Annotated in this window: 41 protein-coding genes and 2 pseudogenes (1 of these 43 running past the window's edge); 22 read left to right on the top strand and 21 right to left on the bottom strand. The window is 39.4% G+C overall.

The features are described from left to right. Window positions 1–226 (top strand): aminotransferase class III-fold pyridoxal phosphate-dependent enzyme (locus tag HMPREF9073_RS16280; RefSeq protein ID WP_009750793.1); only part of this gene is annotated, 226 nt, incomplete at its 5' end. A 19-nt stretch (window positions 227–245) separates the two neighbouring features. Further along, on the top strand, window positions 246–1,178 hold the full coding sequence (locus HMPREF9073_RS07155; protein ID WP_009750794.1) for a peptidylprolyl isomerase: 933 nt from the start codon (window positions 246–248) through the stop codon (window positions 1,176–1,178). Between the two features lie 54 nt (window positions 1,179–1,232). Here the strand turns inward: HMPREF9073_RS07155 and nhaD are convergent, their stop codons facing one another. From nhaD to HMPREF9073_RS07205, 10 genes are all read right to left on the bottom strand, one after another. After that, window positions 1,233–2,558, bottom strand: coding sequence for a sodium:proton antiporter NhaD (gene nhaD / locus HMPREF9073_RS07160; RefSeq protein WP_009750795.1), 1,326 nt, complete (start codon window positions 2,556–2,558; stop codon window positions 1,233–1,235). An 84-nt stretch (window positions 2,559–2,642) separates the two neighbouring features. Further along, entirely contained in the window at window positions 2,643–5,555 is a 2,913-nt protein-coding gene (locus HMPREF9073_RS07165; RefSeq protein ID WP_009750796.1) for a glycoside hydrolase family 3 N-terminal domain-containing protein, read from the bottom strand. Next, entirely contained in the window at window positions 5,552–6,016 is a 465-nt protein-coding gene (locus tag HMPREF9073_RS07170) for a hypothetical protein (RefSeq protein ID WP_034555592.1), read from the bottom strand. The genes HMPREF9073_RS07165 and HMPREF9073_RS07170 overlap by 4 nt, the downstream gene beginning before the upstream one ends. Window positions 6,017–6,018: 2 nt before the next feature. Next, the gene (locus HMPREF9073_RS07175; RefSeq protein WP_009750798.1) at window positions 6,019–6,198 is read right to left on the bottom strand and encodes a hypothetical protein; all 180 of its coding nucleotides are present in this window, start codon (window positions 6,196–6,198) and stop codon (window positions 6,019–6,021) included. A 76-nt stretch (window positions 6,199–6,274) separates the two neighbouring features. Next, window positions 6,275–7,675 carry a sigma-54 dependent transcriptional regulator gene (locus HMPREF9073_RS07180; RefSeq protein WP_009750799.1) on the bottom strand — a complete coding sequence of 467 codons (1,401 nt, stop codon included), beginning with the start codon at window positions 7,673–7,675 and terminating at the stop codon, window positions 6,275–6,277. Window positions 7,676–8,357: 682 nt separating this feature from the next. Next, the gene (locus HMPREF9073_RS07185; RefSeq protein WP_009750800.1) at window positions 8,358–9,542 is read right to left on the bottom strand and encodes an FtsX-like permease family protein; all 1,185 of its coding nucleotides are present in this window, start codon (window positions 9,540–9,542) and stop codon (window positions 8,358–8,360) included. 54 nt (window positions 9,543–9,596) lie between these two features. Further along, complete coding sequence (locus tag HMPREF9073_RS07190; RefSeq protein WP_009750801.1) at window positions 9,597–10,241, bottom strand: ATP-binding cassette domain-containing protein; 645 nt, start codon at window positions 10,239–10,241, stop codon at window positions 9,597–9,599. Continuing rightward, window positions 10,231–11,886 carry a DUF4836 family protein gene (locus HMPREF9073_RS07195; protein WP_009750802.1) on the bottom strand — a complete coding sequence of 552 codons (1,656 nt, stop codon included), beginning with the start codon at window positions 11,884–11,886 and terminating at the stop codon, window positions 10,231–10,233. The genes HMPREF9073_RS07190 and HMPREF9073_RS07195 overlap by 11 nt, the downstream gene beginning before the upstream one ends. 18 nt (window positions 11,887–11,904) lie before the next feature. Then, window positions 11,905–13,152, bottom strand: coding sequence for an efflux RND transporter periplasmic adaptor subunit (locus tag HMPREF9073_RS07200; RefSeq protein ID WP_009750803.1), 1,248 nt, complete (start codon window positions 13,150–13,152; stop codon window positions 11,905–11,907). A gap of 114 nt (window positions 13,153–13,266) precedes the next feature. Further along, the gene (locus tag HMPREF9073_RS07205) at window positions 13,267–15,528 is read right to left on the bottom strand and encodes a GH92 family glycosyl hydrolase (RefSeq protein WP_009750804.1); all 2,262 of its coding nucleotides are present in this window, start codon (window positions 15,526–15,528) and stop codon (window positions 13,267–13,269) included. A gap of 208 nt (window positions 15,529–15,736) precedes the next feature. Between HMPREF9073_RS07205 and HMPREF9073_RS07210 the strand changes: the two genes are divergently transcribed. Both HMPREF9073_RS07210 and HMPREF9073_RS07215 read left to right on the top strand, forming a co-directional pair. After that, window positions 15,737–16,522, top strand: coding sequence for a DUF3108 domain-containing protein (locus HMPREF9073_RS07210; protein ID WP_034555623.1), 786 nt, complete (start codon window positions 15,737–15,739; stop codon window positions 16,520–16,522). A gap of 82 nt (window positions 16,523–16,604) precedes the next feature. Continuing rightward, window positions 16,605–19,028: a tetratricopeptide repeat protein gene (locus HMPREF9073_RS07215; protein ID WP_009750806.1), complete on the top strand. Its 2,424-nt coding sequence runs from the start codon at window positions 16,605–16,607 to the stop codon at window positions 19,026–19,028. A 69-nt stretch (window positions 19,029–19,097) separates the two neighbouring features. On the opposite strand, the gene HMPREF9073_RS07220 is transcribed toward HMPREF9073_RS07215, so the two are convergent. Continuing rightward, a complete protein-coding gene (locus tag HMPREF9073_RS07220) occupies window positions 19,098–19,964 on the bottom strand; it encodes a lysophospholipid acyltransferase family protein (RefSeq protein ID WP_009750807.1) in 867 nt (288 codons plus the stop codon). 156 nt (window positions 19,965–20,120) lie between these two features. On the opposite strand from HMPREF9073_RS07220, the gene HMPREF9073_RS07225 reads away from it, so the two are divergent. From HMPREF9073_RS07225 to HMPREF9073_RS07290, 14 genes are all read left to right on the top strand, one after another. Beyond that, window positions 20,121–22,007, top strand: coding sequence for an ABC-F family ATP-binding cassette domain-containing protein (locus HMPREF9073_RS07225; RefSeq protein ID WP_009750808.1), 1,887 nt, complete (start codon window positions 20,121–20,123; stop codon window positions 22,005–22,007). A gap of 3 nt (window positions 22,008–22,010) precedes the next feature. After that, window positions 22,011–23,471 (top strand): hypothetical protein, encoded by a 1,461-nt coding sequence (locus tag HMPREF9073_RS07230; protein ID WP_009750809.1) that lies wholly within the window; start codon window positions 22,011–22,013, stop codon window positions 23,469–23,471. A gap of 7 nt (window positions 23,472–23,478) precedes the next feature. Next, the gene (locus tag HMPREF9073_RS07235) at window positions 23,479–25,140 is read left to right on the top strand and encodes an MBOAT family protein (protein WP_009750810.1); all 1,662 of its coding nucleotides are present in this window, start codon (window positions 23,479–23,481) and stop codon (window positions 25,138–25,140) included. Between the two features lie 226 nt (window positions 25,141–25,366). Next, the gene (locus HMPREF9073_RS07240; RefSeq protein ID WP_009750812.1) at window positions 25,367–26,728 is read left to right on the top strand and encodes a regulatory iron-sulfur-containing complex subunit RicT; all 1,362 of its coding nucleotides are present in this window, start codon (window positions 25,367–25,369) and stop codon (window positions 26,726–26,728) included. Beyond that, window positions 26,715–27,194, top strand: a complete 480-nt coding sequence (locus tag HMPREF9073_RS07245; protein WP_009750813.1) for a gliding motility lipoprotein GldH — start codon at window positions 26,715–26,717, stop codon at window positions 27,192–27,194. Before HMPREF9073_RS07240 ends, HMPREF9073_RS07245 begins: the two co-directional genes overlap by 14 nt. 81 nt (window positions 27,195–27,275) lie before the next feature. Continuing rightward, complete coding sequence (locus HMPREF9073_RS07250; RefSeq protein WP_009750814.1) at window positions 27,276–29,597, top strand: penicillin-binding protein 1A; 2,322 nt, start codon at window positions 27,276–27,278, stop codon at window positions 29,595–29,597. Between the two features lie 97 nt (window positions 29,598–29,694). Continuing rightward, window positions 29,695–31,005 (top strand): lytic transglycosylase domain-containing protein, encoded by a 1,311-nt coding sequence (locus tag HMPREF9073_RS07255; RefSeq protein ID WP_009750815.1) that lies wholly within the window; start codon window positions 29,695–29,697, stop codon window positions 31,003–31,005. 30 nt (window positions 31,006–31,035) lie between these two features. After that, window positions 31,036–31,911, top strand: coding sequence for a geranylgeranylglycerol-phosphate geranylgeranyltransferase (locus tag HMPREF9073_RS07260; protein WP_009750816.1), 876 nt, complete (start codon window positions 31,036–31,038; stop codon window positions 31,909–31,911). 305 nt (window positions 31,912–32,216) lie between these two features. Then, window positions 32,217–33,323, top strand: coding sequence for an efflux RND transporter periplasmic adaptor subunit (locus HMPREF9073_RS07265; protein WP_009750817.1), 1,107 nt, complete (start codon window positions 32,217–32,219; stop codon window positions 33,321–33,323). 84 nt (window positions 33,324–33,407) lie between these two features. Continuing rightward, entirely contained in the window at window positions 33,408–34,241 is an 834-nt protein-coding gene (locus HMPREF9073_RS07270; RefSeq protein WP_009750818.1) for a hypothetical protein, read from the top strand. A gap of 5 nt (window positions 34,242–34,246) precedes the next feature. Beyond that, entirely contained in the window at window positions 34,247–34,801 is a 555-nt protein-coding gene (locus HMPREF9073_RS07275) for an Ig-like domain-containing protein (RefSeq protein ID WP_034555599.1), read from the top strand. Window positions 34,802–34,926: 125 nt separating this feature from the next. After that, window positions 34,927–36,324, top strand: a complete 1,398-nt coding sequence (locus HMPREF9073_RS07280) for an efflux transporter outer membrane subunit (protein WP_009750820.1) — start codon at window positions 34,927–34,929, stop codon at window positions 36,322–36,324. A 53-nt stretch (window positions 36,325–36,377) separates the two neighbouring features. Further along, window positions 36,378–39,539, top strand: a complete 3,162-nt coding sequence (locus HMPREF9073_RS07285) for an efflux RND transporter permease subunit (RefSeq protein ID WP_009750821.1) — start codon at window positions 36,378–36,380, stop codon at window positions 39,537–39,539. A gap of 180 nt (window positions 39,540–39,719) precedes the next feature. Next, window positions 39,720–40,922, top strand: a complete 1,203-nt coding sequence (locus tag HMPREF9073_RS07290; RefSeq protein ID WP_009750822.1) for an OmpA family protein — start codon at window positions 39,720–39,722, stop codon at window positions 40,920–40,922. An 86-nt stretch (window positions 40,923–41,008) separates the two neighbouring features. Here HMPREF9073_RS07290 and HMPREF9073_RS07295 read toward each other — a convergent pair. Next, a pseudogene (locus HMPREF9073_RS07295) lies at window positions 41,009–44,028 on the bottom strand (VIT domain-containing protein). A 58-nt stretch (window positions 44,029–44,086) separates the two neighbouring features. Continuing rightward, window positions 44,087–45,838: an ABC transporter ATP-binding protein gene (locus tag HMPREF9073_RS07300; RefSeq protein WP_009750825.1), complete on the bottom strand. Its 1,752-nt coding sequence runs from the start codon at window positions 45,836–45,838 to the stop codon at window positions 44,087–44,089. A 249-nt stretch (window positions 45,839–46,087) separates the two neighbouring features. On the opposite strand from HMPREF9073_RS07300, the gene HMPREF9073_RS07305 reads away from it, so the two are divergent. After that, complete coding sequence (locus tag HMPREF9073_RS07305) at window positions 46,088–46,480, top strand: PUR family DNA/RNA-binding protein (RefSeq protein ID WP_009750826.1); 393 nt, start codon at window positions 46,088–46,090, stop codon at window positions 46,478–46,480. Window positions 46,481–46,540: 60 nt separating this feature from the next. On the opposite strand, the gene xerD is transcribed toward HMPREF9073_RS07305, so the two are convergent. The 4 genes and pseudogenes from xerD to rplU all read right to left on the bottom strand — a co-directional run. Continuing rightward, the gene (gene xerD, locus HMPREF9073_RS07310; protein ID WP_009750827.1) at window positions 46,541–47,452 is read right to left on the bottom strand and encodes a site-specific tyrosine recombinase XerD; all 912 of its coding nucleotides are present in this window, start codon (window positions 47,450–47,452) and stop codon (window positions 46,541–46,543) included. A 10-nt stretch (window positions 47,453–47,462) separates the two neighbouring features. Beyond that, window positions 47,463–48,545 (bottom strand): BT_3928 family protein, encoded by a 1,083-nt coding sequence (locus HMPREF9073_RS07315; RefSeq protein WP_009750828.1) that lies wholly within the window; start codon window positions 48,543–48,545, stop codon window positions 47,463–47,465. A gap of 130 nt (window positions 48,546–48,675) precedes the next feature. Continuing rightward, window positions 48,676–48,936: a 50S ribosomal protein L27 gene (gene rpmA, locus HMPREF9073_RS07320; RefSeq protein WP_002679833.1), complete on the bottom strand. Its 261-nt coding sequence runs from the start codon at window positions 48,934–48,936 to the stop codon at window positions 48,676–48,678. 34 nt (window positions 48,937–48,970) lie between these two features. Further along, window positions 48,971–49,276: pseudogene (gene rplU, locus HMPREF9073_RS07325) on the bottom strand (50S ribosomal protein L21); the annotation flags it as partial. A 453-nt stretch (window positions 49,277–49,729) separates the two neighbouring features. On the opposite strand from rplU, the gene fmt reads away from it, so the two are divergent. Beyond that, a complete protein-coding gene (fmt, locus tag HMPREF9073_RS07330) occupies window positions 49,730–50,656 on the top strand; it encodes a methionyl-tRNA formyltransferase (RefSeq protein ID WP_009750829.1) in 927 nt (308 codons plus the stop codon). 83 nt (window positions 50,657–50,739) lie between these two features. Here the strand turns inward: fmt and HMPREF9073_RS07335 are convergent, their stop codons facing one another. The 4 genes from HMPREF9073_RS07335 to HMPREF9073_RS07350 form a co-directional block, all read right to left on the bottom strand. Then, complete coding sequence (locus HMPREF9073_RS07335) at window positions 50,740–52,266, bottom strand: LptF/LptG family permease (protein ID WP_009750830.1); 1,527 nt, start codon at window positions 52,264–52,266, stop codon at window positions 50,740–50,742. A 36-nt stretch (window positions 52,267–52,302) separates the two neighbouring features. Next, the gene (locus HMPREF9073_RS07340; protein WP_034555601.1) at window positions 52,303–52,944 is read right to left on the bottom strand and encodes an outer membrane lipoprotein carrier protein LolA; all 642 of its coding nucleotides are present in this window, start codon (window positions 52,942–52,944) and stop codon (window positions 52,303–52,305) included. Window positions 52,945–53,062: 118 nt separating this feature from the next. After that, a complete protein-coding gene (cydB, locus tag HMPREF9073_RS07345; protein WP_009750832.1) occupies window positions 53,063–54,097 on the bottom strand; it encodes a cytochrome d ubiquinol oxidase subunit II in 1,035 nt (344 codons plus the stop codon). Window positions 54,098–54,109: 12 nt separating this feature from the next. Beyond that, complete coding sequence (locus HMPREF9073_RS07350; protein ID WP_009750833.1) at window positions 54,110–55,456, bottom strand: cytochrome ubiquinol oxidase subunit I; 1,347 nt, start codon at window positions 55,454–55,456, stop codon at window positions 54,110–54,112. A gap of 193 nt (window positions 55,457–55,649) precedes the next feature. Here HMPREF9073_RS07350 and HMPREF9073_RS07355 point away from each other — a divergent pair, with 193 nt between their 5' ends. Together HMPREF9073_RS07355 and hemA are read left to right on the top strand one after the other, a co-directional pair. Beyond that, window positions 55,650–56,564, top strand: a complete 915-nt coding sequence (locus tag HMPREF9073_RS07355) for a dimethylarginine dimethylaminohydrolase family protein (RefSeq protein WP_009750834.1) — start codon at window positions 55,650–55,652, stop codon at window positions 56,562–56,564. A gap of 151 nt (window positions 56,565–56,715) precedes the next feature. Beyond that, window positions 56,716–57,671 carry the 5' portion of a glutamyl-tRNA reductase gene (gene hemA / locus HMPREF9073_RS07360; protein ID WP_009750835.1) on the top strand. 295 nt of this gene lie beyond the right edge of the window, so the window shows 956 of its 1,251 coding nt (coding positions 1–956); the start codon lies at window positions 56,716–56,718; its stop codon lies beyond the right edge, outside the window.

The raw sequence follows: 57,671 nt of genomic DNA on the forward strand, positions 1-57,671 counted from the left end.
ACTTATCGAAAGTATCAATGGTCGCGGTTTAATGCTCGCTGTTATCGTGAAAACTGCCGAAATTGCCGATTTTGTGGTGAATTACTGTCAGGATAAAGGATTGATAGTCTATTGGCTTTTGTTTGAACACCGTGCCGTACGACTTTCGCCTCCACTTACCCTCACCGATGAAGAAATTAAAGAAGGTTGCGATATCATTATTGAAGCGCTAAACCAATTCAATTAACAATTAAAAATAAACAAAAATGGAAAACGGAATTTATGCTAAAATAACTACTAATAAAGGCGTTATTTTACTGCGTCTTACTTACGACAAAACTCCTGCTACGGTAGGTAACTTTGTAGCTCTTGCCGAAGGAAAAATGAAAAATTCACAAAAACCATTAGGCACTCCTTATTACAACGGACTCACCTTTCACCGTGTGATTCCTAATTTTATGATACAAGGCGGTTGCCCGTTAGGCACAGGCACTGGTGACCCTGGTTATCGTTTCGACGATGAGTTCCACCCCGAACTTAAACACAACAAAGCAGGGGTCATTTCTATGGCAAATGCAGGTCCCGGCACTAATGGAAGTCAGTTTTTTATTACGCATTTGGCAACACCTTGGTTGGACAATAAACACACTGTTTTTGGTGAAGTAGTAGAAGGTCAAGAAGTGGTAGATGCGATTGCACAAGGTGATAAAATTGAAAAAATTGAAATTTTAAGAGTAGGAGCAGAGGCTGAAAAATGGGACGCTCTCAAGGCTTTTGAAGATTTCAAAGCAGCAAAAGCAGCTCGTTTAGCCGAAGAAAAACGCAAAGCTGAAGAAGCCTTAGCTAAAGAAGTAGTAGGTTTTGATAAAACCGACAGCGGTTTGTACTACCAAATCACCCACAATGGCAATGGCAAAAAAGCAGTAGCCGGACAAAAAGTAGCGGTGCACTATACCGGTATGTTGTTAGATAAAACTGTGTTCGATAGCTCTCATCGCCGTAGAGAACCTTTGCAATTTACCGTAGGGGTAGGTCAAGTAATACAAGGCTGGGACGAAGGTATTTTGCTCCTCAGCGAAGGTGATAAAGCCCGCTTGGTTATCCCTTCAGAGCTCGCTTATGGCAGCCGAGGTGCTGGCGGTGTTATTCCTCCCAATGCGCCTCTCATCTTTGATGTTGAATTAGTTTCAGTAGGATAAAATAATAAAGCCAGCTTTTAAGCTGGCTTTATTATTTTATCTGTTACTTATTATCTATCCAAAGAAGTGTAGCGCTTCAAAACTTACCAAAGTGAGGTATCCTAAAATAAATCCTAAGAGGGCTATCCATAAGATATTTTTTACGTACCAGAAGAAATTAATCTTCTCCATACCCATAGCTACAACTCCGGCCGCCGATCCGATGATAAGCAAGCTACCACCTGTACCCGCTGCATAAGCGATGAAGTGCCAAATACCGTTGTCTATACCTTCTTGGAACATACCCATACTGGCTGCTACCAATGGTACGTTGTCTATAATAGCCGAAGCAAAACCTAAGAGCAAGATTACTACGTTTTTGCTTGGGATAGTTTCGTTGAGTGTTTGCGCAAAATTGAAAAGTGTACCAATAGTTTGCAATGAAGCTACTGCCAATAAAATACCTAAGAAGAACAAAATACTTGAAAATTCAATACGACTCATCGCACGGTGAATACTGAATTTATCCTTATCAGTAAACGAAAGTTCGCTGATAGGTTTCAATTTTTCAGAAATAAACCACATTGTAGCCAAAGCAAAGAGCATTCCTATATAAGGAGGCAAATGAGTGATTGATTTGAAAATAGGAACAAAAATAATAGCGATAAATCCTATAGAGAGCACGGGCATACTGCTTTTGTAAGTAACGCCTTTCTCACTGTTAGAAGTATCGATTTTTCCTTTGAATACAGGTAAAAATGATGCAATGAGCAAAGGTACTACCAAACATACAATAGCAGGGATTAATACGTACTCTACTAATTTAGCAGCAGTTACTTTGCCTTTCACCCAAAGCATTGTAGTAGTTACGTCGCCGATAGGTGACCAAGCACCTCCTGCATTGGCAGCAATTACAATCAGAGAAGCGTACCATATACGTTCTTTTTGGTCTGGGATGAGCTTGCGCAGAATAGTAATGAGGATAATAGTAGTAGTTAGGTTATCGATAATTGCAGAGAGGAAGAAACCGATAATTCCTATAATCCATAGAAGTTTTACCTTACTTTGGGTACGAATCAATCGTTTGATGATTTCAAACCCTCGGTGCATATCAATAATTTCTACAATGGTCATTGCACCGATTAAGAAGAAGAGAATCTCAGCTGTTTCAGCTAAGTGATGTTGTAAAGCTTTGTCGATAGCGGTAGCGTTGTCGGCAGGGTCAGAGGGTACTAATATACCATTTGATACTTCCATTACATCAATGTTAGAAACTTTTAAGAGCGTCCAACAAATAACAGCCATAGCTAAAGCCGAAATAGTTTTGTCCACCTTTATTTGGTGTTCTGTAGTAATACAAAGATAGCCAATAATGAAAATGGCAATAATCCAAGGTTCCATACAATAAATTTTATTTAAAAAAGATTAATGTGGCGCAAATATACTAAATCTTTCTATTATACGCCAAATCTTTTTGTTTAATTTTTATTGTGAAGTGATAGCTTGATATACTACACTTTGTATTTTTTGTCGCACTAATTTGTTAATCAGTAGTTTATTATTTGAAGAGGGGTAGGTGCGGTTAGAGAGAAAAACGATTACAATTTCATTTGTTGGGTCAGCCCAAGCAAAAGTGCCCGTAAAGCCTGTATGCCCAAAGCTGTTCATAGGTACACAACCACAAGTTGGTCCTGAGCGGCCTAATTGAGGCTTGTCGAAACCTAAACCACGACGGTTGCCTTCGTTGCAGTAGTTGCAAGTATTGAAAAGAGCGACGGCTTGAGGTTGCAGAAACCAGGTGCCTCCATAATAACCTTTTTGGAGATACATTTGCATCACTTTGGCTACATCATCGGCAGAACCAAAAAGCCCTGCGTGTCCGCCTACTCCTCCCAGCATAGCCGCACCTTGGTCGTGTACATAACCGCGAAGCACTTGGTTGCGAAAGCCTTTTTCATCTTCAGAAGGAGCGATATTTACAGGGGAAAACTTATGTAGAGGCAAGTAGGTGAGTTGGTAAGCTCCTAAACCTCTGTAAAAGTGTTTTTGTACCAACTCTTGTAAAGGCTTTTTTTCTTTCTTTTCTATAAATTTTTTGAAGTAGTAATATGGTAAATCACTGTATAAGTACTTTTTATCTTTGATGAGCTCACTCTCGTCTATACGTTTGTAAATCGTATCGGTATATCCTTCTATGAGGTACATATCTTTGGCTACTTCGGTGGGGAATTCATCGCTTTTCACAGTGCTGTAAAACGCTGTACTCGGTTTTTGTACAGAGTCTAAGGTTCTTTTAAAAAAAGGAATCCAAGCTTGAAATTGTGCGTAATGAGAGAGCACATCTTTCATCGTCATTTCAGCTTTGTTAGTGTGCTTGAGTTTAGGCAGCAAGTCTTCAAAGGTATCTACAGGTTTGAAATCACCTTTGGTGTATAGACGCATCAGTTCGGGGAGGGTTGCCAATATTTTGGTGAGTGAAGCAAGGTCGTAAATAGTGTTATCGGTAACCTTATTAGCAGGGTTGTAATCCAAAGTACCAAAGTTTTTTCGGTATACTGTTTTGCCCTTTTTAGCGACTAATATTTGGATACCAGGAGTCATTTTTTGGTTGATAGCATCTAAGGCAATACTATCAATTTCTTTAAGTTTAGCCGAATTGAGCCCTACACTTTCGGGTAATCCAAAAGCCAATCGCCCTATTTTTTGAGTGCTGATGGAAGTACCTACAGGCAAATTGGGGTGAGCGGTTACGGGCAATACACCTTTGCCTTCAATGGCGCCAAAGATGAGCTGAGCCGCTTTTTCTTGAGCTACTTTGTGGTTTTGGTAAGCAAATACGATTGCCTTGATATGTGCAATATTCTTTACATTGAACATTGCATACGGACGGGTGAAAATAGTTAATATCACTTTCTTCTTTTTGGCGATATGCTCTAACCATTTCAGTTCATTGTCACTGAATTTATAATCGTCCCAAGGAGTTTTGTCGGGTTTGTGCAAACCGATGATAATCGTATCGAAATTCTCTATTGCGTTGTAGAGTTGAGTTTCGTTTTGAGGTTCTATAAGAGTAACTTCAGCGTATTTGCGCAAAGAAGAATAGAATGTCCAACCGCTGTCGTTGCCAAATTTCACGTAAGCAATTTTGCGTTTATCGAGGTCTTTTAAAGGGAGTATATTTTCCTTGTTTTGCCCTATTGTAAGAGCGTTTTCAAAGAGTTCTTCGGTGAGCAAATCATCTTCGAGGGTGTGCAAGCCTTCAGTGATTTTTGTTTCGTCTAAGGGGGTGAAAGTAGTGAGTCCTACTTTGTATTTAGCCATCAGTATTTTTTTTACTGAGTGAGCCAAACGTTCCTCACTGATGCGTTTGTTTTGGTAGGCTTTTTTCATAGCTTCAAAACCTTTGGCTACATTAGCAGGCATTAGCAAAATGTCGTTTCCAGCCAAGAAGGCTTCCACTTCCACTTCGCCTACAGGCAGATATTCCGATACACCTTTCATACCCAGCGCATCGGTGAAAATCAAGCCTTCATAACCCATTTTCTTTTTGAGCAAATCGGTAATGATAACTGAAGAAAGTGATGAAGGTAACCCCGCTTTAGGTTCTAAGGCAGGTACGTTTAGATGTCCTATCATCACGCTGGCAACTTCTTTGGCCAGAGCCTTAAATGGATAGAGTTCTACTTCATCCAATCGAGTGTTGGTAAATGAAATGGTAGGAAGGGTTTTGTGAGAATCTTTAGAAGTATCGCCGTGACCAGGGAAATGTTTGGCGCTGCCCAATACCCCCACTGATTGCATTCCGCGGGTAAAAGCGAGTCCTTTTTCGGCGACGTTTAGTTTATCTTCGCCAAAAGAGCGGTTACCGATAATAGGGTTGTCGGGGTTAGTGTTGATATCAATATCGGGTGAGAAATTGAACTGCATACCTAATTGTTTGCAGTGCATCCCGATGCGTTTGCCCGTACGCTCAATAAGTGCATTGTTTTTAATAGCTCCGAGGGTCATATTCCACGGATAGGCATAGGTAGAGTCGAGGCGCATAGCAAGTCCCCACTCGGCATCCATTGCCATAAAAAGAGGTATTTTAGAGAGAGATTGGTACTCATTGGTGAGTTTAGCCTGACGTTTAGGGCCACCTTTAGAGAAGATAATCCCACCGATGTAGTATTTTTTGATGAAGTCTTTAATTTCTTCAGCCCTTTTGGTACCTATATGGCTTGAGTAGACTGATACCATAAAGAGTTGCCCTATTTTTTCGTCGAGAGACATCTGGTTGTAAGTATCGTTTACCCATTTTTCTTGGGCTTGAGCATCGGGAGAGCGCAGCGGTGATTGAGCTACTGAAGTAAAGAAAGATACAATAAATAAAGATATAAAAATATAAGTTTTTTTCATTTTTGGTATTCTTCTATTTCTTTGCTAAGAATATCAATATAATGTTGATGTTTGGGTTTATAAATAAAATTAATATAGTGATTTCCTACTGTCTCATTGATGATTTCAGAAGTTTTTATCAATAAATCTTTAGGATTAGCTTTGATAAAAAGTGTATAAAAGAGCTCACTTCTAAAATGTTGGGGAGATAAAAATCGTTTCTTACTATTTCTGTAATATATTTCTGCGTTATCACAATAATAGTATAAAATGACCTCTCTTTTTGAAAGATATTCTTCTATTTCTTTGATGATATAATTGAAAACTTTCAGTGAGTTAGTGGAAGTTACTTGCTTTTTCAAAGCTAAACTTACCTCAACTACTGGGATAGAAATATCAGAAAGAGGTTCATAAACAGAAAACACTAAAGCATACTGATTACCTTTTTCACTCTCAAAAGGTATGTTAATATTCAAGTTCAAAACTAGATTCTTTTGTATTCCTTAAAATCCATTTGCATTATTTCTTCTTTTAGTTTTTTAGATCTTTCAGCTAATTTTTCTATAAAACTAAGAAGTTTCTGATTTGGATTTTTTATGGTTACTTGAGTAGCATTATGTGTTTTTCGTGTTACTACTACTACTTGTTTTTTTGCTGTTCTCATATTTTTATTAGGTTAAAAGAATAAGGAATAAAAGGTAAGAGTAAGTTTTACTTCTTATCCCTTACCTCTTATCTATCTAAAATTCATCGATATTGTAGGCTTTGAGTTTGTTGTAAAGAGTTTTACGTGTAAAGCCTAATAATTTAGCTGCTTCTGTTTTATTGTTATGGGTTTCGTGTAAAGCCCCAATGATAAGCTCACGTTCATTTTCTTTGGTAGAGAATGAGAAGCGTTCGGTAGGGAAATGGCGAGTTTCTACAATCACAGGTTCAGGCAATTCGTTTTCGGTGATGTAATCGCCTTGAGTGAGTAGGGCAGCGCGTTTCACGGTGTTTGATAGCTCACGCAAGTTACCGCTCCAAGTGTATAGAAGCATTTTTTGTACAGCTTTTTCAGTGAATCCTTGTACATTTTTGTGAAGTTTTTCATTAGCTTTTTCCAAGAAATGTGAGGCGAATATCATCAAATCGTCTTTGCGTTCGTTGAGAGAAGGTACTTTTATAGAGAACTCGTTTAAACGGTGATAGAGGTCTTCGCGGAACTCGCCTTTGTTTACAGCAGCGAGTAAATCTTCATTGGTAGCTGCCAATACACGGATATCAACATCAATTTCTTTAGAGCTACCGATAGGTTTAATACGGCGTTCTTGGAGGGCGCGCAATAGCTGGATTTGGTTCTCGTAGCTGAGGTTACCTACCTCGTCGAGGAAGATAGTACCGCCATTGGCTTCTTCAAAGTGACCTTTTTTATCGCCAATAGCCCCTGTAAACGACCCTTTCACGTGACCGAAGAATTCACTTGAAGCGATTTCTTTAGGGATAGCGCCACAATCGACAGCGATAAACGGTTTGTTTCGGCGTTCGCTTTTAAGGTGGATAGATTTAGCAACTACCTCTTTACCAGTACCACTTTCACCCATAATAAGCACCGACATATCGGTAGGGGCTACTAAGTTGATAAATTTACTCAAGCGTTTAGAGGCAGGGCTAATACCTTCGATGTAAGGATTATTAGCATCGGTTTCAGGTGCTTTAGTCACCTTGGCAGGGGCGCTATTATCGGTAGCTGATGAGGGAGTACTTTTTTTCGCTACAGCAATGTCTTGTTGTACGGTGCGGGTGCTGCTTTGGGCATTTTTGATAACGTTGAGTACATCTTCTTGCTGGAATGGTTTAGATATATAATCGAAAGCTCCTAATTTCATTGCTTCTACCGCAGTAGAAACCTCGGCGTAGCTGGTCATTACCACTACAGGGAGGTTAGGGAAGCTTTCTTTTACAGATTTTAGGAAATTGATACCATCACCATCAGGAAGTCTTAAATCGGTGAAAACCATACTCAGCGATGCGTTTAGGTTTTTCTCCGCTTCTTCTAACGTATAACACCCTATTACATCATATCCATTGCGTTCTAAAAAACGGCTTAACATTTTGGAAAATACTACATCATCTTCTACTAAAAGAATAGGATTCTTCATATTCGTATGTCTTTAAAATATATAAAATTAATATTTGCTTTTGTTGTTTTTTTTCTTTTATACACAAAAAGCGTGCAAATGTACAAACTTTTTCCGAAATAATTGTAATTAGTCAAAAAAAAAAGACTTCCCTATTCAGGAAGTCTTTTCCAATGCATATAATATAAATACTACTACTAACTCCCAAATTTGTTAGTATTTTTAAACTGGCAAAGTCTCTTCGGCAGTTTAAAAGACTATTTTTTACAATAGTTCAATAAATGATTTTGTTTAACAATTAAAATTTTAGCAATGTTTCTTTAAATGAATGTCGTTTCCCAACGATTTTAGTAAAATGAAATGAAATTTAATTTTTTTACACAATTTTGTTTTAATGATTCTTATCTAACAATGTTTCTTTTAGCAATTTTTCTCAGTAATTTAATTTTTAACCAATTTTTGTACTTATGAACAAATCATTCATTATTTAATTATGTATGCATCATAAGTGATTTCTTTTATTCACTCACGCCTTTTCTATTGAAAATATCGTGCCAAACTTGAAAAGTATGTTTATAAACTCGTTAATTGCTTTTATTTCAGTGAAATATACTGTTGATAATCTGTTAATAACTATGTTGATACTTTGTTGAAAAACGTATAATTACACAGTTAAAGTGTGTAATATGTGTGTAATTTCTGTTTACAGTTTTACAGTTTTTTGGATATTTCGCAGTACTAAAAGGTTGTATAATACCCCTAATATTAATAAAATTATGATGGCTGCTATAAACAGTATACTTTGTTCGCTGTTGAACTCAAATAGTGTGTTGAGTTTTTCAGTATAGAGTTTGCGTATGTATAGACTGAGTGCTATTGCTCCTGCAACGGCTATCACAGTAACAACACTGATGATCCATTGATAGAATCGCGCGATTTGGTGGGGTTGGTAACCTATATAATATAGATTTACAATTTGTTCTTTGTGTTTTTGGATGATTAGATTTACGCTGAGCAAGATAAAAGCAACCGATAGTACTATGATAATCAGTGCGATGCCTACTACAAAGAGCAAGGCAGAATGGAAAAAGAAACTCATTTTGCTGAGTTCTAATTCGTCTTTATTAATGGAGAGATTGTGAGTGTTAAAATATTGCAACACGCGTTCATCGGAGGGGTTTTCAAACTCTACTAACAATCGGCTGGTGTTACTCACTTCAGTTTTGCCATACTCTTTATTTGCCCAATCTAAAAAACTTTGGGGTACTAATATAGAGTTGATTTTGTTAGAAAATCCTACAATTCTGCTGGCGTAGTTGTCGTTTTTACCATTGCCGCTCACTTCTAAATTGAAACGCACTTGCGAAATGGTATTTTTAGAAAATACGGGTAGCCCTTGGCTTTCGGCAAAGCCAAAGTTATAGAGGTTTAGATAGCTCTCAGGGATGATAATAGGCACAAACCTACTGCCTTCAGTCCATTGCCAATCATCGGGTTGAACATCGAGGTATTTATCGGGGATGCTTTCAAAAAAGAGATCGGTGTAGAAGAGGGGAATATTGTCATTTTTATCAGTATAAGCACCTATTTTGAAGGAGGCTGGAGTGAAGTGTGAAACACTCTTTACAAACGGCTCTTGTTTGAGTTTTTCCATCTCGTTTTTGTTGAAGTAAATACCTTCTTTATCAAGAGTCTTGAAAATGGAAATATTTTTGCTCACTACTGCGTATTTACTTGCAAATACATCGGTTTGATGCTGTAATAATGGCTTTACATCAAAATATAACTGACAAACGGTGAGCAGTATACACACTCCTATACAAAGTGTGAGGGTATAACCTATGACTTGTGATTTAACAAGTGTGTTTTTTTGTAGTTTGTATAACATTTTTTACAATTAACAATTAACAATTAGCAATTAACAGAATAACAATTAATGTATTTAATTTCTAAAACCTAAATTGAGTTTTTTGTTATAGTGGAAAAAGTTGTTGTCTTCCAAAGATGTGAGGAGTAGGCTGGCGTTGCGGGCTTGTAGTTCTTCCTCTATAATTTCTCTTAGAATAGCGGTGTTGCTATCGTCTAAATGACTAAAAGGCTCATCTAATAACAGTAACTCAAAAGGCTGACACAAGGCGCGCAAAAGGGCGATGCGCTGGCGTTGCCCTAAAGAAAGTGTTTGTACCAAAGTATCGCGTTTGTGGGAGAGCCCTACACGCTCTATGAGGCTATTTATTTGAGACTCGGTTTTGTAGTGGGTGAGTTTGTTTTTCAAAATTATATTCTCAAAAGCGGTGAGGGTAGGGAAGAGCCTTAAATCCTGATATACATAACTCAGTTTATCAATGCGATAGCGAAGAACTTCTTTTTTGTTAAACATCTCGTTGTAAGTAATTTTGCCATCGTAACTAAAACTTGCACCATAGATGAAATTCAAAAGTGAGGTTTTGCCTTGCCCCGATTGTGCCCTGATGAGGTAACACTGACCCTGTTCAAAAATTACTTCTGGCTGTAAATATATATCGGACGACGGTATTTCGTCGCCCGACATATAGGTGGGTTTTAAATGTTGTAGCTTAATTTTCATAGTTTATTACTTTGTCTATCGACTTGAAGAAAGTATTCAAACTGTTCTTTTCAATCCCTTTAAGGTGATAAATAATTTCAGCTGAAGAGTTGTCGATGCGTTTGCACTCTATGTTAGTGGAATGTTGAGTAAATAAATCGAAAGCTAAACTGCCTTCACGGCTGTTTTTTTCTCTAATTATATCAACATACTCTTGTGGATAATCCTTAGGTTCTAAACTCATATAGAAATAGGCGAGATCTTTGCTTACGTGTTTGCCAAAATCGGACTTCACTGCGTTGTTGCTCACACCGCCTTTTAGGAATGCTTCTACACCTTTAGGAGAATTACTGCCGTAGAAAGCTTTATTGTTATAAGCAAAATAAAGCGTGAGGTCTTTTTGAAGAGGGAGTTTGTAATAACCGTTTTCTAACGCTAAGTGAGCAAGTGCTACCCCTTTGTCGAGGAGCGTTTTATCGCCTATATTGAATGAGAGTCCAAAAACAGGAAACATTCTTTCTTTTTCTACTTCTTTGTATTCATAACCATCTTCACTTTGCTCATCTTCTACTAAATCATAGCTGATATATTTTTGATTTTCAAAACCTTCAATAGCTAACACAAAGCTACCACCAAAGAAGTTGAGCACGTTGTCTTTAGTAAGCCCCTGAGTGTTGAGCAGTTTCACGAGGTCGTCCTCATTGAGTTCTTTGCCAAATTGAGCTTTTAAGAACTCGTAGTAGTTTTTCACATTTACAGCGCCACCTATGGCTATAGGTAATTTTTCAGGGAAGTTTTTCAAGATATCTTTATCAAACGAGATATCGTACAAGTCGTATTTTTTTAAGAGTTTAGCTGTTTCTTGGTTGTAGATGCTATAAGTAGTGAGCTTGATATCATCTTTACCGAAATCTATAAAGCCATAGAAATAAGAGTCTTTTTGCATATTGAAGAGACTTTTGTATAAAGAAGCTGCAATTCCATTGAGGAACATACTGTCGTCTTGCATAAAGCCTCCAAAATTCAACCATACATTGATATCCTTCTGTCCGTCTAAGAAATCAGAAAAACCTTTGATATCAGTAATTTGCTCTGATTTACTTTGTTCATATAGTTTTTTAAGCACTACATCAACTCTTGTACTATAGTTGTCGTTTACAAGGAAGAGCATTTTCTTGTTGTCCCAACTGAGGGATGCTCCTTCATTAAAATAAACGATGTTTAAAGCACCTTCTTTTTTGATGTCCAACTGAAGTTTTGTAGCTTGAGAGACTCTGTTTAGCAAGTCTTTAAATTTAGCGTCATCGCTTAGTACTGCAGTTACACCTATATAAGGGTTGCGGCTATCACCTCCGTATTTTTTACTGTCGCATACAAAAAAGAAAGCGTTCTTTTTAAAGTCAACTCCTGAAGACTTAGGGTCTTTTAGAATTTCATTAAAAATTTTACCCATTTCCTTGTTGTCGTTGCTGATTTCCTCTTTGAGTTTTTGGAAACTCTTGAGTTGTTGTAATTCCTCTACATCGGCTTTTTGGTAAAGCGATTGCAAGTCGAATGAAACGACTACCATAGCATCTTTAGGGATTACTTTTAAGTTCTCACTTTTCTTAGAACAGGAAGTAAATCCTAAGGCTAATACACCTAATAATAAAATAAACTTTTTCATAGTATTAACTGTTATTTGTTATTTGTTATTTGTTAGTTGAACGGTATCTCCATTTTTTAAACTTTTACTCACAACGTTATAAGGTCCTGTGATGATAATTTCGTCTTTGGCGACACCTGAAAGAATTTCGATATGTACATTATCCTGAATGCCTGTATTTACAGCGCGAAGTTCGGCTTTACCGTTTTTGAACACGAATACCGCTTCTTGTTTTTTATCAGCGTCTTCTTTAGGCGTTTTAGGGTCGATTTCCGATTTTTTCTTTACAATAATAGCACTGATAGGAACTGCTACTATATCTTTTTTGGTTTTAGTGAGTATATCAACAGTAGCAGTCATTCCTGGGCGGAAAGGAGAATAGCCCGCAGGTTTGCCTTCTAAAAGGTCTTTGTAAGAAGTTTCTTCTATATGTATTTTTACTTTGAAGTTTGTCACTTGGTCTACACTGGTGGTAGTGTTAGCGGTGTTCGCAATATTGGTAACGGTACCTTTGAACACGCGCTTGAGGTAAGCATCGACTTCTACATTCACTGAGTCGCCTACGCTTATCTTCACGATATCATTCTCATTTACATCTACTTCTACCTCCATATTGTGAAGGTTTGCCACGCGCATAATCTCAGTCCCCGTCATTTGCATCGTACCTACTACGCGCTCGCCTAACTCTACACTGAGTTTAGAAATAGTGCCATCAGTAGGTGAGTAGATAATTGTTTTTTTTAGGTTATCTTGGGCTTCCGATACACTTGCCATCGCGCTTTGTACATTGAAACGAGCCGACTCGCGAGAGGCTTTGGCAACCTCATAGGCTGATACAGCTTTGTCCCAATCGGATTTAGAGATAACGCCCTTCTCGTATAATACTTTGTTGCGTTTGTAACTCTCTTCGGCTTCTTTGAGCGTTGCGGCTGATTGTTGTAAGCTCGCACGTACGGTTTCTAAACTCGCCGCACTGCGTTTTACTACTGATTGGTAAATATCAGGATTGATACGCACCAAAAGATCGCCTTTTTTGACCATTTGCCCTTCTTTTATAGGGAGTTCTATAATTTCGCCTGATACTTCCGACGATAGTTTGATTTCCAATTCAGGCTGTATTTTTCCTGTAGCGGATACTTTTTGGACAATAGTTGTAGGGGTAATTTTTTCTGTTTCAACAGTTAAGACATCGCTGTTACCACCAAACCAGCCTGCTTTTTTTCCGACAATTAGTACGATTAAAAGCAAGACAACGGATAAAATAATGAGTATAGTTTTTCTTTTCATAACAATCAAGTTGTTTTTCAAAGGCAAAGATAATAAAAAAATACGAATTACGAATGATGGAAAATAGTTGTAATACTATTTTTAGTTCTTTCCTCGTGATTCGTCTATCGTGATTTACCTAAAGAACGTCATTTTTCCATTCTCTCTAAACGCTTCAAAAGGAACTTCAAAACCTTCTATTTTCTTGCCGTTGAGCTGAACGTATTCTACTAAGTTATCAGTGCTGTTGCGAGCTACAGATTTAATTAAAAACTTTTTACCTTCAGGTAGTTGCAAAGTTACAGTTTTGAATAAAGGATTTCCTAAAATATAAGTATCATTAGCAGGAGTTACAGGGTAAAAACCTAAAGCTGAGAACACATACCAAGCCGAAGTTTGTCCGTTATCTTCATCGCCGCAATAACCGTCGGGGGTAGGGGAGTAGAGTTTTTCCATTACCTCACGCAGTTTAGCTTGAGCCTTATGAGGTTTGCCAGCGTAGTTATATAGGTAAATAAGATGTTGGATAGGCTGGTTGCCGTGAGCGTAGTTGCCCATATCCATAATTTGCATTTCGCGTATTTCGTGTATGGTAAATCCGTAGTACGAATCGTCAAACAAAGGCGGCATTTCAAATACTTCGTCTATCTTTTTCTCAAAAGCCTCTTTGCCCCCCATCAGTTGTATGAGTCCCTCAAAATCCTGAAATACCGACCACGTGTAGTGCAAGCTATTCCCTTCGGTAAACGCATCGCCCCATTTCAGTGGATTAAATGGTGACTGGAACTTGCCGTCCTTATTTTTGCCTCGCATCCACTTAGTTTCAGGGTCAAATACATTTTTATAGCGTTTGGACTGTTCGTAGTATTGTTTAGCTATATCGGCTTTGCCCATTTTTTCTGCCATACGCGCAATGCAATAATCGGCATAAGCGTACTCAAGGGTGCGGGCTACATTTTCGTTAATCTTCACATCATAAGGTACATAGCCCAAACTATTGTAGTAATCTACCCCTTCACGACCTACTGATTTCACAGGTCTGCCATCGTTTTGGGTAGCGTTTTTTAACATCGCTTCTAAAAGAATTTCAGCATCAGCAGCCTCTATATTTCCTTTTAGGTAAGCGTCGGCAATGATAGAAGCTGAGTTAGAGCCTATCATACAATCCCTATGTCCTGGGCTTGCCCACTCGGGTAACCAGCCTGATTCCTTATAAGCGTTTACTAATCCCTTCATCATCTGTTGGTTCATTTCGGGATACAACAGGTTAAACAGTGGAAATACAGCGCGGAAAGTATCCCAAAAACCGTTGTCGGTGAACATATACCCCTTTTCCACCTTACCGTTATACGGACTGTAATGCACCATTTCCCCTGTTTTGTTGTACTCATAGAAAGTGCGTGGAAAGAGCAGAGTGCGGTACAAACAAGAGTAGAAAGTGCGCAAATGGTCTATATTTTCGTCCTCCACTTGTATTTTGCTTAGTTCAGTTTCCCAAAGAGCAAGAGCCTTTTGTTTGGTTTGTTCAAAAGTGTCGTTGCCTAATTCTGTTTGCAAATTCAACAAGGCTTGTTCAGGTGAAATAAACGACGATGCTACTTTTACAGTTACCTGTTCGCCTCTTTTAGTGTGGAAACCTATTACTGCTCCTGTATGTTCGCCCTTACTTTCAGTGTTTTTGGATAGTTTAAAACCGTTACTCCACGTTTGTACGCTCTCAAAATCTTTGTCGAAAGTAAGCACAAAGTAATTGTGAAAGTTCTCGGGTACTCCCCCGCTGTTGTTGCGCGCGTAGCCTATAATCTTGCGCTCTTTGGGCAATACCTGTACCATTGAGCCTTTAAAATAAGCATCGAGAAGCAAATAAGCCTTATCGCTTTCGGGAAAAGTAATGCGAAACTGTGCAGCTCGTGAAGTAGGTGTAATCTCTACCGATGTATCATAATCAGCTAAGTACACTTTATAGTAGTGAGGTTGAGCTGTTTCAGCTTTGTGCGAAAACCACGAAGCTCGCTCTTCTTCTTTGATTTTCAAATCACCAACTATGGGCATCAATGCAAAAGCTCCATAGTCGTTAATCCACGGACTTGGTTGGTGAGTTTGCTTAAAACCTACAAGTTTATCAGCGTGATATTGATATACCCAGCCATCGCCCATTTTGTTTGTTTGAGGTGTCCAAAAGTGCATACCCCAAGGCACAGCTATTGCGGGATAAGTATTACCATTAGAAAGACTAAACTTGGAATCGGTACCCATCAGAGGGTTTACATACTGAGTATAAGAAGTTTCGGGTATAATAGGGGTATCGTCTTGTTGTTGAGGTTGTTTGTTTTCTGAAGTAGGAGAGGAACAAGCAAACAAACTCCCTAAAAAAATGGTTAAAAATAATTGTTTCATAAAGCTGTTTTTTATTTGAAGGCAAAGGTAATAATAAAAATTGAATAAACAAGTTTTATAACTTACTTAATCTCAATATTATCTCTTGTGTAAAACTGGCACATTAATTGCTAACTTTCTCAAAATTGAATCTAAACCCCTGATTATACATCACAAAATGTTAAACAAAGGCTTCATTTTTGAAGGTCAGGGTACTAAAAAGAAACTTATGAAAAACAAATCTTTATTCATTGCTCTTTTCTCTTGTTTGCTGGCACCATTGTCGGCACAAACTTCAGATTTGCCTTTTAAAGGAGGCGAATGGTTGCGTTTTAAAGTAAAATATGGTGTTTTTAATGCGAGTATCGCTACAATGTCGGTCAAAGAAGAGATGTATGGAGGTGAAAAAGTGTATCACGCTACCGGAAAAGGGGCGACTACAGGTTTAGCACGTGTATTTTTTAAGGTAGATGATACTTATGAGAGTTATTTTGGCATCACCGATGGCAAACCACGTCTTTTTATCCGTAATATCTACGAAGGTGGCTATACTAAATATTTAAAAATGTACTTCAATCATACCGATAACAAAGTGAAAATCCACAATATGGAAAATGGTAAAGATACCGAAATTTCCTTCCAACCAGGGCTTCACGATGTGATTTCGGCTTTCTACGCTCTTCGCCATCACCCCGATATCGAAAATATGAAAGTGGGGGGACAAATCTCTTTAGATATGATTTTCGATGACGATGAAGTGTATAAATTCAAACTCAAACTCCTCGGTCGTGAGAAAGTAAAAACGCATTTTGGTACTGTAAATACGCTTAAATTCTGCCCTTTAGTGCAAGATGGTCGCGTGTTTAAAGAAGAAGAAAGTATCACAATGTGGATTACTGACGACAAGAACAAAGTGCCCGTAAAACTGCGTGCCGCCTTACGTGTAGGCTCATTAGTAGCTGAACTCGACGGGTTTAACAATCTCAAAAATGAAACTGATTTGAAAAAAAAATAAGTGCATTGTATAGATAGTTTATTTTTTTTACGTATATTTGTGCCCTCAAACAATATAATCTCAAAAATAAACAAATTATACTATGAAAAACTTGTTTTTAGCAGTCTCTGTTTTTCTTGCCTCTTTAGCGTATGGGCAAGATACAAGTGTGAAAAAACTGATGAAACTCGCCGAGAAAGGCGATGTGAAAGCCCAGTCGGAATTAGCCGAAGCTTATCTGAAAGGCAAAGGGGTAAAACGCTCTTTTCAAGATGCTGCCTTATGGCTTGAAAAAGTAGCCGAAACAGGCGATGCACAAGCGCAATACCAGCTTGCCCACCTCCATCTCGATGGTAAAGGAATGCCTAAATCTGAAGAAAAAGGTACTGAATGGCTCGCTAAAGCAGCCGAAAATGGCAACCAAAAAGCCGAGCAAGAACTCGCACTTTGTTATCGCGATGGTCGCGGTGTTCCTCAGTCTACCGAAAAGTACTACGCTTGGATTGAAAAGAATGCCGATAAAGAAAAAGCTGAAACTTTGCTCGACCTTGCTAAAGCGTATTATGCGGGTGATGGTGTGACTAAAGATGTGAACAAAGCTAAATTTTGGGCTGACAAAGCTGCTAAAAAAGGAAATAAAGAAGCTGAACTTCTCCTCGCTACTTGGGTGTACGAAATCAACCCTTCTAACCCCGAAGCGATACAACGCTTGATGCAAGTAGCTGAAAAAGGTGATACTGAGGCACAAGCAATGATAGGTGAGTCTTACCTCAATGGCAAAGGGGTAGAACAATCTGAAAGTAAAGCGATAGAATGGTTTGAGAAGGCAGCAGCCAAAGGCAATGCTACAGCACTCTATCACTTGGCTAATTTCTACTTCTATGGCAATAGTCCACTTATAGGTAAATTCCCTAAAAAAGCACTCGATTACTACACTCAAGCAGCTAATAAAGGCAATGTAGATGCTCAACGACAATTAGCAGTATGCCTCTATAATGGTATTGGAGGAACTGCTTCTCAACGCGATGCTTTCAACTGGATTCTCAAAGCGGTGAATGCCAACCCTTCTCCTATAACCGAAAACAACTTAGCTGTATGTTATGCTACAGGCAATGGCACACGGCAATCAGTAGCTCAAGCAGTAGAACTCTTCCGAAAAGCTGCTGATGCAGGCGATGTGGCAGCCCAATACAATTTAGGAGCTCTCTTGCTTGAAGAACCACAACAAGATGTGAAAAAAGCCTTTGAATATCTCGAAAAAGCAGCCGCTCAAAACCACCTACTCGCACTTAAAAAATTAGGTGATTTGAATTTCACAGGGAAATATACAAATCAATCTTACACTCGTGCTTTTGAGTACTACAATAAAGCTGCAAAACTTACTCCTACTCCTGAAAATCAAATGTTAGACTATTTCTATCAAGGGCAAGCTGATGCTTATGCCGATGTGCTTTTCACCCTCTCTCAATGCTATGCTGATGGTAAAGGTGTAAAAAAATCACCACATGAAGCTGCTAAATGGGCGATGAAAGCTGCCGATTTGTCTCATAAAGGAGCTTTTGATTGGTTACTCAAAAAAGTAGAAGCAAACGATCCTAAAGAAAATCCTGATGTAATCCTTACCGTTGCCGATGGATATTTCTATGGTAAAGGAGTGAAAAAACAAAACGATAAGGCTTTCCCTTTATATGAAAGACTTGCTAAACAACAAGATAACACCCAAGCGCAAAAACGCTTGATTGAATACTATTTCGAGGCAAAAAATCCTCAAAAAGACGAAGAAAAAGCAGTCTATTGGAGCGAACGTGTTGCTAAAAAAGGCGATGCCGAAACACAATCTAACTTAGGTAAATACTATATGACTTTTGTTCCTGATGTAGCTCCTGCACCTAAAGAAAAACCAGCCCCTGCGCCTAAGACTCCCGCTCCTGCTAAAGGTAAAACTACTACAGTAACTACAGCTGCGTCAACTACAACTGCTACACCTACAACACGTACCAGAGTGCGCCCTTCTGCACGCCCTACAATAACAGAAAATACTCCTGTTAAGACGCCAGCAGTGAACAACCGTAAAGTAACACACAATGCTCCTGCACCTAAAACACCTATGAAACGCCTCAATGAACACAAAGGGGTACTTTGGCTCTCTAAAGCTGCCGAACAAAACAATGTAGCGGCACTCACCGAACTCGGTGCCTACTACGAAAGCAAACAAGATTTCGGTCAGGCGGTAACTCAATACCAAAAAGCTGCTCACCGCGAATATGCTGAAGGGCAATACAAATTAGGAAATTGTTATTACAATGGTAGTGGTTTAGAACGCTCTAACGAAAAAGCCGCCGACTATTATAAACGCGCAGCTCGTCAAGGTTATGCACCTGCACAATTCCGCTTGGGTAATTGCTATTATCACGGCGAAGGTATCCAGCAATCCGATACTCGTGCTATCGATTGGTTTGATCAAGCCTGTGATAGTGGTGAAAAACAAGCCTGCGATATGCTAAAAGTTGCAGTGGCTAAAAAATAAATATTCACAACACTACAAATAAAAAAGCTGTCCAACTCTGGACAGCTTTTTTATTATTTGCATCTTGTCTTACCTCATCCTTTTAAATCTATTGTGTGTCCATAAGTAGAACTCAGGACGGTCATAAATTTGTCGGGTTACACGTTCAAAGAACATATCTGTGATTTGAAAATCGACGTAATCGTTAGGTACTTCAGCTAAAACTTCAAAAGTTGTTTGGTAATACCCGCGTTTTAGTTTTTCTATTTTAGCAAATACAATCACCGTATTCAAAGCCTTACCTAAGCGTTCTGCCCCAGTGAAAACAGGTACATTCAAACCTAAAAACGGACGTAAATAGTTCTTTTTGTTGTTTGGAATCTGGTCGGAAGCAAATCCATAACAATATACATCGTGAGCATCTTTGTGTTTTTTCATCTCGCGGTGAGCAGTGTAGCGCGGTAGCAAAAAGCTGTGATGTTTAGTGCGTATTTTCTGTAAAAGTTTGTCAAAATAAGGGTTGCTTAGCGGGGTATAGAGAGCGTACGATTTGTGTTTAAGGAAGTAAGCCAATGAAAGTAACCATTCGTAACTTGCGTAATGACTGCACATAAACAAGATGTTGCGTTCCTCATTTTCGTATTTCTTCAAAACTTCCAAGTTAGGAAAAACCATACGTTTTTTCATTTCTTTTTCACTCATTCCGTACGATTTTACCATTTCTAAAAGAGTATCACAAAAGTGGTGGTAGAATTTGCGTTCGATATCTAAAAGTTCAGTTTCAGTTTTAAAAGGGAAGGCTGTATGCAAGTTTTTGCGTACCACTTTTACTCTGTATTTCAATAGAGTATATAGTATAAAATATAAAAAATCCGATATGCCATAGAGCATCCAGAAAGGCATTCGCGAGAGTAGCCAAATAAGTGGGAAGGCAATAATATAAATAAATAAATTCATTAGAGGTTCAGTTTCAAGCCGCAAAGGTAAAAATAATTTGTCAAATAGCCAATTTGCTAATTTGCTAATTCACAAATTATTCGTACTTTTGCCCCCGTTTTTAAATTATTAATTGTCAGTAGTCAATTGTCAATTATCAATTGCTAATTATTCTCTATGCTGAATGTTCACAATCTATCTGTTTCTTTTCAAGGTGAATACCTCTTCGAGGATGTCGCTTTTATGCTCAATGCAGGCGACCGAGTGGGGCTTATCGGTAAGAATGGAGCAGGTAAATCTACAATGCTCAAACTGCTTTCACGCGAACTGAAACCCGATACTGGAGGAATTGCTACCGATAAAGATGTGCGCATCGGTTTCCTTAAACAGGATATCGATTTTGTAAAAGGGCGCACTATCTTAGAAGAAGCCTATCAGGCATTTACCGAAATAAAAGCATTAGAACGCCAGTTAGACGATATCCATCATCAAATAGAAACTCGCACCGATTACGAGAGTCAAGAATACCACGATTTGCTCGATAAGCTAAGCGATTATACACATCGTTTCGATCTCATCGGGGGCTATCAGTACCAAGGTGAAACCGAAAAAGTATTACAAGGTCTTGGTTTCCAGCGTAGTGATTTTGATAAACTCACCGATAGCTTTTCAGGAGGTTGGCGTATGCGCATAGAGTTAGCAAAACTGCTCTTGCAAAACAACGATGTATTGTTGCTGGACGAGCCTACAAACCACTTGGATATCGAGTCGATTATATGGTTAGAACAATTTCTTACTACTTATAGTGGGGCAGTGGTAATCGTCTCTCACGATAGGATGTTTTTAGATAATGTTACCAATCGCACTATCGAGATTTCAGTAGGCAAAATATACGATTACCCTAAACCCTACACTCAATTTTTGGCATTGCGCCAAGAAATACGTGAGCAACAACTCGCTTCACAAAAAAACCAAGAAAAGAAAATTCAGCAAACCGAAAAGCTGATTGAAAAATTCCGTGCAAAAGCTACTAAGGCTTCTATGGCGCAATCGCTGATGAAAAAACTCGACAAGATAGAGCGCATAGAGGTAGATGAGGAAGATAATGCTGTGATGAATGTGCGTTTTCCTGTATCGGTAACTCCAGGAAAAGTGGTGCTCGAAATAGACGATGTATCTAAAAACTACGGTGAAAAACAAGTGCTTAGCCACGTGAGTTTACTCGTAGAACGCGGCAGTAAAGTGGCCTTTGTAGGACAAAACGGACAAGGAAAAACTACCCTCGCTAAGATGATTGTAAGCGAAATTCCGTACGATGGAACTATCAAGTTAGGTCACAATGTGCAATTGGGATATTTTGCCCAAAATCAAGCCGACTATTTGGATGGTGAACTTACCGTACTCGATACGATGTTCAACGCTGCTAACGATAGCAATCGTATGAAAATCCGCGACATACTCGGCTCTTTCCTCTTCCGTGGTGATGAAGTAGATAAGAAAGTGAAAGTGCTTTCAGGAGGCGAACGCAACCGCTTGGCATTGGCTAAAATGTTGCTGTCAGATTTCAATGTCTTGGTAATGGACGAGCCTACGAACCACTTGGATATCAAGAGCAAAAATGTACTCAAAAAAGCACTTCAGCAATTCGAAGGAACGCTCATCATCGTGTCGCACGACCGTGATTTCTTGCAAGGACTCACCGATAAAGTATACGAATTTAAAAACCAACACCTCAAAGAATATTTGGGCGACATCGATTTCTATTTAGAGCAACGTGCTGTCGCTAATTTCCGCGAAATAGAACAACCTAAAGAAACTACTACTACTGCTAAAGCTGCTCAAACTCCCGAAAAACTCTCTTTCGAAGAACAAAAACAACAGAAAGCAGCTCAAAACAAACTCAATAAAATAGAACGCAACATCACCGACCTCGAACAGGAACTCAAAGCGATGAACGAGCAAATGGGGCAAGGCCTACAAACCGATGCATTCTACAAACAGTACGAACAGAAAAAACAACAATTGGAGGATTTAATGACCGAATGGGAATCTTTAATGAGTTAATCTATGCAACCTAAGAAAATCTTACTCTTTATCGTGGGACTACTCGCTGCCCTTTTTGCGATGACCTTTTTCAGTCGTTATCACACCACCGCCAACGGTATGGTGCGTGAAGGTATTGCCTTTGGTGATGCAATGTTGCGCTATCCTACCCCCGATATTTTAGGAGAACTCTTCAAAGCTGATGAAAAAGAAAACAACAAACTCGATGAACTAATCAAAGAAACTTCGGGAAGCATCGTTGATGAAAAAACAAAAAATTTAACAACGAACGATACTATCGAAAAAGATTCTCTACACACTTTAGATACCAATGTAGAAGGTAAAATCTATTACCCTGGAAATAAAATTGACTATATCAAACGCCTCAAAGCTAAACTCCGTCAAGGCGTTTGCCAAATTGTACATTACGGCGACTCTCAAATAGAAGGCGACCGTATAACTGCCTATATACGCAACCGCTTGCAACTCTCCTATGGTGGAGGCGGACCTGGTTTCGTTCCTATCAAGGTGGTCTATAGCCAAAATAGTGTAGATATAGTCTCTTCACCTAACTGGATGCGCTATGCTTTCTTTGATCGCAAACAGCGCAAAACTGTGAAACACAATAGTTACGGACTTTATGCTACTTATTCGCGCTTTACACCTTATGTGAAAGATACTGCTTTGTTGAAACCTACAAAAGCATCCTTTACAATCAAACCTTCTAAAAAATCCTACGCACGCCTGCAAAACTATACCAAATTTGGGTTGCACTATGGTAATGCTACCAGCCGAACTGCTATTAGGGTATACCAAGGAAAAAATGTAATTAAAATTGATACTCTCATCGCCGATGGTAAATACCATAACTACCAACTGAATTTTGCAACTACCCCCGATGAGTTATATATAGAATTGGAAGCACGTGTAAGTCCTGATTTCTATGGAATTACCCTCGATGCTGCTTCGGGAGTGCGCGCCGATAACGTGGCAATGCGCGGTGAAGCAGGACGTATTTTCACCCGTATGAACTATGAGAATTACCGCCAAATGTCTGCCGTTCGTAAACCCGACCTCTTTATTTTTGAGTTCGGAGGTAATACCATTCCTTATATGAAAACCGACCAACAGCTGAAAGACTATGTTGAAGGACTTATTTTCAATATGAAATGGGTGAAACGTGCCAACCCCAATGCAATGTTTATGCTCATAGGTAATGGCGATATGACCACCTCGCACAACGGCAAGCGCATCACTTATCCTTATGTGCCTAAACTCAACGATTTGATGAAAGAAGAGTGTATGAAAAACGATATCGCCTACTTCAGTATGTATGAGGCAATGGGTGGCGAAAACTCTATGATTACGTGGGTAAAAGAAGGAATGGCAGCTGCCGATTATGTCCATTTTAGCCCTAAAGGAACTAAACTTATTTCAGAAGTGTTTTATCAGTGTTTACACAACGACCTCACAGCGGTAGAATAACAGATTTATGACAGACTTTTTCAACAATTTCTTTATGTTTAATCCTGAGCATCCGCTTACTTTTGTGCGGATAGACTTCTGGATATTCTTTGTCTTGGTGTATGCTGTCTTTGCTCTGATTTACCGACGCCGACACCTGCGCAATCTGTTTTTGCTAATCGCTAGTTTCTATTTCTATTACAAGGCGAGCGGCCTTTTTGTGTTGCTGTTAGTATTCAGTACTGTTACCGATTTTTATCTGGGGCACTACATCTATCGGCAAGCCGAAGAACGCCGACGCAAAATAGCTGTAACCGTGAGTGTTTGTTTAAATTTATTAGTGTTAGCATATTTCAAGTATGCTTATTTCTTTACCGATACTTACAATGCACTCTTCCACACCCAGCACCAAACGTTTAACTATTTAGCCTATTGGGCAAATGGCTTTAGCAATCAAGGCTATTTCACAGTTGATAAAATCATTTTGCCTGTAGGGATATCTTTCTATACATTCCAAACGATTAGCTACACAGTAGATGTATACCGTAACAAGGTAACTCCACTGAACTCTATACTCGATTTTGGTTTCTATGTGAGTTTCTTTCCTCAACTCGTGGCAGGGCCTATCGTCCGCGCCGAAGAGTTTGTACCTCAAATTCTCAAGAAAACTGTTGTTTCTAAAGAAGAGTTCAATAAAGCGATATTCTTCATTCTCAAAGGGCTCATTAAAAAAATGATTTTTGCCGATTTTATTGCTTTGCACTTCTTAGACAAAATATTCGATGCCCCTTCTATGCACACGGGTTTTGCCAATATTCTGGCTCTCATAGGCTATTCGTTGCAAATCTATGGTGATTTCTCTGGTTATACCGATATTGCTATAGGGGTGGCACTGCTATTGGGTTTTCATTTGCCTGTAAACTTCAATTCGCCTTACAAAGCCTTGAATTGCGGTGATTTCTGGAAACGTTGGCATATCTCCCTTTCCACTTGGCTGAAAGATTATTTGTACATCCCATTAGGAGGTAACCGCAATAGTACCATAGGCACTTTCGTCTTCTCTTTGCTTTTTGTAGTGATTTTGGTAGTAGCGATCAACAATCTCGTTTTCACCCTCATCACAGGGCTACTGTTAATAGCAGGTTCTGCGGTTGCGTTCTTTTATAAACCCTTTGAACGCTACCTTACTACCAATATCAATATTATGATTACAATGCTCATTGGAGGATTGTGGCACGGTGCATCGTGGAAGTTTGTTATCTGGGGCGGACTCAATGGTTTAGGAGTTGTGGCTTATAAGTATTGGCGTAAGGTGAGCCCGTATGAGAACAGTAACTTGTGGGTACTACGCGCTTGGAAAATAGCTTTTACTTTTGTTTTTATCACTTTCACACGTGTGTTTTTCCGAAGCAACGATATGGAAAGTATAAAACAATGGTTTGACCAAGTCGCTCATAATATGGACTGGGGTTCGGCTATGCAAGTGATGAAGTACAACAATATTAGTTTAGGAATCATCCTCATAGGCTATATCACCCACTGGCTGCCCCAACGCTGGAAAGATTATACCGAGCACGTTTTTGCCGAAAGCCATTACGTAGTAAAAGCCGCCATCGCCTTAGTGGTAGTATTGATATGTTATCAAGCCTATTCCACCGATATACAGCCATTTATCTATTTCCAGTTTTAATCAAGAATTAGGTTTTAGAAATCAATAATCAATCCTTTTTATCTGTCTACTTTTCCCCGAGACCCTCCAGAATCTTCCAAGATTCTTCGAGCTTCTCCCTATAATATTCTCTCTACTTTTCTCTAATTTGCTAATTCACAAATTTGCTAATTTCTAAATTATTCGTATTTTTGCCGATTGAAAGGGCTCTTATACCCTCTCTATTAATGTAATAATCCATAGAAAAATGAGTTGCAATACTTGCACACACAATACGAACAATAGCTGTAATACAAACTGCGGAGCGCGAAGCTTTGGCACTGCCAAATTATCAGTTTTTGATTGGCTGGCAAATACCCAACTCCTTGGCGGACAAGAGTATTTTGATTGCGTCGAGGTGCGCTTCAAAAACAGCCGCAAAGAGTATTTCCGCAATGTCGATAAATTACCCCTCCAAATGGGTGATGTAGTAGCCACCGAAGCCCCTTCAGGACACGATGTAGGAGTCGTAACCCTTACAGGTGAATTGGTGCGCTCGCAAATGAAAAAACGCAAAATCGATTGGGAAGGCGATATACCTCGAGTGTATCGCAAAGCTAATCAGCACGATATTGATGTATGGCAACAGTCACGCGCCAAAGAAATAGAAGTCCAAAAACAATCGCGTGAATTAGCAATTGCCTTAGGTTTAGAGATGAAAATCTCCGATGTAGAATTCCAAGGCGACGGCTCTAAAGCAACATTCTACTACACAGCCGAGGGGCGTGTCGATTTCCGCCAGCTCATCAAGGATATGGCAAAAGCCTTTTCTGTGCGTATAGAAATGCGACAAATAGGTTTCCGCCAAGAGGCAGCCCGCTTAGGTGGAATAGGTTCTTGCGGTCGTGAACTCTGCTGCTCTACTTGGCTTACCGATTTCAGAAGCGTTTCCACTTCAGCAGCACGATACCAGCAATTGTCACTCAACCCTCAAAAACTTGCAGGTCAGTGTGGTAAACTCAAATGCTGCTTGAACTTCGAACTCGACACCTATCTCGATGCTCTGCAAGATTTCCCTCGCACCGATGTAAAACTCCACACACAGCGCGGTATGGCATCGTGCCAAAAAATAGACATCTTCAAACGCCTAATGTGGTTCACTTACGACGAAAATCCTATCACTTGGCACAAACTCTCAGTAGATAGCGTAAAAGAAATTATCGAACTCAATAAAGAGGGAGAACCTATTGAAGAGTTAGAAGAGTATGCCATCGTTACCGATTTGTCTTCACGTAAAAGCACTTCAGCTTATGAAGGTATTGAACTCGCTCCAGTAGAAGAAGATAGCATCACCCGTTTCGATGCCCCTAAACGCAAAAAGAACAAGCATAACAACAAAAAAGCGAGCAATAATAATAAGCCTCAGCGAGATAACAAAACCCAACAAGCACAATCCCAACCCCAAGGGCAGTCTAACAAAAAGAAACAATCGCCCAAGCCTAAAAATAACGGCAATAATAACAATCCTAATGCTAACAACAACCCCAATACCGCTAAGAAAAAGCCCAATAATAAAAATAACAAACCCAAAGCCTCTAATGCCGATAAACCTAAAAATGAGAACGCTTAGTGTATTACTCCTATGGCTAACCCTCGTGTCTTGCCATAGTAATGTGGAATACAGCCAATATGTGTCTTTGCCTAATGGTTGGACTAAAAACGAACCTGTAACCTTTCTTTTAGAAGCAAACGATACGTTGGCTAAAAAAAACTTGTTCATAATGTTGCGTAACGATGAGCATTACGAGTTTAGCAATATCTATTTGATTGCCAAAATGGAAGTGCCCAATAGCGATAAGGTAATTGTCGATACGTTGCAATACGAAATGGCAACCCCCGAAGGTAAATGGTTGGGAGATGGCTATTCAGCAGTGAAAGAAAGCAAATTGTGGTACAAAGAACAATTCGTTTTCCCTGCTAAAGGTAAGTACAACATCAAAATAGAACAAGCAATGCGCAAAATAGGTGATGATGAAGGAATACCAATACTCAAAGGAATCACCGAAGTGGGGCTACGCGAAGAAACTAATAAATAATTGCCTAACAAAAGAGTTTTATATAGTCTCAATTTCGTGTAAATTCGTGAAATTCGTAGGAGACTTAAAAAATAATAAACTATGAAAAAAGCAAACAGCACAAACAGTAACAACAGCAGCCGCAAACCTAAAAAAGGACTCAGCACAGTCGTGAGATGGTTTTGGTATATCTTTATAGCGGGCGTGGTAGGAGTGATATTACTCTTTACTTCGGCTTCTTTAGGCTTGTTGGGCGAAATGCCCGACTTCCAACACTTGGAAAATCCCGAAACCAATTTGGCTACCGAAATCGTTACCGCCGATGGTAAATCGTTAGGAAAATTCTATTTAGATGAAAACCGTACGCCTATCCGCTTCAAAGATTTACCTAAACACTTAGTCGATGCCCTCGTCGCCACCGAAGACGAACGTTTCTATGAACACTCAGGAATCGACGTGCGTGGTACGTTGCGGGCAATGGTCTATTTTGGCAGAAAAGGAGGTGCTTCCACCATCTCACAACAATTGGCAAAACAGCTTTTTCATAAAGAAAAAACCAGAGGTTTAGCACGTTATACTCAAAAAATAAAAGAATGGGTGATCGCTACACGCCTTGAAAAACAATATACTAAAGAAGAGATATTAGCAATGTACTTCAATATCTACGACTTCAATAACAATGCCGATGGTATCCGTTCGGCTGCTAAAATCTACTTCGATAAAGAACCTAAAAACCTCAAAATAGAAGAAGGCGCAATGCTTGTAGGGATGTTTAAAAACTCTGCTCTCTACAATCCTGTGAAAAATAAAGAAGGAGTAACTAATCGTCGCAATGTAGTACTTGCCCAAATGGCTAAGAACAACTACATTACCCAAGAACAAAAAGATTCCTTGCAAAAGTTGCCATTGAAAATCAAGTTTACCCCCGAAAGTCATAACGACGGGATGGCAACCTACTTCCGTGAGTACTTGCGTTCTTATATGAAAACGTGGATAGACCAAAATCCTAAACCCGATGGTACTAAACACAACCTCTATCTCGACGGATTGAAAGTCTATACCACCATCGACTCTAAGATGCAGGCTTATGCCGAGGCTGCTGTGAAAGCTCATATGAAACAACTACAAAAAGCCTTCGACGCCGAGAATAACCCTAAGAAAAATGCTACCTATCCTTTTGTAAAAGTCTCTAAAGAAGAGTATAAAAACCTAATGGAACGCGCAATGAAAAACTCTAATCGCTGGATACACCTTAAGTATTTAGGCTATTCCGAAAAGGAAATCCGCGAGTCGTTTGATAAAAAAGTAGAGATGCGTGTCTTCAGTTGGAAAGGTGAAAAAGATACCATTATGACCCCACGTGACTCTATATTGTATTATAAAGCTTATTTGCGTACAGGTATGATGTCTATGGAACCTCAAACAGGACACATAAAAGCGTGGGTAGGAGGTATCAACTACAAGCATTTCCAATACGACCAAGTGATACAAGGTGCTCGCCAAACGGGCTCTACCTTCAAACCTTTTGTATATGCCACCGCTATCGACCAATTGCACTATTCTCCTTGTATGGAACTCCCTGATATCCCAACGTGTGTAGAAGCTCATAAGTACGGCAATGTGCAAGCGTGGTGCCCACGTAACTCTACAGGTAATTTCACAGGTAAAATGATGACCCTCAAATACGCTTTGGCAAACTCAGTAAACTCTATTACTGTAAACCTGATGGATAAAGTAGGCCCTATACCCGTGATCAATTTGGTGAGAAAACTCGGCATCACTTCCAATATGCCCGAAATGCCTTCTATCGCCTTAGGTACCGCCGATGCAACTGTCTTCCAAATGGTAGGGGCTTATGGTACTTTCGCCAATGAAGGGGTATATGTAAAACCTGTGTTAGTAACGCGTATAGAAGATAAGAACGGTACAGTACTTTTTGAAAACACCCCTGAAACTCACGATGTAGTAAGTGCTGAAGTAGCTCGTGCTGTTGTAAACTTGATGGAAGGGGTTACACGCTATGGTTCAGGAGCGCGCTTGCGTACCAAAGGTGCAGAAACTTATAATACCATTTACAAAAATGTAATGACAGGATATCCTTATCAATTTACGAACCCTATTGCAGGTAAAACAGGTACCACTCAAAATAATAGCGATGGTTGGTTTATCGGTATGGTGCCTAATCTTGTTACCGGTGTTTGGGTAGGAGGTGAAGACCGCGCGGTACACTTCCGTACTACTGCCTACGGTCAAGGGGCTACAATGGCACTCCCCATATTCGGCTATTATATGAAAAAATGCTATGCCGATAAAGATTTGAGCGTTTCTAAAGGCGCTTTTCCTGCCCCTCAAAACAAAGAAATTCCTATAGATTGCAATAAAGAAAAAGAAGGAGATACTGAAGACCCTGAAATCGATTTTTAAAGTTTCTTGAGCGAATATTTGTCTCTTTGTAATATTTTTAGTAGTTTTGTCGCTCTTATTGTAATAAACTAAAAAACGTACTTACATTATTAAGAATATGAAATTTAAAAAATATACACTCACTACCCTCGCCTGTTTGCTCTTAGGTAGTATGCCAATACAGGCGCAAAACTCTCAAAAAGACACAATAAATAGAAATCCTAAACGCGAAGGATTACACAAGTTTAACGATAATCCCAACATAAAAAAATACGATGAAAAATGGCTGAAAGAACTGTCTAATTCCGATTTGTTCTTTCAAATGAGCGAAGATGTAGCCGCAACCCCTACTGATGTAGATTACAGTGAGTTACCTACCGAAGTACTCAAAGAGCGCTTGCGTAAACTGAATGAAAAAACACCTTTCAACGTGGAGTATAACCCTATATTAGAACAGGTGATCAAATCGTTTTTGAAGAATCGTCGCTCTTCGTTAGAACGCCTGATGAGCCTCAGTGATTACTATTTTCCAATGTTCGAACAGGAAATGAGTAACCAAAAAATTCCTCTTGAAATGAAGTACCTTGCCATTATTGAATCTGCTTTGAACCCTAAAGCGCGTTCGCGTGCAGGGGCAACAGGTTTGTGGCAATTTATGTATGCTACGGGCAAAAGCTATGGTTTAGAGGTGAATAACTATGTCGATGAGCGTAGCGACCCCGTTCGTTCTACTAAGGCAGCAGCCAAATACTTAAATGAACTCTACAAAATATTTGGTGACTGGGATTTAACTCTCGCAGCCTACAATTCAGGTCCCGGTAATGTAACCAAAGCTATACGCCGTTCTAATGGCAAGACTAACTATTGGAATTTGCGCCCCTATCTTCCTCGTGAAACAGCGGGGTATGTGCCTGCTTTCTTGGCAACACTCTATATTTTTGAATATGCTAAAGAACACGGCTTCAAACCTCAAAAACGCGCTAATCATCTCTTCCAAACTGATACCATTCGTGTAAAACAAGCCATTCCTTTCAAGGATATAGCCGAAATTACAGGTATGGATGTACAAGATATTCAGTTTTTTAACCCTTCTTACCAATTAGATGTAGTGCCTTATGTTGAAGGGCGCAACTATGCCGTGCGTTTGCCTATCTCCGAAATAGGTAAGTTCGTATCCAATGAACAAGCTATCTACAACTACCTAAACGAACAAAAAGCTCAACGTGAACAAGTTCTTCCTGAAGTAACCAAAGGCGAACAATACGCAGGAGGTAAATCTACTAAAAAAACAGTTTATACGGTGAAAAAAGGCGATAACTTAGGTAAAATTGCTAGTCGCCACGGCGTGACAATCAATAATATCAAACGCTGGAACCGAATGAAAAGTAATAAAGTACGCGTGGGACAACGACTTTCTATATACAAGTAATATAGAAGTTAGAAATAACAGTTAGATAGTATGAAGAGAAGAGCTTTATTAAAATTATTGGGGCTTTTTTCGGTAGTCCGTGGCTACAATATCGCGATGGTTTGTGTAGCTCAGTACTTAGCCTCTATCTTCGTGCTCTCCAAACAACCTTGGCGTGAAGTCCTTGCCGATACACACTTATTGATGCTCGTCATTGCAGGAGCTTTGGCTATCGCTGGAGGGTATATTATCAATGGTTTTTACGACAAAGATAAAGATTTGATTAATAAACCTACCCAAACAATGATCAACCACTTAGTGAGTCAGAATACCAAACTTACCCTCTATTTTTTGCTCAATTTTCTCTCAGTAATAGTAGCTAGTTATGTGTCGTTTAGAGCAGTGATTTTCTTTTCAGGTTATATCTTCACAATGTGGCTTTATTCACACCGTATCAAAAAGCTACTGCTTTGGGGCAACCTCACTTCAGCAAGTTTAGCTATTATCCCCTTTTTTGCAATATTTGTGTATTATCGCAATTTCGAAACTGTGATTTTCGCCCATGCTATACTCATCTTTCTGTTAATGCTCACCAAAGAGTTTATCAAAGATTTGCAAAACATCAAAGGTGATCTCACTCACAACTATGCTACAATTCCCGTGGTCTATGGTGAGAGTTTTGCTAAAAAACTCATCACCTTGAACGTATTGCTCTGCTTTATGCCTATCTATTGGCTACTCCATAGTTTCCCCATATTCAAACTGACGTACTTTCTCTACTTTACAATGCTTTATTTATTGTTTTTTGTAGCCTTTCTTTGGAAAAGCCAAACCCAACCTCAATACAGAGCCTTACACAATATGCTTAGAGTGATTCTCGTAATGGGAGTTTTTAGTGTAATATTGGTAAAGCAAATCAATAGTTAAAAAAATACACCTCGTACTTTGTACTTTTCGTCGATAAAATCAGCCTTTCTGTCGATATTATTTGCCTAAATCCTCTCTTCATCTTACCTTTGCAACATAAATTTTAAAACAGCGCATTGGTGTCTCATTTGCTAAACTTTAACAAAAGATTAACGCCGTCCCACACTTGCCTATAACTATTTTTAAACTACTTTTGCCAATAACACTTACCCTCCAACCTCACCTAACCATCTCTATCTCCCCCGACTTGTCAGCCCCGTCCGACTTGTCCTAAAACTAACACTAACGACTAATAACTAAGTATAATGAATAAAATCTTTTTAGTAACAACAGTAGCTATCGCAATGGTAGCTTGTAATAATGGAAATCAACAACAACAACGATCAAATGGACCTGAGGCTTATCCTGTGATTGTAGTAGGGGAGCAAAATACGGTTTCTCAACTTTCTTATCCAGTAAATATTGAAGGTATTGTAAACAGTTCCGTGCAGGCCAAGATTTCTGGTTATATCACCAAAGTATTAGTAGACGAAGGTCAGGCAGTAACCCAAGGACAACCTTTGTTTCAGCTGGAAACACAAACCCTTAACCAGTCGGCAGCCTCAGCCAAAGCAGCTGTAGATGCGGCTAAGGTGGAGGTAGATAAATTAGTGCCCTTGGTAGAAAAAAATATCGTGAGCTCCGTGCAATTAGCAACTGCCAAAGCCAACTTGCAACGCGCTCAAGCTGCCTACAACGAGGTGGCCAGCAACATCGGTTTTGCAGTAGTAAAAGCACCTGTAAATGGAGTAGTAGGAGCAATCAACTTCCGTGAAGGCGCTTTAGTAACTGCCAATAATACAGTCCTCACTACCGTTTCTGATGTGAAAGAGGTATATGCTTATTTTTCAATGAACGAGAAAGAATACCTCGACTTTTTAGCTAACACCGAAGGCAAAACCACTGCCGAAAAACTCAAAAACCTGCCTGAGGCTTCATTGGTATTGGCTAACGGAAAAGAGTATGCTGAGAAAGGTAAAATTCAAGCGGTAACCGGACAAATCGACCCCTCTACGGGTAGCATACAGTTCCGCGCTACTTTCCCTAATCCTAACAAATTGCTCACTAATGGCAATAGTGGAACGATTAAAATACCTCAAAATTTCAACAATTCACTTGTAATTCCTGAGGTCGCTACTTTTGAACAACAAGGAAAAGTATTTGTATATCGCGTAGCCGAAAAAGATACCTTGCGACAAACCGTCATCACACTTAAAAACCGCGCCGATAACTATGCAGTTGTAGAAAGCGGACTCAAAAAAGGCGATGTCATCCTCGCACAAGGTCTCAATAAAGTGCGTACAGGTACCGTAATCAAACCCCAACCCATTTCAATGGACAGCCTCGTAAAGAAAATACAACCCATCTTTTAGTGAAAAGTTGCCCCCGTCATTCATAACTCGTAACTCGTCATTCGTCACTCGTCATTCGTCATTCGTAACTTGCCCCTCGTTATTATGAAATATTTGTTATTATTACTCTTTTCTCTGCCTCTCACAGCACAAGTTAAGGAATCCCAAGGCGGAGGCATAAAGGATGTAGGGAAAATTTCTAACGAGCCCCCTCTTTATATTATTGATGGGAAGAAAATTACTAAATGGAGTTTAAAGACTGAAAAACTTCAACCCGATGATATAGCCGAAATTTTGGTGCTTTTTAGAGAAGAAGCTAAAAATCTTTTTGGCAGTAGTGCAAAATACGGAGCCGTATATATCATCACTAAGGACACTTTTCGGAAAGCAAAAGCACTCGCTAGTAATCCGCCTAATAGTCAACTCAACAAGGAAGAGCAACTTTATGCAGAGATTGGGGAATTCTATCAAACCTATCGCCTTATAGTGGTTTCAGGGAAAATTACTGATAAAGAAGGGAATCCTCTGGCTAATATTAGGGTATATAACAAAGATAGAAATATCGGGACTTATACAGATCGTTTAGGCAATTACACTATCGAAGCCCACCGCTGGAATGCGATACAAGCTGAAAATATAGAGGATTGTTATCTCGTCGTAAAAGAAATAAAAGAACAAAGCCATAACTTTGTACAACACCCTCCTATTGAAAGCAGAAGTAGTGACCCAAGAGCCTCTACACCTTCTATAAGTTTGAAAACTCCTTGCGACAAGTTGTTTTTTCTCGACGGATTGCCTATAGAAAAAAAGGAAGAGTTTCTCAAAAAAATACGACGGAAGAAAATAGAGAAAATAATAGAATTAGATGGACAATTAGGAGTTCCATTATATGGCTCTCTTGGAGCCTATGGAGTAATCATTGTAAACACTAAAAAATAAAAGTTATGACCCGAATTACTATATTTCTATTCTTTTTTACACTTTCCACTATGGCGCAAATTACTATAACAGGCAAGGTAACTGACTATCAAGGGAAGCCTCTTGCTAATATTCCTGTAAGAACAGATGTAATTACTTATACAAAAGACGGGTATTATGCAGCTAATGAGGTAAAAACAGATGCCAATGGTATGTATAAGATACAAGCAAAACAGTGGGATACAATCCATTTTGACAATATGGGTTGCTATATTGTGTTTAAAGACACACCTCACCAAGTATATAACCATACTATGGACAGACTCTATAGGAATAGTAATATTCATATTGAGTATGCTTATGGTTGTGGAATCCTTTTTATACGTAATGATAAGATAGTTGAAGAAAAAGATAGAGAAGCATTCAAAAAAGAACTCCGAAGCGGACAGTTTTACAAGTATTCTGTAATGGAGAAGCAAGAGTTATTTGAGCAATATGGCTATCTCAGTCAATATGGATTAGTGGCTTATACCAAGGATTACTATAACCAACATAAAAAGAATAAAAGTAAAAAGAAATAAAATATTTTTGATATGACCCAATTTACTATATTTCTATTCTCTTTTACACTTTCATCAGACCCGTCTGCCTTGTCTGCCTTGTCTGCCCCGTCTGAACCCCTAACCCCTAACCCCTAACAACTAATATGTACAAAATCATTTATAAATCAGTTGCTATAGTAACTATAGCCCTTAGCCTTACCGCTTGTGCAGGTCGCAAAACTTACGAGCGTCCCAATGTCGTAAATGAAAAATTTTTCCGTACGGACAATCTCCCTACAGATAGCCTTAGCAGTGCTAATGTATCTTGGCGTAACATCTTCACCGATGCCACTCTCCAACAGCACATCAGCAAGGCGCTTTCTAATAATCTCGATGTGCGTGTAGCAATGCAAAGTGTAGTTTCAGCACAAGCCTACCTCAAGCAAAGTAAGGCTGCTTTTATCCCTACCCTCTCAGTAGGAGCAAACTACACCCGCAGCACCAACTCTATCAATGCAGCGGGAGGTCTGGGAGAACGTACTTACAACAACCTATTTGATATCACAGGTAGCGCTTCGTGGGAAGCCGATATTTGGGGCAAACTCTCCGCCCAAAAACGCGCCTCCTATGCCTCTTATTTGGCAACTGTCGAAGCTCAAAAAGCAGTGCAGTCCGAAGTGGTAGCAACTTTAGCGACAGCTTATTACCAATTGTTGATGCTTGACGAACAGAAAAAAGTACTCGAACAAACCATTGAGTTCCGCACCAAAAGTTTGGAAACTACCAAACAACTCAAAAATGCAGGTTCTACTACCGAAGTAGCGACCAAGCAAATCGAAGCACTTGTGTACAACGCACAAGCACAACTTATTACAATCAACAATAGCGTATGGGCATTAGAGAATACGATATGTGTACTCCTCGGCGAAGAACCTCATCACATAGAGCGAAGCACCCTTGCCGAACAACAATTCCCTACTGAATTCCGTCAGGGATATGCTGTAAGTTTGCTCGAAAATCGTCCTGATGTGGCACGTGCCGAACTGAACTTGCGCAACGCTTTTGAACTCACCAATGTAGCCCGTGCTGCTTTCTATCCTACCCTCACTCTCAGTGCTCGCGGCGGTATCAGCAGTACTGAACTCGATACTTGGTTTTCAGCCAAATCGATGTTTGCTAACTTTATAGCGGGATTGGCGCAACCTATCCTCAATCGCCGACAAATACGCACCCAGTACGAAGTGCAAAAAGCTGCTCAAGAAACCGCTTTACTCAACTTCAAAAAGGCAATTCTTTCAGCAGGCAAAGAAGTCTCCGATGCAATGCACCAATTCAACTCTCAAGACGAGTTTATTCAACTCAAAACTAAAGAGATGGAAGCCTATCAAAAAGCAACAGATTTCTCTAAACAACTCTTTGATAGCGGTATGGTGAATTATTTGGAGGTGATCACTGCCGAAGTAAACCGCCTCAATGCCGAGCTTAGTGTAGCTAACGCACAATTCACTCGTATGCAGTATGGTATCACCCTGTATAAAGCCCTCGGAGGTGGCTGGAAATAATTGGCAAATTAGTAAATTAGCAAATTAAAAAGAAGAATCTATAACTTAAACTTATGATAAAAAGTTTTATAAACAGACCGGTACTATCAACGGTAATTTCTATTCTGATAGTAATTTTAGGGATTTTAGGGATTATATCCTTACCTATTTCCCAATACCCCGATATTGCCCCTGTAACGGTACAGGTATCGGCTAACTATGCAGGTGCCAATGCCGAAACAGTGCTTAAAGCAGTGGTGATTCCGTTAGAAGAACAAATCAATGGGGTGGAAAATATGGATTATATTACCTCATCGGCTTCTAATAGTGGTTCAGCAAATATTACTGTGTATTTCAAACAAGGCACTAATGGTGATATTGCAGCAGTAAACGTGCAAAATGCAGTGTCGCGTGCGAACTCTATTTTGCCATCGGAGGTAACCCAATCGGGGGTAACAGTGCGCAAGCAGAGCTCAGGTAACCTGATGTTCCTCACTTTCTTTTCTGAAAATAAAGAGTTAGACGATGTGTTCTTGCAAAACTATTTGAGCATCAATGTGATTCCTGCGATCAAACGTATCAGTGGGGTAGGGGATGCCAGTGCTTTTGGAGGTAAAACTTATTCTATGCGTATTTGGTTAAATCCGCAAAAACTCCAAGCATACGGTCTCAACCCTACTGAGGTAACTGCTGCAATTTCAGCTCAGAGTAGAGAAGCAGCTGCGGGTACTTTGGGGCAAAACAGCGGTAGTAGCTATGAATATGTAATTAAATATAAAGGAAAATACACTCAAGTATCTGAATACGAGAATATAGTGCTTAAAGCCTTAGATGGCGGACGTGTACTTCGCCTCAAAGATGTGGCTACTGTAGAACTCGACGCCCTCGGATATACAGGATTTTCTGAAAGTAAAGGTCGTCCTGCGGTGGCTATGGGTATTTCCCAAACCCCAGGCTCTAATGCTCACGAAATTATCCAAAATATCGAAAAACTCTTAGAGGAGCTAAAACCTTCTTTCCCCGAAGGGATTACTTATACTATCAACTACAACGCCAATACGTTCTTAGATGCTGCCATTTCTAAAGTGGTGTCTACCCTCTTGGAGGCTTTCTTGTTGGTGTTCTTGGTGGTGTATATTTTCTTGCAAGACTTCCGCTCTACGCTTATTCCTGCTATTGCGGTGCCAGTGTCTATCGTAGGTACTTTCTTCTTCTTGAACCTCTTTGGTTATTCTATCAATATGCTCACCCTCTTTGCCTTGGTATTGGCTATCGGTATAGTGGTGGATGATGCGATAGTCGTCGTCGAGGCGGTGCACGCCAAAATGGAGCAAACTCACGAGAAAGCGAAACCTGCTACCATTTCGGCTATGAACGAGATTACAGGGGCGATTATCTCTATCACTTTGGTAATGGCAGCAGTGTTCGTGCCGGTAACCTTTATGGGCGGTACTACGGGGGTGTTCTACAAACAATTTGGGGTAACCCTTATTGTAGCTATCGTGATTTCAGCAATCAATGCGCTCACCCTCAGTCCGGTACTTTGCTCGCTCTTTCTCAAACCTCACGGTGATAAAGAATACGAAGAAAAATCGTGGTTCGGTAAGTTCTTCCACAAGTTTAATGTAGCTTTCAATGCAGCGACTTATAAATACGGACAAACTTTTACTTTCTTCCTTCGCCACAAATGGGTAACCTTAGTGCTTTTACTCTTAGCAGGAGGTGGTATCTATTTTGCCAATAAAAGTATGAAATCGGGCTTTGTACCCAGTGAAGACCAAGGGTTTGTGATGATGGATGTATCTATGATTCCTGGGGCATCTATGGAACGTGTCGCCAATATTATGCGTGAAGTAAACGAAAGTCTTTCCAATATCCCAGGGGTGGAAAATGTTACCTTTGTAACGGGGCGTGGTATGATTTCGGGCGAAGGTAGTAACAATGGTATGGGCTTCTTCAAGCTGAAACCTTTCGAACAGCGTTCTAAACTCCCTGGTCAAGACATTCAGTCAATTATCAATAATGCCTTTCGTGCAGTAGCTAATGTCAAAGATGCCAATGTGATTTTCTTCCAACCGCCTTCAGTACCTGGTTTTGGTATAGGTGGTGGGGTATCGTTTGTGCTCTTGGATAAATCCGGAAGTGATATCAGTGAGGTGAACAAAAATGCACAACAATTTTTAGGTGCTTTGATGCAACGCCCTGAAATAAAATTTGCTCAAACCTCTTTCAATGTAAATTATCCACAATACCAAATGGATATCAATGTAGAGCGCGCTATGCAATCGGGTATTACGGTGAGTACGATTCTTTCTACCTTGCAGAACTATATAGGTGGTTTTTACGCTACCGACTTTACCCTTTACGGAAAGCAATACCGCGTAATGGTACAATCGTTGCCCGAAGCGCGCAAAGACCTCAATAGCCTGAACAACTTGTTCGTAAAAACAGGTAGTGGCACAATGGCGCCTATTACCGAGTTCGTAACGCTCACACGTACCTTTGGACCTCAATCGCTCAGCCGTTATAATTTATTTACTTCGGTATCTATTTCGGCTCAAAACAACCCTGCCTATAGTACGGGTGATGCCCTAAAAGCAGTACAGGAGGTAGCAGCCCAAACCCTTAATGCTAATTATAGTATCGATTATACAGGTTTGACACGTGAAGAACAGACTGCAGGCTCACAAACCATTCTCATCTTCTTGCTCAGCTTGGTATTCACTTATTTTATCCTTTCAGCACAGTATGAGAGTTACTTATTACCATTATCAGTGCTCTTCTCATTGCCTTTTGGTATCTTTGGAGCTTATTTAGGACAGTGGCTTTTCGGCTTGGAAAACAATATCTATTTCCAAATCTCTCTTATTATGCTAATGGGACTCTTGGCAAAGAACGCAATTTTGATTGTAGAATTTGCTGTACAGCGCCGCCGTATGGGTGAGAGTCTCTCTAAAGCAGCCATCAAAGCTGCTATGGCGCGTTTGCGTCCTATCTTGATGACCTCCTTTGCCTTTATCGTTGGTTTGATGCCATTGGTATTTGCCTCAGGAGTAGGTGCCGAAGGTAACCGTTCAGTAGCTACAGGAGCTGCGGTAGGGCAGTTGATAGGTACTTTCTTTGGATTGATAGTCATACCCGTACTCTTTGTTATTTTCCAAGATTTGCAAGAGCGCATAAGTGGTTATCGCCACAAATCCGATGAGATATTCGTAACCCCAACTGATGAATATTAGTCCAAAAAACACTTTATTTTTTAACAAAAACAGAATGTTTTTCTAAATAAAATGTAAAAGAAAAGTTAAAAAAAAAGAGATTAGAGCGTTTTTGTAGCTCAAAAATGAGGTAGTTATAAAAAATAGTTATACATTTGCCCCATATTAATCGTGAATAAGTTTTTTTTAAACGTTATTTTTATGAAAAGAACTCTTTTAAGTGTTGCAGCAGTGGTTGCAACTTTCGTAAGTGCTAACGCACAAGAAATGCTAAGTAAGAGCAAATTTTTTGACAACTGGCAAGTAGGTGTAAAATTTGGTGGTTTCTCCGATACTACTCGTGAAGCTTTCTTTAAAAACACCCGTGCTACTTTTGGAGCTGAGATTGGTAAACAAATCTCTCCAGCGTTCCGTTTAGGCGTTGAAGGTATGGCGTATGTACGTCCAGTAAACTTTGACGAATCTCAAATTTATGGTAACTTTGTAGACGCTAGCAATGTAAGTTTAGTAGGTACTGTAAACTTGAGCAATCTTTTTGCTGGCTACAAAGGAACTCCTCGTTTCTTCGAAGTTGAAGGTTTTGCTGGTTTAGGCTGGTATCACTTGTACCCACAAGGTGCTGACAACAGAAAAGCTGATAATGGAGCAAAATTGAACTGGATGAGTGCTCAGTTTGGTTCTAACTTATTGTTCAACTTAGGTGAAAGCAAAGCTTGGGGAATTAAAATTAGCCCTGCTATTGTTTATGGTGTTGAACGCGGAATTAACCCTATTGGTGTTGTACAACACATTAACACAAATCCATCAGTTTCTCAAAATGAGTTGAATACTTTGAACTCTATGATTCAAGTAACTGCTGGTGTAGTTTACCGTTTCAAAGGTAGCAATGGTGCTCACCACTTCACTACAGCTGCTCAAGCGCCTGATAACAGCGGTGAGTTAGCAAGACTTCGTGATGAGTTGAACAGCAAAAACAAACAATTAGCTGATGACCAAAAACAAATCAAAAAATTGCAAGATGATTTAGAGGCTGCTCGTAACAAAAAACCTGAAGTAGTTGAGAAAGTTGTTACTAAAAACAAGAAAACTTTAGAGTCTGTAGTTACTTTCCGTGTAGCTAAAAGTACTATTGATGCATCTCAATTGCCTAACGTAGAGCGTATCGCTTCTTACCTTAACAAATATAGAAATGCTAAAGTAAGTATAAAAGGTTATGCTTCTCCTGAAGGTGACTTAGAGAAAAACAAAAAATTAGCTACTGCTCGTGCTGAAGCTGTTAAAACTCTCTTAGTTAACCGTTACAAAATCTCTGCTGATAGAATTCAAGCTGAAGGTAATGGTATCGGTGATATGTTTAGCGAGCCAGATTGGAACCGAGTAAGTATTGCTAATATCATTGAATAATTTTACATAATCTGAGACTTAAAAATAAGAATTACTAAAAAAAGCGAGGCGAAAGCCTCGCTTTTTTGTTTCTATTCCTATTCCTGTTACCTTACCTGAAAAGCTCCTACCTCAATTACATCTTTTTCATCGTTGAGGCGTATCGTTGTTTCTTGTTGTTTTTGTTGTGGTGTTCCGTAGTGGGTGTAGAAAGTAATGCGTAAGCTTACCGGCATCAATTGCTTTTGGGAATTGCTACCATAGTAATTTACCTGCACTTTGTATTGTCCTTTCATAGCTTTTTTAATCATAAACTCTTCAGGACCATAACCTTCAGTTACGTCGTCTGATATTTTTCCACCGAGATAAGTGAGTGTGTTTTGGTAATAACATTTCTCGCCTTTAGGGTCGGTTACCCATAAGTCCATATCGCAATCATTGGTATCCCAAGAGAGTACTACACGCACATCTACGGGCTCTTTTTTGAGCAAACGCTTGTCGATATAGCTCGTTTTTACATTTTTATTACGCGCTACGATACTGTTGATGTCGTTCAGGGTAATGAGCTTTACATCTTCAAATCGATCGTCGTTCCAATCTTCAGTAATTACTTTGTAAAGGTTCTTCACTGCTTCATTGTACTGGGTATCATCGGCTAAAGCTAAGCCTAAATCACGGAAAGATTGAGGCTCTTCTGGTCGTATAGTTGCTACTTTTTGGAATACTTGCACCGCTTCTTTTTTGGCATTGTAACGACTGAGTTTATAACCTAATACTCTGAGCAGTTGTGGGTCGTCTAAACCGAGTTCTGCTAAATTAGATACTACCAAAATAGCTTGCTCGCGATTGCCTTTTTTGAAAAAGTAATCGGCTACATCGGCATAGAAAGCAGGTGTTGTGCCATATTCTTTTTTTAGTTTGTAATAGGTTTCTACAGCTTTAGCTTCTTCAGTGTATTCCATTACCTTTAAATAAGGAGTATCGGGGTTGTAGGCATTGAGTTCTATATTTGCCATTGGGGTAGTATTTTCAACTCTCACATCATTTGTAGCTATAACAGAAATAGAGCCTGTTAGACTTCTTTTCATCACAGGAGCGTAACCCCTTACTACTACCTCATTGAGTTCTGAGCGATCAGTATCTTCTGAAACAGAGCTTATCCCTCTCATACTGATTCCTCGCGCTTGAGCTTGAACTTCAGCTTGAGGTACAGACTCTTCCATTTTAGCTGTTTCAGCAGAAGCTATAACCTCATCTTTTATTTCAGCACGATTGTCGGTTATTTCATCTACTACTACATTTAGCTGCTTTTTGTTTTTAGTTTTTTTATCTTTGAGAGGATATACGGTTTTCCACCATTCTGTTTGCTCGTTTGATTGCTCAATAAGGTCTTCTAAAATTTCCTTTTTTCTCTCTTTTTTCTCTTCAGCTTGAGAGTTTAGTCTCGCATAGTACTCTTTAGCCAATTCTTCAGGAGGTGTAATGCGGTAGCGCACATAATCTTCTACGGTTTCTAAAACGATAAGTGAGTTACCTTCAGTTACAATGCCATATTCACGTCCTACGGCATCTATTTGCTTTTGTTCAGCGCTTTCGCGTTCTAATTGTGCAATTTGCTTTTCTGCCCATATACGGCGCAAAAGTTCAAACTCACTTCCCGAAGCATCGGGGTTAGCTGTAAAATGGATTTCTTTTTGTACGATTATATTTTTAGGGTATCCAAAGCTGAGTACTAAGGTTGCTTCTTTAGTTTGTAATTCGCCTGCAAGGTAAAATTACCTTTGGTAATAGTAGTACCTTTCTGTGGGAAAATTTTAGCTATTTTACCATTTTTCACTTCTATATCCAGCAGTTGGAAAGGTACAGTCTGCGCTACTTTTAGTGCCTGCTCGGTAGTGAGGGTGGTCAAATCTATAAAGCTACCCCCCGTAGCATTGGCGAGGTATTGCATTTTTGGGGTATTGGCAACTGCCGAAGCATTGACTACCGTTACAGGGGTTTTGGCTTGTTTTACTATGTCGTTTACTGAAAAATCTTTACTGCCAAAGTTGAAAATACCATCGCTAAAGAGGAGTAATTCATCGGCTTTGAGACTGAAATTGATAGCGTTGCCATCGGTAGCACCGTCATAAGGCAAATTTTCTAAATGTGATTTCAGTGCTTGCCAATTGCCGTTTTTCACTTCAAAACTAAGGGGTTTATCAGTGCGAATATTGAAACTGCTAAGAACGACTTTCACATTTTTAAGTGCTTTGAAATAAGCGTCTAAGAAAGCAAATTCTTTTGCTCTATCGCGATTGGTTGCCGAGTGTGACGCATCCCATAAAAGCCCTATTTCTTTAGGAGTAGGTCTGTTTTTGGGTTGGGCAGTAGCCAAGGCTATATTGCCATAGCAATAGGTTTTGTTGCCTTTAGTAGCGCTAATACTTTGCGGTTTCTCAATTTTAGGGAAAGTGAGCGCAATGTTCTGGTTGAGCGCAAAATTCTGTTGGCTCACCTCACTGATATAGCTGTTGTGCGCTTGCTTGAAGTCTAATTGCAAGCTGTTTTGAATATCGGCTTTTACAAAGCGCGATACCACCTCAGTGCGTACTTTGAAGTTTTTAAGGGTGGTGTTAGCTGTGATAGGCAAGAAGTAATAATCCTGTCCGTCGCGCTCGTGTAACTCTTGTTCAAAAGCGATAAGCACACGGCGAGTGCCTTTGGCAGGCATAGGATACACGCGGGCTTTGAAGTTATTGCCCTCCGTCTTTTCTAACAAACCAGGGTCTACACCCCTGCGCACAATTTCCTCAAAGGCTTTGCGCCCTGAGGTCTTATCTACTACCACCCCTTCGCGCATTTTGCCGTTGATGTCCAAGGCAAAGCGTGACACCTGCTGACCGTCGGCAAGAGGAAACTGAAATTCGCCTTCCATTACGCGGCTGTTGGGGTTGTAAAAGGTCATTTCCATAGTGGTAACGGCTGTTTGCCCTATTACCAATATGTCTATGGAGAGGTCTTGCAACACCATAGGGTTGGCATTGCGTTCATTTACTACTTTTACCTCGGGCATCACCGATTTCTGTGCGGTGATCACAAAGGGAAGCAGTAAAGCTACTGAAGATAAAAAATGTTTGATTTTCATTACTAAACAATGTTTTGATGAAACTTATTAGCTGTAAATCAAACAATATACCAAAAAATTATTCGTCTAAAAACTGCACTTCGTACAAATTGCGGTAGTAACCGTTCTCTATTTGCAATAACTCCTCGTGTGTGCCCGTTTCTACGATATTTCCCTTGTCTAACACGATAATTTTGTCGGCTTTTTTTACCGTTGTAAGGCGGTGGGCGATGATAATAGAAGTGCGCCCTTCAGTCATTTTATCGGTAGCCTTTTGTATGAGTTGTTCGGAATGAGAATCGACTGATGAAGTTGCCTCGTCCAAAATGAGTATCTGTGGTTTGTGTACATAAGCACGTAAGAAAGCAATAAGCTGGCGTTGTCCTGCCGAAAGCATTGTGCCGCGCTCTTTCACATTGTAGTGATAACCTTCAGGCAAGCTCATCAAGAAATCGTGAACGCCTATGCTCTTAGCTGCTGCAATCACTTCCTCCTCAGTGATAGCGGGATTTTTCAGGGTGATGTTGTTCAGCACGCTGTCGGCAAACAAAAATACATCTTGCAATACAGTAGCGATGTGTTTTCGCAACGAACTGAGGGTGTATTCCTTAATATTTAGTCCATCGATGTAAATCGCACCAGAGCTAAGGTCGTAAAAACGGTTCAGCAGATTGGTAATCGTAGTTTTCCCAGCGCCTGTCGCCCCTACAATAGCAATAGTTTCACCCTCTTTGACTTCAAAACTGATGCCGTGCAAAATTTCTTCGCCTGCTATATATTCAAAGTGAACATCTTTAAATTCTATAGCCCCTTTCACTTCGGTAAGTTCCTTGTGTCCTTCAGTTTCCGAGTCGTTTTTAGTTTCCAAAATAGCAAACACACGATCGGAAGCGATAATGCCCATCTGTAAGGTGTTGAACTTATCGGCGATATGCCTGATAGGACGGAAAAGCTGTTGAGAGAGTTGTATAAACAAGAAGATATTCCCCAAGTCGTACACACTATCGCCTACGATTTGTCGTCCGCCAAACCACACGATAAGAGCAATAGTAATTGATACACACAAGTCGCCAATAGGAAAGAAGATAGAGTTATACCATATTGTTTTGAGCCACGCTTGCTTATGTTTCTCGTTGATTTTCTTGAAGTTTTCTAATTCTTCGCGCTCTTGGGCAAAAAGCTGTACTACTTTGATACCCGAAATGCGCTCCTGTACAAAGGCATTGAGGTTAGCTACTTCTTTGCGCACTTCCACAAAAGCGGCATTCATAGAACGCTGAAACCAACGGGTGAAGTAGAGAATTAGCGGCATCGTAGCATAACTGATGAGTGCTAATTTCCAATCGATTACAAACATTACGATGGTGATAACTAACATTTTGAGCACATCACTTGCCATCTCAAAAAGTCCTGAACTGAAAATCTCACCAATGCGTTCCATATCGTTCACCGCACGGGTTACGAGCACACCAATTGACGATTTATCGAAATATCTCATCTTTAGGCGCAACAAGTGAGCGAAGAGTTTTTCGCGTATATCGCGTATAACGGTTTGTCCTAACCAGTTAGAATAATAAGAAAAAAGGAATTGCATTAACACTTCGGCGCAGAGCAAGACTACTAATATATAGGTGATGCGCAACAGCCCTTCGTAGTTTTTAAGGGTGATATAATCGTCGATTGCTACTTTTATGAGGTAAGGCTGAGCCGTTGAAAAAATAGAAGAAAGTATCGCAAAGAGCGCGACAGCTATAAATACGCCTCGATAAGGTTTTACAAAGCGCGATAGCTGATGAAAAGTATGTTTAGTGCGTGATGTTTTTTCGGACATTGTTTTCTTTTAAGGCTGCAAAAGTACAAAACAATTAGCAAATGAACAAATTAGGAATTTAGCAAATTAGCAAATGAAGAAATTAGTAAATTACATTTTAATAACTTTATGTTTAACTCCTATTTTTACACTATATATGTTAAAATTATAATAAAATATAGCTGAAACAATAAAATAATAGCTAAAAAACTTGCATAGTATTCTCTATTTATAGACTTTTGTACGCGAATAATTAAAACAGTATGTACAATGGAAGAAAAAGAATTTTTGGACAATGAGGAGATCTTCTCTAAAGTCCTAAGGGCGGGTAGGCGCACTTACTTCTTTGATGTGAGGGCTACACGCGCTAATGATTATTACTTGACCATTACCGAAAGTAAGAAATTTACGCACGACGATGGGTCTGTACACTACAAAAAACACAAAATCTATCTCTATAAAGAAGATTTTGAATTGTTTAAAGACATTTTAAACGAAATGACAGCCTATGTTTTTGATGAAAGAGGTGAAGAAGTAATTTCTGAACGCCATCAAAAGGATTTTAAGAAAGAGCTATATGCTGAACGATTGGAAAACGTAAGAGTTAATGGTAACGGTGTTACTAATGGCACTTATCGCAGCCTTGATTTTGAAGACCTCTAACTAAAAAACGCTAATAAGGTGGAGCTTCACTCATTGTATATAGAGTGATGACGTAATGGGCTATTGGGTAAAGCTCATCTTCTGGCGTGGGTGGTACTTTATCAGTGCTTCTCGCAAAAAACTCTTCTCTACGTGTACGTAAATTTCAGTAGTAGTAATATTCTCGTGCCCTAACATCATTTGTATAGCTCGCAAGTTGGCACCATTCTCCAATAGGTGTGTGGCAAACGAATGCCTAAATGTATGCGGACTAATCGTCTTCTGTAGCCCTATATTTTCCGCTACTTGTCTTACAATCGTGAAAATCATCGCTCGTGTGAGCTGTTTTCCCCTTCTGTTTAAGAATACAAAATCCTCGTGTCCTTTGGCTATTTTTAGCTGTCGGCGCTGGTTGTCTATATATTGCTTCACTTGCTTTTGGGTGTAAGCCTCAATAGGTACTAACCGCTGTTTGCTGCCTTTCCCCATCACTCTGATAAAATCTTCATCGAAAAACAAATCGGACAATCTGAGCGAAATAAGCTCCGATACGCGCAACCCGCAAGCGTAGAGCATCTCTATCATCGCCTTGTTGCGATTACCTTCATCGGTACTTAAATCTATAGAAGCAAGCATCGCATCTATCTCTTGTAGTGAAAGTGTATCGGGGAGTTTTACGCCTATTTTGGGGCTTTCAATGAGGCTCATCGGGAAGTCTTCACGCCCTTTTTCGTACATCATAAATTTGAAAAAACTCTTCAATGCCGAAATGAGTCGCGCTTGCGAACGTGCATTCAAGTCTTTAGCTACTTCGTATACAAATTGCCGCAAAGTGTCTTCCTCGATGTTGTTGGGAGTTTCGGTGATGTTGTATTTTTCTAAATAGCAGATGAGTTTTTCGATATCCAAACCGTACGACACAGCTGTATTCTGCGACAAGCCTCGTTGCAGTCGCAGATAATGCTGAAAAGCTATATTTGTTTCACGCCACACCTGTTAATTGTTAATTATCAATTGATAATTTTTCACTGTCGTTGTAGTGTTTTTTATCGATGATGGTTCCTTTGGAGAGGGTAATAAGCCCTGGGTTAGAGCGAATCATCGTTTTTAGCGTGGTGGCATCGTTGTAGTAGAAGTTGAAGTTGAGTTCGTATTTCTTTACGATATAAGGCGCTTTTTCCATTTGTGAAGTAAGACCTATTACCGTATAGCCGTTTTTCATTGCTTTATCGGTAACGGTTTTAATAGCTTTAAAAGCCTCTTGGTTAGCGCGGTCAAGACGGTAGGAAATCACCATCAAAAGTTTGTCTTTGTTGATGAATTCCTCCAAATAATCGGTGGTTCTATCCTTATCCTGAATGTAGAAATCGTGGATAGGAGGCATTTCGGTTTTAGAAGTAAGACTCACGTACTCACCCGCTATTTTAGGGAAAGAAGGGTCTTTAGTTTCAATCACTTTGTTTTGCCCGTCTATTTTAAAAGTCCAATAGTAAGTAACTGCATTAGGAGGTAATTCCATACCTTTAGGGATGTTAGTACCTATTTTGTACACGCGGAAGTCCTTCACTGGCAAGTGGTTGTAAACGTAATAAACGAAGATAATGCAGAAAAGCACTGAGAGACAAGTTACTACCAAAGGCAGTTTGCCTTTTGTAAGCGGATGAATATATTTCTGACCGAAGAAAACAACCAAAGTGAGTGCTAAAAGCACTAAATCTTTAGTAAACGATTGCCAAGGAGTGAATTTAATAGCATCGCCAAAACAACCGCAATCGGTTACCTTGTTAAAATACGCCGAATAGAAGGTAAGGAAGCCGAAGAATACTAACATAGCGAGCAAAAGCCACAGTGTGAGTTTCTTTTTGTAGCCTACTAATAGAGTTACACCTAATACTACCTCAAAAATGCACACAAAGATAGCAAATGCTAAAGCATAAGGCACGAGGAAAGGCAAATTGAGTACACCAGGAGCGAAATAATCTTCTAATTTAAACGAAAATCCCATAGGGTCGTTAAGTTTTATCATCCCACTGATGATGAAAGTAACACTTACTAATATACGGCAAAGTTGCACAAGATATTTCATATTGCTATAATTGTTTTTTTGACTCGTTTTGCCTCAAAAACTTTGCCAAACTTCTTATCTTTTAGACAAAAAAAGAAGAGTTACTCATAAAATGAATAACTCTCTTTTTAGTTAAATTTAAATTTTACAATTATGCTTCTAATGGAATAACAGAAACATAAGATTTATCGTTTTTCTTTTTCTCGAATTTTACGATACCATCTATTTTAGCGTGCAAAGTATGGTCTTTACCAATATACACGTTCTCGCCAGCATTGTGTTGAGTTCCACGTTGTCTAACGATAATGTTTCCAGCGATGGCAACTTGACCACCGAAAATTTTAACGCCTAAGCGTTTAGAGTGTGATTCTCTACCGTTCTTTGAACTACCGACACCTTTCTTGTGAGCCATTTTCTTTAATTTTTAAGTTTAACAATTATTTTACAACAATGTTCTCGATTACAATTTGGGTGAGATACTGACGGTGTCCGTTCTTCACTTTGTAACCTTTACGTCTTTTCTTTTTGAAAATGAGCACTTTGTCTCCTTTCAAATGTTTTAAAACTTTAGCTTCTACTGAAGCTCCGTTTATAGCTGGGGCGCCTACAGTTACAGCTCCGTTGTTATCAATGAGAAGTACGTTAGAAAAAGTTACTTTTTCATCTTCTGCATTAGGCAAACGGTGCACGTAAACTTTTTGGTCTTTGCTTACTTTAAATTGTTGCCCTGCTATCTCTACAATTGCATACATAGCTTTAACGTTTTTAATTATTGTTTAAATCGGCGGCAAAAGTACAAATTATTTTTTACGTGGCAAAATTTTTTGAGGATTTTTTAAGGAAATAGGGGTTAGTTTTGTTTGGCTACTCAGACCAGTCCGACTAGTCCGACTGGTCTGAGAAACATATTATTGTGAGCTCGTTGTTTTTACTCGCTACCAAAAAAGCGCAATATTTTTGAGGTATTGCGCCTTTGTGAATACTTATTGCTTTACATAATTAGATACAACTATTAAAACTTTTACTTCAAAAAAACTTTACTATTAGCATCAAATTTTATACTTTTGCGCGAAATTACCGAGCAACTTATCAAAGCCAAAGATGAACTCATTGCACAGCTTAAACAAGAAAATGAGTATTTGAGAGCTGAGAGATAAAAGGTAAGACTTTGTTAATTGTCAATTGTTAATTGTTAATTGAAGAAAATGAGAATTGTATTTATGGGAACGCCCGATTTTGCTTTAGCGTCCCTAAAAGCCTTAGTAGAAAATAATTATAACGTAGTAGGCGTGGTAACTGTTGCTGATAAACCTTCTGGTCGCGGACAAAAATTGCATCAGTCGCCCGTGAAAGTTTATGCCGAAAGCAAAGGCATACCTGTACTTCAACCTTTGAAACTCAAAGATGAGAATTTCCTCGCTGAACTTAAAGCCCTTCAACCTGATTTACAAATAGTCGTAGCTTTCCGTATGTTGCCTGAAGTGGTGTGGCAATTGCCTAAATACGGCACTTTTAACCTCCACGCTTCGCTCTTGCCTAATTATCGCGGGGCTGCTCCTATCAACTGGGCGATTATCAATGGTGAAAAACAAACGGGGGTAACTACTTTTTTTATAGATGAAAAGATTGATACAGGTGCAATTATCGCTCAAGCTGTTACCCCTATCGATGCTCACGAAACGGCGGGTACACTACACGATAAACTAATGTTACAAGGAGCTGATTTGGTACTCAAAACAGTAGATAGTATCGCTGCAGGTACTTGTACCACTCAGCCGCAAAACAAGGAGATTACTTTTGCCGAAGCACCTAAAATATATAAAGAGACCTGTAAAATCAATTGGGAAGAGGACGGGATGACTATCGAGCGCCTTATTAGAGGGATGAGTCCGTATCCTACTGCTTGGGCGGAGTTTCCTCACAAGGGAGAAATGCTTGCTACCAAGGTGTATGACGCTGTGTTTGAGCCTGCAACTCATAATGAACCCATCGGGAAACTTTTAGCAGAGAAGAAACAACTGCGCGTAGCGGTGAAAGATGGTTTTATCCAGCTTTTAGAATTGCAGCTTCCCGCCAAAAAGCGTATGAAAACCGCCGATTTGCTCAATGGATTTTCTTTTAGTGAAGAGTGAAAAGTGAAAAGTAGGTTATAAAAAAGACTTTGTAGAATTTTTGATGCTACAAAGTCTTTTTTTGTTATTCTTTTACAATCGTTTTATTCATTATTCAGTTTAGTAGGTTGGGGAGATTTAATTACTTTCTCCTTATTACCTTTCACTTTTTTAATTTTATCCTTCGTCCATACAATCAGCTTGTGAGTGAGAGGAAAGTGGAATACTTCTTTGTCGGTAGCGACTCTTGCGGTGAGATATACGCCCAAAGGCATTAATATCAAAGCGGGAATCCACGGGGCTAAAGCAGGATTGATAGTGTTGTTCTCGGCTATATTCTTCATAAACATTCCTATAAAATAATAGGATAAGAACAAAATCATCGCAAAAACTAAGGGTAAACCTATACCGCCTTTACGGATAAAAGCGCCTAAAGGTGCTGCTACAAAAAAGAGTACAAAGCAAGCTATAGTGAGTGCAAACTTATCACTGAGGTTCATTATGTGCAAGTTCATCAGTTTGTAGCGATACTCAAGGTCGCTCTGGCGAAACTCAACATTGTCTAACTGTGCTTGGTTGTTGTTCATTGCCATCTCAAGCACTCGTTGTTGCTCACCGTTGTTGAGCATTTTTAGCAATTGCGCCACCGATTTTACCTCTATAGGTGCTGCTGCTTTTTTCTTTTGTGGCAAACTATCAGTAGGTATCGGTGGGGGAGGAGGGGCAGTGCTAAAGCCCGTACGGCGAAACATATTATTTCCGTAATCGGTGATGTTTTGTTTGAAATCAGATTGAAGCGAGTCGATTGCGTAATTCAACTGACCTACATTCATCATTTTATAGGTAGTAGCATCGGTTTTTTCGTTAAAATCTACATTGTTTAGGTGAGAAAGGTCGAGATTGATTACGTATTTTTTGAAATGCACTTTGGCAAAAGGCATTTTTTGTTGTGTTTCGTAGGTATTGGTTTTGATATCTTCGTAATAAGTACCGTCTTCTAAGATGAGTTGTAGAAAGTTAGGATTAGATTTAGCACTTTTCAATTCACCGCGTTTAGCATTGATAACCGTGCGGTTCACTCTATCGGGTGTTTTTTTGTGAATGAGCACACTCTCTAAAAATTGGTCGTTATCACCACTTTTTTTACCTACTTTAATACTAATATCTTCTCCTATATTAGAGAATACTCCTTCGGCTATAGCCATTGCAGGTTTTACTTTGGCGATGTTCGACCTGAGGGTATACACCTCGCGATAGGCTACCGGAATCACATTGTTAGCTAAGAAGAAAGTGCCTATACTCAACAATGCCATTAAGATAATCAGTGGTCGCATTACACGCATCAGTGAAATACCTGAGGCTTTCATCGCAGCGAACTCATAACTTTCGGCAAAAGAACCAAAGGTCATAATTGAAGCAATTACTACTGCCAGCGGCATAATGATAGGGATGAGTTGTGGGATGAAATAGAAGAGGAATTTAAAGATAATCCAAAGTTCCAATCCACGTCCTGCCAGCTCATCGATGTATGTAAAAATAGTGTGAAATACAAAGATGAGAATGAGGATAGAGAGTGCCCCGAGGAAATTTTTGAGGAACTGAGCAATGATATAGCGATCTATGATTTTCATACAACTAAAGCTGACGACTAACGAACTAACGACTAACTACATTTCGGTGATAGTGTAACCGTCTTTTTTATATTTTTCGCGGTCAAACTTGAAAATATTAGCTGATAACGGCTGATTGGTTTTGAAAGTATTCACTGTAATAGTTGTTCTTGTACCGTTTTTGCCTATTTCAATAAGATTGTATATGTGTTTGGTTTGAATATCAATACCTAATAGGATTTGTTTTACCTCGCTATTAGCTTTTTGAGGTTTCAATTCTACGTATTGAATTTTGCGACCACGTACATTTTGTTGTATATCCCATTTGTACTTATAGCCTTTTTTGTAGAAGGTAAGCATTTTAGAGGGAGTAATGGTACTGTCGTCGGAAGCTTTTTTTTCTATGGTAATTTCTTCGTTTTCAGGAACAATAGTATAAGTTTTACTGCCGTCGTACATTTTAGTAGCTCCTAAATAGTTTAATACATACTTATCTTTGGCAATAGTTACATTACCTTTAGTTTCCTGATTGATATTTTCAGCAATATTATCGAGGTTGTATTTAAAATCTATATAGATATTGTTGTAAGCCACCATTTTAGCATATACTTCATCTAATAGTTTTTTAGCTTTATCAACCTGTTGGGCTTGTATGGTTACGCTGCACAGAGCGATAATAACCAATAGTATTCTTTTCATTTTCAGTGTTTTTAATGATTTTAGTTCAAGATTACAAGCAATTTTCGTGCCAATCAAAGTAAAAGCCAAATAGCCTTTTTGCTATTTGGCTTTTGTTGATTGTTTTATCAATTGTTAATTAATAACTATTTTCGTCAATCTCTACTTTGCCCCAGAATACTTTGTAAGCAAAATAAGTGTAGATAAGCAATAGAGGTGCACCTATCGCTGTGATAGTGAGCATAATCTCTAATGATTTTTGAGAAGCAGCAGCGTTGTAAACCGTGATGCTATTGCCTGTTTCTAAAGTAGTTCTCAAGAAAGTAGGGTGCAAGTTGAGTGCGGCTACTACCATAAAGAAAGCAATAGTGAGTATTGTGCCTACAAAAGCCTTTTTATAGTCCTTTTTCTTCATAAAGAATGCTATGCTCAAGATGCTGAGGAGCAATAGGGTAGGGAATACTTTTAGCGCGGTACTATTGGCGATGTTCTCAGCCAAATGCGGTGTGAGCATACTGTAAATCGCTACAGCTGTGAACACTACCACAAAAGCGAGATAAGCATAATTGATGCGTTTCTCGATGCGGTGGTGCATATCACCGTGAGTTTTGATGAGTAAATACAAACCTCCGTGTACCATAAAAAGCAACAAAGTCATTACGCCTACAAGCAGTGCATAAGGAGTAAGGAAAGTAAAGAGCGCTCCTCCGGTGTACTGAAAGTTCTCGTTTAACGGTAATCCTTGTAATACGTTGGCAATCACCACGCCTAAGAGTACGGGTAATACAATGCTACACACGCTATACACAGTATCCCAAGTGTTGCGCCAACGGTCGCTGTCCTCTTTGCCGCGTACCTCAATGGCTACTGCTCTAAAGATAATAAAAGTGAGGAATAGCATAAAAGGCGTATTCATAGCCGAAAACAATTCGGCATACATTAGTGGGAAACCAGCGAAAATACCAGCTCCTCCAATTACTAACCACGCCTCATTACCGTCCCATACAGGGCCTATGGCATTCAGAGCTACGCGGCGTTCTTTATTCTTGTCGAAGAACAAATGCCACGCCCCTGCTCCGAAGTCAAAGCCGTCTAAAATAGCATAGCCTGTAATCAAAAATCCTATAATGATGAACCACCACGTAGGGTAGTCGATTCCTAAAAATGTTTCCATATCTGTATAATGTTATGCTGTTTGTAATTGTTCTTGAGTTTCGTGTTCATCAATACCGTGAACAATTTTCTTGTTCATCAAATAGATGAATAGAGCGAAGAGGATGATATAAATAACGGTAAATAAGATAATTGCGAAGAGTATTTGGTTCGCCGATACCGATTTAGATAACGCATCGCTGGTGCGCAAGAGTTTGTACACTATCCAAGGCTGGCGACCCATTTCGGCTGCAAACCAACCTACTTGATTGCCTATTTGTGGCAAGAGTACGCTCCATACAAAAATGTGTAAAAGCCAGCGTTTGTCATACAATTTGCCTCTCCACAATAGGAAAGAAGCATAGAGGGTGAGTGCGATGAGGAACATACCAATAGCTACCATTATATGATAGAATTGGAATACAGCGTTCACCTGCCCAGGGCGGTCTTCTACTGGATATTGGTCAAGACCTGTTACAGGAGCTGCTGTGTCGTAATGAATCATATATGAAAGTCCGTTAGGGATTTTCACTCCGTGAGTTACCTCGTTTTGTTTATCCACCCAACCAAAGAGATAGAGATCGGCAGGACCTGTTTGGAAATGTCCTTCCATAGCGGCTAATTTCTCGGGCTGGTTTTTAGCTACACCATCAGCTGAGCTGTGTCCTGAAACCAATTGCAACAAGCACACAACAGTAGCAATGATAAGGGTCACTTTAAAGGCTTTTTTAGAGATTTCAACGTGGCGACCTTTGAGTAAATACCAAGCGTGAACGCTCAATACCAAGAAGATACCAGCCAAGAAAGCTCCTTGCCACACGTGCCATATACGGTCTACGCTTGAGGGGTTGAACACCATCGCCCAAAAATCGGTAATGACAGCTTTAGCTTGCAAACCTTCACCTGCAATTACATAACCTGCGGGGGTTTGTTGCCAGCTGTTGGCAATCACAATCCAAATAGCAGAACACATAGAGCCTAAGAACACCCCAAGGGTAGCCAAGAAATGCCATTTAGGTTTCACTTTGTTCCAGCCGAAAAGTACAATACCAAGACAAGTACTTTCAAGGGCGAAGGCAAAAACACCTTCAGCAGCCAAGGCACTACCAAAAATATCACCTACATAGCGCGAATAGGTAGCCCAGTTAGTGCCAAATTCAAATTCCATCACAATCCCTGTAGCGACTCCTAAGCCAAAGGTAAGTGAGAAGATGCGCGTCCAGAAGCGGGCGAGCGTGTCGTATTCTTTTTTACCAGTGCGCAAGTAGATGCCTTTAAAGACAACCATTAGCAGTCCAAGCCCTATACTTAAAGGCGGATAGATGTAATGGAACGCAATTGTGAGTGCAAACTGCACCCGTGCTAAAATTTCTGTTTCCATGCGTGAGTAATTTAATTAGTAAAATATGCGACAAAAATACGCTAAGTGATTGAAATTCCCAAAGAAAAGTAAAAAAAATAACTTTAATTTATATTGTGTCTAATTAAATTAGTGGATTTGCAAATTAGTAAATTACGAAATTTGCAAATTGATAAATTATTTGTATCTTTGCCCAAAACAAGACAATATCAGTATGATAAAATTACACATCACCAACGAAACCAATAGGTTAGAAGCCGTAATTTTAGGTACGGCTACCAGCAATGGACCTACTCCTAAACTTGAAGAAGCCTACGACCCTAAGTCGGCAGAGCACATCAAAGCAGGTACTTACCCTATAGAAAAGGATATGGTAGCTGAAATGGACGCTTTCAGTGCAGTACTTGAAAAATACAATGTAAAAGTATATCGCCCCAAAATTATCACCGATTGCAACCAAATATTTACCCGAGATATTGGTTTTGTGATTGAAGATACTTTTATCAAAGCGAATATTTTGCCTGATAGGCAAGATGAATTTCAAGCAATTGAGTATATTGTCGCTCAAATGCCTCCTGAAAAAGTGATTACACCTCCCGCCGATGTACATATTGAAGGGGGCGATGTAATGCCTTGGAATGACCATATTTTCATTGGTACTTATAAAGGCGCTGATTATAAAGAACAAGTAACTGCTCGTACCAATATGGCTGGTGTAGCCTTTATCCAACAGCTCTTCCCTCATAAAATAGTAAAAGAGTTCGATTTGCTGAAATCAAAAACTGAAGCACGCGATAATGCTCTTCACCTTGATTGCTGCTTCCAACCCGTAGGTAAAAACAAAGGGATTATTTACAAAGGAGGCTTCCGAAGTGAGGCTGATTATCAGTATTTAGTAGACCTCTTTGGCAAGGAAAACCTCTTCCATATAGAGCGCGAAGAAATGTACAATATGTGCAGTAATATATTCTCTATCAGTCCAGAAGTGGTAGTTTCCGAAAAGAATTTCACCCGCCTAAACCAATGGTTGCGCTCACAAGGCTTCACTGTTGAAGAAATCCCTTATGCCGAAATAGCCAAACAAGAAGGATTGTTGCGATGCTCTACACTACCTCTTTACCGAAATTAGCAAATTGGCAAATTAGCTAATTATTTAGACTGCTTATATATTTAGGTATTTTAATGATAAAAGTTCGCTGTATCTTGTGTTATTTACAGCGAACTTCTTATTTTTGCCCCTGCAAAACACAGCTATCAGTAGTATCAATCACTAACAAGCTATGACACAACATTCTATATCTAAGAACAAATCTTTCTACTGCATTGGACTTAGTTATCAAAAAGCAGATGCAACTATACGTGGGATGTTTAGTCTTACCCCTGAAAATAAAGACCAATTACTCACTCAAGCTAAAGAAGAAGGCTTTGAGGAGTTTTTACTTATTTCTACTTGTAACCGCACAGAACTCTATGGCTATGCCGAACACCCCTTTCAACTCATTCAATTATTATGTGAATATGCCAAAGGCTCGGTAGACGATTTCCAAAAAGTAGGCTATGTAAACAAAAACAAAGAAGCAATAGAACACCTTTTTAGAGTGGGTACAGGTTTAGATAGCCAAATATTAGGTGATTTTGAAATTATAGGGCAGATGAAACAAGCCTTTGCGCTCTCACGAGACAAAGGATTGGCAAATGCTTTCTTAGAGCGGTTGATGAACTGTGTGATCAATGCCAGCAAACGCATTAAAAATGAAACAGCGTTATCTTCGGGGGCAGCTTCAGTGTCGTTCACAGCGGTACAGTACATTATGCAAAATGTGCCTGAAGTATCACAAAAAAATATTCTCCTCTTTGGAGTAGGTAAGATAGGGCGAAACACTTGCGAAAATCTTATTAAACATACTCAAAACAAGCATATTACCCTTATCAACCGCACACGTGAAAAAGCTGAACAGGTAGCAGGAAAATTTAATGTAGTAGTGAGAGATTTTGCCGATTTGCAAACCGAAATTAGCAAAGCCGATGTACTTGTAGTTGCTACAGGAGCAGCTACCCCTACTGTACACAAAAAATTTATCAACCCCAATAAACCTATTCTCATATTAGACCTTTCTATTCCTAAAAATGTAGCGGAAGAGGTTGCGCAACTTCCTAATGTAACCCTTTTGCATATGGATGAACTTTCTAAACGCAAAGATGAAGCCTTAGAACGCCGTAAAGAAGCTATTCCACA

This window comes from Capnocytophaga sp. oral taxon 326 str. F0382 (genome assembly GCF_000318295.1).
Classification (GTDB): domain Bacteria; phylum Bacteroidota; class Bacteroidia; order Flavobacteriales; family Flavobacteriaceae; genus Capnocytophaga; species Capnocytophaga periodontitidis.

What these genes read in the sequence shown, in the direction of transcription:
- HMPREF9073_RS07155 (WP_009750794.1), top strand. Translation starts at nt 246, where the DNA reads ATGGAAAACGGAATTTATGCTAAAATAACTACTAATAAAGGCGTTATT.
- nhaD (WP_009750795.1), bottom strand. Translation starts at nt 2,558, where the DNA reads ATGGAACCTTGGATTATTGCCATTTTCATTATTGGCTATCTTTGTATT.
- HMPREF9073_RS07165 (WP_009750796.1), bottom strand. Translation starts at nt 5,555, where the DNA reads ATGAAAAAAACTTATATTTTTATATCTTTATTTATTGTATCTTTCTTT.
- HMPREF9073_RS07175 (WP_009750798.1), bottom strand. Translation starts at nt 6,198, where the DNA reads ATGAGAACAGCAAAAAAACAAGTAGTAGTAGTAACACGAAAAACACAT.
- HMPREF9073_RS07180 (WP_009750799.1), bottom strand. Translation starts at nt 7,675, where the DNA reads ATGAAGAATCCTATTCTTTTAGTAGAAGATGATGTAGTATTTTCCAAA.
- HMPREF9073_RS07185 (WP_009750800.1), bottom strand. Translation starts at nt 9,542, where the DNA reads ATGTTATACAAACTACAAAAAAACACACTTGTTAAATCACAAGTCATA.
- HMPREF9073_RS07190 (WP_009750801.1), bottom strand. Translation starts at nt 10,241, where the DNA reads ATGAAAATTAAGCTACAACATTTAAAACCCACCTATATGTCGGGCGAC.
- HMPREF9073_RS07195 (WP_009750802.1), bottom strand. Translation starts at nt 11,886, where the DNA reads ATGAAAAAGTTTATTTTATTATTAGGTGTATTAGCCTTAGGATTTACT.
- HMPREF9073_RS07200 (WP_009750803.1), bottom strand. Translation starts at nt 13,152, where the DNA reads ATGAAAAGAAAAACTATACTCATTATTTTATCCGTTGTCTTGCTTTTA.
- HMPREF9073_RS07205 (WP_009750804.1), bottom strand. Translation starts at nt 15,528, where the DNA reads ATGAAACAATTATTTTTAACCATTTTTTTAGGGAGTTTGTTTGCTTGT.
- HMPREF9073_RS07210 (WP_034555623.1), top strand. Translation starts at nt 15,737, where the DNA reads ATGAAAAACAAATCTTTATTCATTGCTCTTTTCTCTTGTTTGCTGGCA.
- HMPREF9073_RS07215 (WP_009750806.1), top strand. Translation starts at nt 16,605, where the DNA reads ATGAAAAACTTGTTTTTAGCAGTCTCTGTTTTTCTTGCCTCTTTAGCG.
- HMPREF9073_RS07220 (WP_009750807.1), bottom strand. Translation starts at nt 19,964, where the DNA reads ATGAATTTATTTATTTATATTATTGCCTTCCCACTTATTTGGCTACTC.
- HMPREF9073_RS07225 (WP_009750808.1), top strand. Translation starts at nt 20,121, where the DNA reads ATGCTGAATGTTCACAATCTATCTGTTTCTTTTCAAGGTGAATACCTC.
- HMPREF9073_RS07230 (WP_009750809.1), top strand. Translation starts at nt 22,011, where the DNA reads ATGCAACCTAAGAAAATCTTACTCTTTATCGTGGGACTACTCGCTGCC.
- HMPREF9073_RS07235 (WP_009750810.1), top strand. Translation starts at nt 23,479, where the DNA reads ATGACAGACTTTTTCAACAATTTCTTTATGTTTAATCCTGAGCATCCG.
- HMPREF9073_RS07240 (WP_009750812.1), top strand. Translation starts at nt 25,367, where the DNA reads ATGAGTTGCAATACTTGCACACACAATACGAACAATAGCTGTAATACA.
- HMPREF9073_RS07245 (WP_009750813.1), top strand. Translation starts at nt 26,715, where the DNA reads ATGAGAACGCTTAGTGTATTACTCCTATGGCTAACCCTCGTGTCTTGC.
- HMPREF9073_RS07250 (WP_009750814.1), top strand. Translation starts at nt 27,276, where the DNA reads ATGAAAAAAGCAAACAGCACAAACAGTAACAACAGCAGCCGCAAACCT.
- HMPREF9073_RS07255 (WP_009750815.1), top strand. Translation starts at nt 29,695, where the DNA reads ATGAAATTTAAAAAATATACACTCACTACCCTCGCCTGTTTGCTCTTA.
- HMPREF9073_RS07260 (WP_009750816.1), top strand. Translation starts at nt 31,036, where the DNA reads ATGAAGAGAAGAGCTTTATTAAAATTATTGGGGCTTTTTTCGGTAGTC.
- HMPREF9073_RS07265 (WP_009750817.1), top strand. Translation starts at nt 32,217, where the DNA reads ATGAATAAAATCTTTTTAGTAACAACAGTAGCTATCGCAATGGTAGCT.
- HMPREF9073_RS07270 (WP_009750818.1), top strand. Translation starts at nt 33,408, where the DNA reads ATGAAATATTTGTTATTATTACTCTTTTCTCTGCCTCTCACAGCACAA.
- HMPREF9073_RS07275 (WP_034555599.1), top strand. Translation starts at nt 34,247, where the DNA reads ATGACCCGAATTACTATATTTCTATTCTTTTTTACACTTTCCACTATG.
- HMPREF9073_RS07280 (WP_009750820.1), top strand. Translation starts at nt 34,927, where the DNA reads ATGTACAAAATCATTTATAAATCAGTTGCTATAGTAACTATAGCCCTT.
- HMPREF9073_RS07285 (WP_009750821.1), top strand. Translation starts at nt 36,378, where the DNA reads ATGATAAAAAGTTTTATAAACAGACCGGTACTATCAACGGTAATTTCT.
- HMPREF9073_RS07290 (WP_009750822.1), top strand. Translation starts at nt 39,720, where the DNA reads ATGAAAAGAACTCTTTTAAGTGTTGCAGCAGTGGTTGCAACTTTCGTA.
- HMPREF9073_RS07300 (WP_009750825.1), bottom strand. Translation starts at nt 45,838, where the DNA reads ATGTCCGAAAAAACATCACGCACTAAACATACTTTTCATCAGCTATCG.
- HMPREF9073_RS07305 (WP_009750826.1), top strand. Translation starts at nt 46,088, where the DNA reads ATGGAAGAAAAAGAATTTTTGGACAATGAGGAGATCTTCTCTAAAGTC.
- HMPREF9073_RS07315 (WP_009750828.1), bottom strand. Translation starts at nt 48,545, where the DNA reads ATGAAATATCTTGTGCAACTTTGCCGTATATTAGTAAGTGTTACTTTC.
- rpmA (WP_002679833.1), bottom strand. Translation starts at nt 48,936, where the DNA reads ATGGCTCACAAGAAAGGTGTCGGTAGTTCAAAGAACGGTAGAGAATCA.
- fmt (WP_009750829.1), top strand. Translation starts at nt 49,730, where the DNA reads ATGAGAATTGTATTTATGGGAACGCCCGATTTTGCTTTAGCGTCCCTA.
- HMPREF9073_RS07335 (WP_009750830.1), bottom strand. Translation starts at nt 52,266, where the DNA reads ATGAAAATCATAGATCGCTATATCATTGCTCAGTTCCTCAAAAATTTC.
- HMPREF9073_RS07340 (WP_034555601.1), bottom strand. Translation starts at nt 52,944, where the DNA reads ATGAAAAGAATACTATTGGTTATTATCGCTCTGTGCAGCGTAACCATA.
- cydB (WP_009750832.1), bottom strand. Translation starts at nt 54,097, where the DNA reads ATGGAAACATTTTTAGGAATCGACTACCCTACGTGGTGGTTCATCATT.
- HMPREF9073_RS07350 (WP_009750833.1), bottom strand. Translation starts at nt 55,456, where the DNA reads ATGGAAACAGAAATTTTAGCACGGGTGCAGTTTGCACTCACAATTGCG.
- HMPREF9073_RS07355 (WP_009750834.1), top strand. Translation starts at nt 55,650, where the DNA reads ATGATAAAATTACACATCACCAACGAAACCAATAGGTTAGAAGCCGTA.